General features: G+C 47.1%; 70 protein-coding genes and 1 other annotated feature (1 of these 71 running past the window's edge). Of the genes, 2 read left to right on the forward strand and 68 right to left on the reverse strand.

What is annotated here, in order from left to right:
• Positions 1 to 195 (forward strand): hypothetical protein (locus NOM90_RS18315; protein WP_255944092.1); only part of this gene is annotated, 195 nt, incomplete at its 5' end.
• A gap of 108 nt (positions 196 to 303) precedes the next feature.
• Here NOM90_RS18315 and NOM90_RS18320 read toward each other — a convergent pair.
• The 5 genes from NOM90_RS18320 to NOM90_RS18340 all read right to left on the reverse strand — a co-directional run bounded on the left by NOM90_RS18320 (position 304) and on the right by NOM90_RS18340 (position 4,439).
• Positions 304 to 531 (reverse strand): hypothetical protein, encoded by a 228-nt coding sequence (locus NOM90_RS18320; protein ID WP_255944094.1) that lies wholly within the window; start codon positions 529 to 531, stop codon positions 304 to 306.
• Positions 532 to 636: 105 nt separating this feature from the next.
• Entirely contained in the window at positions 637 to 1,257 is a 621-nt protein-coding gene (locus tag NOM90_RS18325; protein ID WP_255944096.1) for a stage II sporulation protein M, read from the reverse strand.
• Between the two features lie 13 nt (positions 1,258 to 1,270).
• The gene (locus NOM90_RS18330; protein ID WP_255944098.1) at positions 1,271 to 2,407 is read right to left on the reverse strand and encodes an Mrp/NBP35 family ATP-binding protein; all 1,137 of its coding nucleotides are present in this window, start codon (positions 2,405 to 2,407) and stop codon (positions 1,271 to 1,273) included.
• 148 nt (positions 2,408 to 2,555) lie between these two features.
• Complete coding sequence (gene sat / locus NOM90_RS18335; protein WP_255944100.1) at positions 2,556 to 3,725, reverse strand: sulfate adenylyltransferase; 1,170 nt, start codon at positions 3,723 to 3,725, stop codon at positions 2,556 to 2,558.
• 21 nt (positions 3,726 to 3,746) lie between these two features.
• Positions 3,747 to 4,439: a phosphoadenylyl-sulfate reductase gene (locus tag NOM90_RS18340; RefSeq protein WP_255944101.1), complete on the reverse strand. Its 693-nt coding sequence runs from the start codon at positions 4,437 to 4,439 to the stop codon at positions 3,747 to 3,749.
• 230 nt (positions 4,440 to 4,669) lie between these two features.
• On the opposite strand from NOM90_RS18340, the gene NOM90_RS18345 reads away from it, so the two are divergent.
• Positions 4,670 to 6,424: a methyl-accepting chemotaxis protein gene (locus NOM90_RS18345; protein ID WP_255944103.1), complete on the forward strand. Its 1,755-nt coding sequence runs from the start codon at positions 4,670 to 4,672 to the stop codon at positions 6,422 to 6,424.
• 145 nt (positions 6,425 to 6,569) lie between these two features.
• On the opposite strand, the gene rpsI is transcribed toward NOM90_RS18345, so the two are convergent.
• The 63 genes from rpsI to mcsA all read right to left on the reverse strand — a co-directional run.
• The gene (rpsI, locus tag NOM90_RS18350) at positions 6,570 to 6,962 is read right to left on the reverse strand and encodes a 30S ribosomal protein S9 (protein WP_255944104.1); all 393 of its coding nucleotides are present in this window, start codon (positions 6,960 to 6,962) and stop codon (positions 6,570 to 6,572) included.
• Between the two features lie 19 nt (positions 6,963 to 6,981).
• Complete coding sequence (gene rplM / locus NOM90_RS18355; RefSeq protein ID WP_172247775.1) at positions 6,982 to 7,419, reverse strand: 50S ribosomal protein L13; 438 nt, start codon at positions 7,417 to 7,419, stop codon at positions 6,982 to 6,984.
• Between the two features lie 257 nt (positions 7,420 to 7,676).
• On the reverse strand, positions 7,677 to 8,462 hold the full coding sequence (gene truA, locus NOM90_RS18360; RefSeq protein WP_255944108.1) for a tRNA pseudouridine(38-40) synthase TruA: 786 nt from the start codon (positions 8,460 to 8,462) through the stop codon (positions 7,677 to 7,679).
• A gap of 114 nt (positions 8,463 to 8,576) precedes the next feature.
• Positions 8,577 to 8,942, reverse strand: a complete 366-nt coding sequence (gene rplQ, locus NOM90_RS18365; RefSeq protein ID WP_037291525.1) for a 50S ribosomal protein L17 — start codon at positions 8,940 to 8,942, stop codon at positions 8,577 to 8,579.
• Between the two features lie 33 nt (positions 8,943 to 8,975).
• Positions 8,976 to 9,920, reverse strand: coding sequence for a DNA-directed RNA polymerase subunit alpha (locus tag NOM90_RS18370; protein ID WP_037291528.1), 945 nt, complete (start codon positions 9,918 to 9,920; stop codon positions 8,976 to 8,978).
• Between the two features lie 69 nt (positions 9,921 to 9,989).
• Positions 9,990 to 10,385 (reverse strand): 30S ribosomal protein S11, encoded by a 396-nt coding sequence (gene rpsK / locus NOM90_RS18375; protein WP_037291530.1) that lies wholly within the window; start codon positions 10,383 to 10,385, stop codon positions 9,990 to 9,992.
• Between the two features lie 19 nt (positions 10,386 to 10,404).
• The gene (rpsM, locus tag NOM90_RS18380; protein ID WP_255944110.1) at positions 10,405 to 10,773 is read right to left on the reverse strand and encodes a 30S ribosomal protein S13; all 369 of its coding nucleotides are present in this window, start codon (positions 10,771 to 10,773) and stop codon (positions 10,405 to 10,407) included.
• A gap of 21 nt (positions 10,774 to 10,794) precedes the next feature.
• A complete protein-coding gene (rpmJ, locus tag NOM90_RS18385) occupies positions 10,795 to 10,908 on the reverse strand; it encodes a 50S ribosomal protein L36 (RefSeq protein WP_037291536.1) in 114 nt (37 codons plus the stop codon).
• Between the two features lie 108 nt (positions 10,909 to 11,016).
• A complete protein-coding gene (infA, locus tag NOM90_RS18390) occupies positions 11,017 to 11,232 on the reverse strand; it encodes a translation initiation factor IF-1 (protein ID WP_018978345.1) in 216 nt (71 codons plus the stop codon).
• A 2-nt stretch (positions 11,233 to 11,234) separates the two neighbouring features.
• Positions 11,235 to 11,543 carry a KOW domain-containing RNA-binding protein gene (locus NOM90_RS18395; RefSeq protein ID WP_255944118.1) on the reverse strand — a complete coding sequence of 103 codons (309 nt, stop codon included), beginning with the start codon at positions 11,541 to 11,543 and terminating at the stop codon, positions 11,235 to 11,237.
• A 9-nt stretch (positions 11,544 to 11,552) separates the two neighbouring features.
• Positions 11,553 to 12,305, reverse strand: a complete 753-nt coding sequence (gene map / locus NOM90_RS18400; protein WP_255944120.1) for a type I methionyl aminopeptidase — start codon at positions 12,303 to 12,305, stop codon at positions 11,553 to 11,555.
• Between the two features lie 5 nt (positions 12,306 to 12,310).
• Positions 12,311 to 12,955: an adenylate kinase gene (locus NOM90_RS18405; protein ID WP_255944122.1), complete on the reverse strand. Its 645-nt coding sequence runs from the start codon at positions 12,953 to 12,955 to the stop codon at positions 12,311 to 12,313.
• An 89-nt stretch (positions 12,956 to 13,044) separates the two neighbouring features.
• Positions 13,045 to 14,343 carry a preprotein translocase subunit SecY gene (gene secY, locus NOM90_RS18410; RefSeq protein WP_255944123.1) on the reverse strand — a complete coding sequence of 433 codons (1,299 nt, stop codon included), beginning with the start codon at positions 14,341 to 14,343 and terminating at the stop codon, positions 13,045 to 13,047.
• Positions 14,343 to 14,783: a 50S ribosomal protein L15 gene (gene rplO, locus NOM90_RS18415; RefSeq protein WP_255944125.1), complete on the reverse strand. Its 441-nt coding sequence runs from the start codon at positions 14,781 to 14,783 to the stop codon at positions 14,343 to 14,345. Before rplO ends, secY begins: the two co-directional genes overlap by 1 nt.
• Before the next feature lie 59 nt (positions 14,784 to 14,842).
• On the reverse strand, positions 14,843 to 15,028 hold the full coding sequence (gene rpmD / locus NOM90_RS18420; RefSeq protein WP_018978351.1) for a 50S ribosomal protein L30: 186 nt from the start codon (positions 15,026 to 15,028) through the stop codon (positions 14,843 to 14,845).
• Between the two features lie 13 nt (positions 15,029 to 15,041).
• Positions 15,042 to 15,542, reverse strand: coding sequence for a 30S ribosomal protein S5 (gene rpsE / locus NOM90_RS18425; RefSeq protein ID WP_255944127.1), 501 nt, complete (start codon positions 15,540 to 15,542; stop codon positions 15,042 to 15,044).
• 24 nt (positions 15,543 to 15,566) lie between these two features.
• Positions 15,567 to 15,935, reverse strand: coding sequence for a 50S ribosomal protein L18 (gene rplR / locus NOM90_RS18430; protein WP_255944130.1), 369 nt, complete (start codon positions 15,933 to 15,935; stop codon positions 15,567 to 15,569).
• A 78-nt stretch (positions 15,936 to 16,013) separates the two neighbouring features.
• Entirely contained in the window at positions 16,014 to 16,556 is a 543-nt protein-coding gene (gene rplF / locus NOM90_RS18435) for a 50S ribosomal protein L6 (RefSeq protein ID WP_255944132.1), read from the reverse strand.
• A gap of 31 nt (positions 16,557 to 16,587) precedes the next feature.
• Complete coding sequence (gene rpsH, locus NOM90_RS18440) at positions 16,588 to 16,986, reverse strand: 30S ribosomal protein S8 (RefSeq protein WP_255944134.1); 399 nt, start codon at positions 16,984 to 16,986, stop codon at positions 16,588 to 16,590.
• 32 nt (positions 16,987 to 17,018) lie between these two features.
• Entirely contained in the window at positions 17,019 to 17,204 is a 186-nt protein-coding gene (locus tag NOM90_RS18445) for a type Z 30S ribosomal protein S14 (protein WP_013312154.1), read from the reverse strand.
• A 72-nt stretch (positions 17,205 to 17,276) separates the two neighbouring features.
• Positions 17,277 to 17,819, reverse strand: coding sequence for a 50S ribosomal protein L5 (rplE, locus tag NOM90_RS18450; protein ID WP_255944137.1), 543 nt, complete (start codon positions 17,817 to 17,819; stop codon positions 17,277 to 17,279).
• A 32-nt stretch (positions 17,820 to 17,851) separates the two neighbouring features.
• The gene (rplX, locus tag NOM90_RS18455) at positions 17,852 to 18,208 is read right to left on the reverse strand and encodes a 50S ribosomal protein L24 (RefSeq protein ID WP_255944139.1); all 357 of its coding nucleotides are present in this window, start codon (positions 18,206 to 18,208) and stop codon (positions 17,852 to 17,854) included.
• Between the two features lie 57 nt (positions 18,209 to 18,265).
• The gene (gene rplN, locus NOM90_RS18460) at positions 18,266 to 18,634 is read right to left on the reverse strand and encodes a 50S ribosomal protein L14 (RefSeq protein WP_018978358.1); all 369 of its coding nucleotides are present in this window, start codon (positions 18,632 to 18,634) and stop codon (positions 18,266 to 18,268) included.
• A gap of 38 nt (positions 18,635 to 18,672) precedes the next feature.
• The gene (rpsQ, locus tag NOM90_RS18465) at positions 18,673 to 18,939 is read right to left on the reverse strand and encodes a 30S ribosomal protein S17 (protein ID WP_255944142.1); all 267 of its coding nucleotides are present in this window, start codon (positions 18,937 to 18,939) and stop codon (positions 18,673 to 18,675) included.
• A 58-nt stretch (positions 18,940 to 18,997) separates the two neighbouring features.
• Positions 18,998 to 19,198 carry a 50S ribosomal protein L29 gene (gene rpmC, locus NOM90_RS18470; protein ID WP_018978360.1) on the reverse strand — a complete coding sequence of 67 codons (201 nt, stop codon included), beginning with the start codon at positions 19,196 to 19,198 and terminating at the stop codon, positions 18,998 to 19,000.
• Positions 19,188 to 19,622 (reverse strand): 50S ribosomal protein L16, encoded by a 435-nt coding sequence (gene rplP / locus NOM90_RS18475; protein ID WP_037291571.1) that lies wholly within the window; start codon positions 19,620 to 19,622, stop codon positions 19,188 to 19,190. Before rplP ends, rpmC begins: the two co-directional genes overlap by 11 nt.
• A 2-nt stretch (positions 19,623 to 19,624) precedes the next feature.
• Positions 19,625 to 20,290 carry a 30S ribosomal protein S3 gene (gene rpsC / locus NOM90_RS18480; protein ID WP_255944144.1) on the reverse strand — a complete coding sequence of 222 codons (666 nt, stop codon included), beginning with the start codon at positions 20,288 to 20,290 and terminating at the stop codon, positions 19,625 to 19,627.
• 12 nt (positions 20,291 to 20,302) lie between these two features.
• The gene (rplV, locus tag NOM90_RS18485) at positions 20,303 to 20,635 is read right to left on the reverse strand and encodes a 50S ribosomal protein L22 (protein ID WP_037291577.1); all 333 of its coding nucleotides are present in this window, start codon (positions 20,633 to 20,635) and stop codon (positions 20,303 to 20,305) included.
• A gap of 38 nt (positions 20,636 to 20,673) precedes the next feature.
• On the reverse strand, positions 20,674 to 20,952 hold the full coding sequence (rpsS, locus tag NOM90_RS18490) for a 30S ribosomal protein S19 (RefSeq protein WP_255944147.1): 279 nt from the start codon (positions 20,950 to 20,952) through the stop codon (positions 20,674 to 20,676).
• 70 nt (positions 20,953 to 21,022) lie between these two features.
• Positions 21,023 to 21,853: a 50S ribosomal protein L2 gene (gene rplB / locus NOM90_RS18495; protein WP_255944149.1), complete on the reverse strand. Its 831-nt coding sequence runs from the start codon at positions 21,851 to 21,853 to the stop codon at positions 21,023 to 21,025.
• 14 nt (positions 21,854 to 21,867) lie between these two features.
• On the reverse strand, positions 21,868 to 22,161 hold the full coding sequence (gene rplW, locus NOM90_RS18500) for a 50S ribosomal protein L23 (protein ID WP_255944151.1): 294 nt from the start codon (positions 22,159 to 22,161) through the stop codon (positions 21,868 to 21,870).
• Positions 22,161 to 22,784 (reverse strand): 50S ribosomal protein L4, encoded by a 624-nt coding sequence (rplD, locus tag NOM90_RS18505; RefSeq protein WP_255944153.1) that lies wholly within the window; start codon positions 22,782 to 22,784, stop codon positions 22,161 to 22,163. The genes rplW and rplD overlap by 1 nt, the downstream gene beginning before the upstream one ends.
• Positions 22,785 to 22,814: 30 nt before the next feature.
• Positions 22,815 to 23,438: a 50S ribosomal protein L3 gene (gene rplC, locus NOM90_RS18510; protein WP_255944155.1), complete on the reverse strand. Its 624-nt coding sequence runs from the start codon at positions 23,436 to 23,438 to the stop codon at positions 22,815 to 22,817.
• Positions 23,439 to 23,477: 39 nt separating this feature from the next.
• Positions 23,478 to 23,786 (reverse strand): 30S ribosomal protein S10, encoded by a 309-nt coding sequence (rpsJ, locus tag NOM90_RS18515; RefSeq protein WP_037291586.1) that lies wholly within the window; start codon positions 23,784 to 23,786, stop codon positions 23,478 to 23,480.
• A 308-nt stretch (positions 23,787 to 24,094) separates the two neighbouring features.
• Entirely contained in the window at positions 24,095 to 25,285 is a 1,191-nt protein-coding gene (tuf, locus tag NOM90_RS18520; RefSeq protein WP_255944157.1) for an elongation factor Tu, read from the reverse strand.
• A 100-nt stretch (positions 25,286 to 25,385) separates the two neighbouring features.
• The gene (fusA, locus tag NOM90_RS18525; protein ID WP_255944159.1) at positions 25,386 to 27,464 is read right to left on the reverse strand and encodes an elongation factor G; all 2,079 of its coding nucleotides are present in this window, start codon (positions 27,462 to 27,464) and stop codon (positions 25,386 to 25,388) included.
• A 48-nt stretch (positions 27,465 to 27,512) separates the two neighbouring features.
• Positions 27,513 to 27,983, reverse strand: coding sequence for a 30S ribosomal protein S7 (gene rpsG / locus NOM90_RS18530; RefSeq protein ID WP_018978372.1), 471 nt, complete (start codon positions 27,981 to 27,983; stop codon positions 27,513 to 27,515).
• 46 nt (positions 27,984 to 28,029) lie between these two features.
• Positions 28,030 to 28,452 (reverse strand): 30S ribosomal protein S12, encoded by a 423-nt coding sequence (gene rpsL, locus NOM90_RS18535; RefSeq protein WP_026293957.1) that lies wholly within the window; start codon positions 28,450 to 28,452, stop codon positions 28,030 to 28,032.
• Positions 28,453 to 28,612: 160 nt separating this feature from the next.
• Entirely contained in the window at positions 28,613 to 28,861 is a 249-nt protein-coding gene (locus NOM90_RS18540) for a ribosomal L7Ae/L30e/S12e/Gadd45 family protein (protein ID WP_255944160.1), read from the reverse strand.
• A gap of 156 nt (positions 28,862 to 29,017) precedes the next feature.
• Positions 29,018 to 32,632 (reverse strand): DNA-directed RNA polymerase subunit beta', encoded by a 3,615-nt coding sequence (rpoC, locus tag NOM90_RS18545; RefSeq protein WP_255944161.1) that lies wholly within the window; start codon positions 32,630 to 32,632, stop codon positions 29,018 to 29,020.
• Between the two features lie 40 nt (positions 32,633 to 32,672).
• Positions 32,673 to 36,224, reverse strand: coding sequence for a DNA-directed RNA polymerase subunit beta (gene rpoB, locus NOM90_RS18550; RefSeq protein ID WP_255944162.1), 3,552 nt, complete (start codon positions 36,222 to 36,224; stop codon positions 32,673 to 32,675).
• A 450-nt stretch (positions 36,225 to 36,674) separates the two neighbouring features.
• Positions 36,675 to 37,274 (reverse strand): class I SAM-dependent methyltransferase, encoded by a 600-nt coding sequence (locus tag NOM90_RS18555; protein WP_255944164.1) that lies wholly within the window; start codon positions 37,272 to 37,274, stop codon positions 36,675 to 36,677.
• 139 nt (positions 37,275 to 37,413) lie between these two features.
• Positions 37,414 to 37,773, reverse strand: coding sequence for a 50S ribosomal protein L7/L12 (gene rplL, locus NOM90_RS18560; protein WP_255944166.1), 360 nt, complete (start codon positions 37,771 to 37,773; stop codon positions 37,414 to 37,416).
• A gap of 147 nt (positions 37,774 to 37,920) precedes the next feature.
• Positions 37,921 to 38,427: a 50S ribosomal protein L10 gene (gene rplJ, locus NOM90_RS18565; protein WP_255944168.1), complete on the reverse strand. Its 507-nt coding sequence runs from the start codon at positions 38,425 to 38,427 to the stop codon at positions 37,921 to 37,923.
• Positions 38,428 to 38,532: 105 nt separating this feature from the next.
• Positions 38,533 to 38,663: a sequence feature (ribosomal protein L10 leader region), on the reverse strand.
• A gap of 73 nt (positions 38,664 to 38,736) precedes the next feature.
• Complete coding sequence (rplA, locus tag NOM90_RS18570; protein ID WP_255944171.1) at positions 38,737 to 39,429, reverse strand: 50S ribosomal protein L1; 693 nt, start codon at positions 39,427 to 39,429, stop codon at positions 38,737 to 38,739.
• Between the two features lie 89 nt (positions 39,430 to 39,518).
• Positions 39,519 to 39,944, reverse strand: a complete 426-nt coding sequence (gene rplK, locus NOM90_RS18575; protein ID WP_037291610.1) for a 50S ribosomal protein L11 — start codon at positions 39,942 to 39,944, stop codon at positions 39,519 to 39,521.
• Positions 39,945 to 39,967: 23 nt separating this feature from the next.
• Positions 39,968 to 40,501, reverse strand: coding sequence for a transcription termination/antitermination protein NusG (gene nusG, locus NOM90_RS18580; protein ID WP_255944172.1), 534 nt, complete (start codon positions 40,499 to 40,501; stop codon positions 39,968 to 39,970).
• 24 nt (positions 40,502 to 40,525) lie between these two features.
• Complete coding sequence (secE, locus tag NOM90_RS18585) at positions 40,526 to 40,717, reverse strand: preprotein translocase subunit SecE (protein ID WP_026293958.1); 192 nt, start codon at positions 40,715 to 40,717, stop codon at positions 40,526 to 40,528.
• A 21-nt stretch (positions 40,718 to 40,738) separates the two neighbouring features.
• Positions 40,739 to 40,888 (reverse strand): 50S ribosomal protein L33, encoded by a 150-nt coding sequence (rpmG, locus tag NOM90_RS18590; RefSeq protein WP_087801972.1) that lies wholly within the window; start codon positions 40,886 to 40,888, stop codon positions 40,739 to 40,741.
• A 252-nt stretch (positions 40,889 to 41,140) separates the two neighbouring features.
• Positions 41,141 to 41,788 carry an RNA polymerase sporulation sigma factor SigH gene (sigH, locus tag NOM90_RS18595; protein ID WP_255944176.1) on the reverse strand — a complete coding sequence of 216 codons (648 nt, stop codon included), beginning with the start codon at positions 41,786 to 41,788 and terminating at the stop codon, positions 41,141 to 41,143.
• Positions 41,789 to 41,970: 182 nt separating this feature from the next.
• Positions 41,971 to 42,492 carry an NYN domain-containing protein gene (locus tag NOM90_RS18600; RefSeq protein ID WP_255944177.1) on the reverse strand — a complete coding sequence of 174 codons (522 nt, stop codon included), beginning with the start codon at positions 42,490 to 42,492 and terminating at the stop codon, positions 41,971 to 41,973.
• Between the two features lie 9 nt (positions 42,493 to 42,501).
• Positions 42,502 to 43,248 carry a 23S rRNA (guanosine(2251)-2'-O)-methyltransferase RlmB gene (rlmB, locus tag NOM90_RS18605; protein ID WP_255944179.1) on the reverse strand — a complete coding sequence of 249 codons (747 nt, stop codon included), beginning with the start codon at positions 43,246 to 43,248 and terminating at the stop codon, positions 42,502 to 42,504.
• A gap of 45 nt (positions 43,249 to 43,293) precedes the next feature.
• Positions 43,294 to 43,761, reverse strand: a complete 468-nt coding sequence (locus NOM90_RS18610; RefSeq protein ID WP_255944181.1) for a Mini-ribonuclease 3 — start codon at positions 43,759 to 43,761, stop codon at positions 43,294 to 43,296.
• Between the two features lies 1 nt (position 43,762).
• Entirely contained in the window at positions 43,763 to 45,166 is a 1,404-nt protein-coding gene (cysS, locus tag NOM90_RS18615) for a cysteine--tRNA ligase (RefSeq protein WP_255944182.1), read from the reverse strand.
• 30 nt (positions 45,167 to 45,196) lie between these two features.
• Positions 45,197 to 45,874: a serine O-acetyltransferase gene (gene cysE / locus NOM90_RS18620; protein ID WP_255944184.1), complete on the reverse strand. Its 678-nt coding sequence runs from the start codon at positions 45,872 to 45,874 to the stop codon at positions 45,197 to 45,199.
• Between the two features lie 420 nt (positions 45,875 to 46,294).
• Positions 46,295 to 47,752 (reverse strand): glutamate--tRNA ligase, encoded by a 1,458-nt coding sequence (gene gltX, locus NOM90_RS18625; RefSeq protein ID WP_255944186.1) that lies wholly within the window; start codon positions 47,750 to 47,752, stop codon positions 46,295 to 46,297.
• Positions 47,753 to 47,787: 35 nt separating this feature from the next.
• Complete coding sequence (gene ispF / locus NOM90_RS18630) at positions 47,788 to 48,276, reverse strand: 2-C-methyl-D-erythritol 2,4-cyclodiphosphate synthase (protein WP_255944188.1); 489 nt, start codon at positions 48,274 to 48,276, stop codon at positions 47,788 to 47,790.
• Complete coding sequence (gene ispD / locus NOM90_RS18635; protein ID WP_255944190.1) at positions 48,273 to 48,971, reverse strand: 2-C-methyl-D-erythritol 4-phosphate cytidylyltransferase; 699 nt, start codon at positions 48,969 to 48,971, stop codon at positions 48,273 to 48,275. The genes ispF and ispD overlap by 4 nt, the downstream gene beginning before the upstream one ends.
• Positions 48,972 to 49,354: 383 nt before the next feature.
• Complete coding sequence (gene disA, locus NOM90_RS18640; protein WP_255944192.1) at positions 49,355 to 50,428, reverse strand: DNA integrity scanning diadenylate cyclase DisA; 1,074 nt, start codon at positions 50,426 to 50,428, stop codon at positions 49,355 to 49,357.
• Between the two features lie 39 nt (positions 50,429 to 50,467).
• Positions 50,468 to 51,844 (reverse strand): DNA repair protein RadA, encoded by a 1,377-nt coding sequence (gene radA / locus NOM90_RS18645; RefSeq protein WP_255944194.1) that lies wholly within the window; start codon positions 51,842 to 51,844, stop codon positions 50,468 to 50,470.
• A 258-nt stretch (positions 51,845 to 52,102) separates the two neighbouring features.
• Entirely contained in the window at positions 52,103 to 54,562 is a 2,460-nt protein-coding gene (gene clpC, locus NOM90_RS18650; protein ID WP_255944197.1) for an ATP-dependent protease ATP-binding subunit ClpC, read from the reverse strand.
• 87 nt (positions 54,563 to 54,649) lie between these two features.
• Positions 54,650 to 55,714 carry a protein arginine kinase gene (gene mcsB, locus NOM90_RS18655; RefSeq protein ID WP_255944199.1) on the reverse strand — a complete coding sequence of 355 codons (1,065 nt, stop codon included), beginning with the start codon at positions 55,712 to 55,714 and terminating at the stop codon, positions 54,650 to 54,652.
• 14 nt (positions 55,715 to 55,728) lie between these two features.
• Positions 55,729 to 56,009 carry the 3' portion of a protein-arginine kinase activator protein McsA gene (mcsA, locus tag NOM90_RS18660; protein ID WP_255944201.1) on the reverse strand. Its footprint extends 244 nt past the window's final position, so the window shows 281 of its 525 coding nt (coding positions 245-525); its start codon lies beyond the right edge, outside the window; it ends in the stop codon at positions 55,729 to 55,731.

The raw sequence follows: 56,009 nt of genomic DNA on the forward strand, positions 1-56,009 counted from the left end.
TTCGTTGACCGCCGTATCTCTCAGCGGCGACTTTTATATCCTATCACAGTTTCAAGCAGTTCGTCAAGCACTTTTTTAAAATTCTTTTTCAGTGCGTTTCGTTCGGCTGAAGTTGCGAGGTCTTCTCTCGAAGAGCCGATTAATAATTTATCACAAAGCAACATAGCAAGTCAACTGTTTTTTAAAGAAAAATGATAAACCTTTTAAGTGGCCTCTATTCTCTGTAAACACGCTTAAAAGCGGCTCGGTATTACCGGACCGCTTTTTGTACAATCAGATACTTTAGATCGTTCTGCTTTTCATTTATCGTTCGCCGCTATGCCGCTTGTCTCGTACGTATTTGGATAATTCCTTAGGAGGTGCAACTCTCGCGTACATTTGAAAAATAGTTTGATAGCGTTTAGAGATAGAAGTTCGCATGTTTTGATCTAAGCGCTTATCGCTTAGGTCGAATAACATCTCATCCAACTCTTTACGTAGTACATAACTAAATTCTTTACATTCCATATCGTTAAACATCATTCCGATCATTACAGTCCCTCCTTCCGGTCGAATCAACGCTGATTTTCCATTTCAACTTTGATTAACCCAAAATGAAGGAAGGTTAACTCTATAACGCGTAAAACTTAATAAAACCTACTGTAGCAGATGATACGTAATTGTACTTTCAATAATTGCTGCTACAAATAGAAGAATCACAATCCATATCGCAGCGTTTAGCATTTGTTTCATTGCCTGTTCCCAGCGTTGAGCAAGCAGCTCTCTTTTTCCACTACCGAGACTGAACAGACTTCCAATCACCAAGCCGCCAAAACGAAGCCCATATGCACAAGCAATTACGATTGCAGGAATTTCGATAATACCATGTGGAAGCAACCCTTGAAAAATCAATTCCCCTAAATCTTGTCCTTGTCTACGCGCAAGCTCTACGACAAATCCCAGTACCATTCCATTAAGCAATAAAAAGGCGATAGGTGCCAATCCGAAAAATGCACCAAATAAGATCACAAGAACCGATTTGATTGCATTGTTAAAAAAGATAAATGTAAAGAAGCTCAATTCGACGTTATTTGATTCTTGCAACGATTGCGATACGCTTCGCAGCCCTTCAAGTTGAGAAAGCAGTAACTGCTGAAGTTGATCCGCCCATACGAAACCCATCACAATCCCAATGATAAATAGGGCTGTTGCCGTCAGCATGTAGATTTTGTTTTGCGCTAATCCTTGGATAAAACTTTTAAACGATAATATCTTCATGCTTGACCTCCTTTTACTTCGAGTTCCCGCTTGAGATCGTTTTATCAACAATTGCTTGTGCCATTTCTCCGTACATCATGCCAGTCTGCGTTTCTGCTTTGTAGACCGATGGCGAAAAGTCTCGTTCCGAAATATGGTTGTCCGGCACACCCAGCGGGATTTGACCCAACAAGCCGGTATGCAGCGTTTCCGCTAACCGACCGCCGCCGCCGCGTCCAAAGATATAGTCACGCTCGCCATTTTTTTCGTAATACGCCATATTTTCAACGACGCCCAAAATTTCATGCCCGGTTTGCAGTGCCATCGCTCCCGCTCGTGCGGCTACAAAAGCTGCGGTTCCGTGCGGAGTAGTGACGATGATTTGCTTGCTTTGAGGAAGAAGCTGATGCACGTCGAGTGCAACGTCACCGGTTCCGGGAGGTAAATCAAGCAGCATATAATCGATTTCTCCCCATTCCGTTTCTTCAAAGAACTGTCGCAGCATGCGTCCAAGTAGCGGTCCACGCCATACGACTGGATTGTTTTCACGAATAAAGAAGCCCATCGACATGACTTTCACGCCAAAACGTTCTACGGGTCGCAGTAATCCGTCGATTACTTCGGGTCCTTCTTCAATGCCCATCATATCCGGTACGCTAAATCCATAAATATCCGCATCGATCAGACCGACTTTTTTACCGAGACGAGCTAGAGCGACAGCCAGATTGACAGCCACTGTAGATTTGCCTACTCCGCCTTTACCACTCGCTATAGAAATAAACGTAGTCGGAGAATCCGGGCTCAAAATCGGAAGATCTTCGAGTCCAGCGGCATGGCCTTTTACTAATACCGGATCATCATCGCTATCAATTGTGGCTTGACCGCCTTTTATATCTTCAATGATTGCTAGACTGCGTTCTTTTTCGAGTTCGGTCGCTTCTTTAAAACGAATCCGCACGTCGGAAACTTCTAACGATTGTAAAACGGAACGAATTTGCGTCTCTAAGCCTTGTCTGGATTCTTCGCCTGGTTCTAGGCAAACGACACTTAAAGATACTTTTTCTTCACGAAGTACGACGTCACGGATCAATCGCAGGTCGGATAAACGTACACGATGTACAGGATCTATTACGGCTTCAAGCGCTTCCACAACTTCTTCTCTTGTTACCAAAGCTGGTCACCCTCTCTTCTTTCCTCAGGAAAAGTCTCTTTTTTATTATATCTTCTTTATTATACATGAAACAAAAACACCGAACCGCTTCCTTTGAGGAAAACGATTCGGTGAGTATTCTAATCGGCCATACCAGGTTGTTCACAAATCAAGCATGTTCCGTGACACGCTCTTGCATTCCTTCAATCAGAACTTTCGCAACTTCAGGGCGTGTAAATTCCGGAGGTGGGCATTCTCCTGCCCGAAGAAGTGCACGGACTTTGGTTCCGGATAACGTAAGATGTTTTTCTTTGTCATGTGGGCATGTTTTGCTTGTTGCCATATTGCCGCAATGCGTGCAGAAGAAACTATGTTCAAAAAAGAGCGGCGTGATATCCAATTCTTCCGGTTTAAAGTTTGCAAAGATTTCCTGTGCTTCATACGTACCGTAATAATCGCCTACACCGGCATGATCGCGTCCAACGATAAAATGGGTACATCCGTAGTTTTTTCGAACAATCGCATGGAAAATGGCTTCGCGAGGACCTCCATAACGCATCGCAGCCGGGAATACACCAAGGAAAGTCCGCGCAGATGGATAATAATTTTCGAGTAAGACGAGATAACTGCGCATCCGAATATCTGCCGGTACATCATCAGACTTCGTTTCGCCTACAAGAGGGTTTAAGAACAGAGCATCTACAGTTTCTAAAGCGGACTTTTGAATATACTCGTGTGCGCGGTGAACCGGATTACGGGTCTGAAAGCCAACGATTGTTTTCCATCCTTTTTCTTCAAATTGCTGCCTGGTCTGAATCGGATCGAAATAAAATTCGTTAAACCGTTCCGGCTGAGGACGATTAAGCACCTGCACTGAACCGCCAATCCGCTGAAGAGGCAACTCAAACAACTTTTTAACACCCGGATGTTCGGGATCGTCTGTTTTGAATACATGGATAGCTTCAAAGCTTGGATCAATCTCATATACGCTTTCTACATTCAGTACAGCGTAGACTACATCATCCTGTTCGCCTACAAGTGCTACTTGCTCCCCTACAAGCGATGTTTGGGCGTCGGCAACAGGTAAGGTGACCGGGATACTCCATACCGTACCGTCAGACAATCGCATTTCGCGAACCACGCGCTGATAATCCTCCTCGTTCATAAAACCGTTCAATGGAGAAAACGCGCCTACTGCGATCAAATCCAAATCGGACAATGTCCATGTATTGATACGAATCTGTTGTAACGTCTGAGCTTCAGCAAGTAAAGTTTCCCGTTGCTGCCCTTCAATCAATCGATTAATTAAGGTGCCACCGTGTGGTTGAATAGAAGTCATAAAGATGAATTCCTCCTTTCTTTATTTGTGTAATCCGCACTCCGTCTTATCGTTACCTGACCAGCGACCTGCACGCGGATCTTCTCCTGGCATCACTTGGCGTGTGCATTGTTCGCAACCGATACTTGGGAAATTACGATCGTGCAGCGGATTATAAATAATACGGTTATCGCGGATATATGCCCATACGTCTTCGCTTGTCCAGTCTGCAAGCGGATTGAACTTCATCAAACCGAATTTATAATCGTATTCAACCTTTTTGGAGTTGGCACGGGTCGGAGCTTGATCGCGTCGGATTCCGGTAATCCAAGCATCATAGCGGGAAAGGTTCCGAGTAAGCGGTTCTACTTTACGGATATTGCAGCATAGATTAGGGTCTGCTTTCCAAAGTTCAGAAGTATGTTGAATCGCTTGTTCTTCAGGTGTAATTAAAGGCGATACACGAACGAAATCAAGATTGTACCGCTTCATCATCTGATCGCGAGTGTCATAAGTTTCTTGAAAGTGAAAATCGGTATCCAAGTAAAAAATTTCGGTAGACGGGCTAATCTGTTGCAACATATCGACGATTACCACATCTTCGGCTCCAAAGCTGCAAGCAAACGTCAGGCTTGAATATTGCTCCGTCGCAAAACGAATAACTTCTTGGGCGCTGAGTGACTCTAATTCTTCTGCTTTCGTTGTGGCAAATTGTTCTTTTTCTAATAAATTCATTGAAATACCCTCCATCTCTAAATGGGGAATGATTAAAACCGACTATTCTAATCTGAATTATTTCCAAGTATAAATCTTTACCCGTCAACAATCAATCTTTATTTCAAAATGACATAAACTTTTTTTGTTTTGTATTTCTCTAAAAAATTTCATTTGCCCGCTAACTCTCTTCTCTCAAAAGACTCAAATCATAGTACAATGAATGCAGAAAATCGAGGAAGGTGGCATTCATGTCCATAATCACGAAGAAGCTGTCAGTCAAATTATCGATCATGATCTTTTTAGTTTTGGTGGTTTTGTTTACGACATTCGTTTATATGCAAAATCAAAATGTCAAAAAAGCAAGTGAGTATACGATAAGCAGTATGAATATGAAAATGGCTGAAGCTTTTACGACTCAATTCGATGCGGTGCAATATAAATCTTATATCGCAAATCCGACAGAAAATGATCAGTATTGGCAAATCCGAAAAAGACTCGATCAATACCGTAGTGAAATTGGAGCTTTATATGTATACACCGTTAACATCAACGAAAAAAAAGAACCGATTATTTTGATCGACGGACAACCTGCCGATTCAGGTAGTGCTTCACCTATTGGAGAAGTAACAGATATGCCGGCAGACGCTATCGATCAGTTGTTACAAGGGCAACCTGCAAAAACAGGTATCATTAATAATGCAGAGTACGGATCTTATGTTTCTTCTTATGTCCCTATCAAAGACAGTTCTGGTGCCGTAATCGGAGTGCTTGGGATTGATACCAACGTTAGGGTGGTCAACGAAATTTTCGATCAATTTATGGATAGCAGCTTTTTATTTTACATAGGGATGGCTGTGATCACTTTACTTATCTTTACTGTCATTGCGGTATTCTTGTATCGCGCTCTTAAACCTCTGGGCACCATCGTAGAAAGCGCTCAAGCGATCGCAAGCGGCGAAATTGGTAAAGCGAATCAAGTATTAAACAAGGTACGTAAGACTTCTAAAGACGAAATCGGACAAACTTACGAAGCCATGACTCAAATGGGTGAACGGCTTGGCATTACCTTGGGTGATGTGATGAACAATATGCAAAATACAACGCAAACGCTCGTCCAGTCTTCACACCGTTTTACTTCCGAAGCTAATCTTCTACTTACTATAAATAATGAATTGAATCATTCGGCAAGTACGCTTACGATTGAAGCAAATAATCAATACGCCGGTGCAGAAGATTGCGCAAGATCGATGCAAGAAATCACTTTGGCTATTGAAAAAGTCACTCATTCCTCATCTAATGTCTCCATTGCTTCCACAGAAGTCCTCCAAGCTGCAACTCAAGGTAAATCTTCCATGAACGGATTACAAAAACAAATCTCGGAAATGTCTCATCTGGTTGGATACACATCGAACTCTGTACAAAATCTTCACGGCTATATGAACGAAGTAGGCCCTGTGCTTCAAGCCATAACGAATATCGCCGATCAAACGAATCTATTGGCTCTGAATGCTTCGATTGAAGCTGCACGAGCCGGCGAACATGGTTCAGGATTTGCGGTTGTTGCCGGAGAAATTCGAAAACTTGCTGGATTATCTTCGAATTCTGCTTCACATGTCGTCGAGTTATTGTCTAAAATCAGTCAAGAAACGTATACAATCGGCGAACGAATGAATCAAGAAAGTAGCGAAATCCAAAAAAGTAATGAGCTGTCTAATCAAGTGAATGATCTGTTCGAACATACCGTTACACGTTTCCACGATATCAATGCTCATATGGAAGAAATCTCGTCTTCTGCGCAGCAAATTCTTGCAGGTTCGGAAGAAGTATCGGCTTCGGTCGAACAGATTGCCAAAACGTCTAAAATGACTGCCGATTACACTCGATCTTTACAAAACTTATCGGTTCAGCAACTAGAAGCTTCCAAAGCAATTGCCGAAACAACGACATTGCTTGAAAAAAGCACTTCAAATCTAGAAGAGACTATTACAAAGTTTGCTTTGTAACTCTGATTTGTAGCACACAAAAAGCCCTGCTTTTCGATCCGTGGGTAGCTAACGGAAATGAAAAGCAGGGCTTTTTTATGTGTATATAAAAAAACAGGTTGCTTTCGATAAGATCGAAAACAACCTGTTTTGAAGTTCGTAACGATTAGCGTTTCGAGAACTGTGGAGCGCGACGTGCGGCTTTGAGGCCGTACTTTTTACGTTCCTTCATACGTGGGTCACGTGTCAGGAAGCCCGCTTTTTTCAGCGAACCGCGAAGTTCTGGATCTGCTTTAAGCAAAGCACGAGCGATACCGTGACGGATCGCGCCTGCTTGACCCGAAGTACCGCCACCGTGTGCCAATACGATTACATCGTATTTGCCTACAGTTTCAGTCAAGTTCAACGGTTGGTTAACGATCAATTTGAGCGTCTCCAGACCGAAATATTCGTCGATTTCACGTTTGTTGATGACGATGCGTCCTTCACCCGGTACAAGGCGAACACGAGCTACCGAATGTTTACGACGACCAGTCCCATAGTATTGTACATTTGCCATGAAAGGGTCCTCCTTTTATTTAGCCGCGAAGTTCGTAAACTTCCGGTTTTTGTGCTGCATGTGGATGCTCTGCTCCGGCATACGCTTTGAGTCTAAGTTTCATTCTGTCGCCCATACGAGTTTTAGGAAGCATGCCAGCTACAGCAAGTTCCAAAAGACGTTCTGGTTTGTTTTTAATCATTTCGCCTGCGCTAGTGACTTTCAAACCACCTGGGTGCATCGAGTGACGGTAGTATTTTTTGTCCTGAAGTTTGTTACCTGTCAGGTGAATTTTCTCAACATTGATTACGACAACGAAATCGCCACCGTCAACGTGAGGAGTGAATTGAGTTTTGTGCTTGCCTCGGATGAGGGCAGCAGCTTCGCTGGCAAGACGGCCCAGCGTTTTGCCTTCGGCGTCGATGATGTGCCAGTTGCGCTCAACTTCGCTCGGCTTAGCCATGTAGGTAGTACGCATGAATAAGTTCCTCCTTTTAATCTTTGCAATATTCATTTTAGATGTTAGACGTTCCATGCCGCCGGGCTAAGATCCGGGGCTTCCGGAACGATTTATGTTTGCGATCATGGATAGATAAAAGTTAAATCAAGATGATTCAATGTGTAGTTCTTGATTGGGGGCCGTGGGAAGCCTTCAAGAAAACACAACTTTTATTCTACAGGATAGCAGGTGAAACTGCAACACATTTCAAACAATTCCTCAAAGAAGTTTTCTTCTCACTCTGGCAATAGGTCTCCGTAGTCCACGTTCCAAAGCGCCAAGCCTTTTCCTACCGCTGTCGGACCTGCTGCAGCGCGATCACAGGCAAGCAAAATAGTTCTCATTTCTTCCGGTTTGCGCTTCCCTTCACCCACTTGAAGAAGCGTACCTGTAATAATTCGAACCATATGTTGCAAAAAGCCTGTACCTGTTAGAAAGATATGAATAAACCCTTGATCCGGTGTTCCTTGGCGACAAGTTGTTGTATCCACTTCGATCCAAGCTTCAACTAAAGTCCGAATATGATTTGTTTTTTGAGAATGTCTGGACGCAAACGATGTAAAATCGTAGGTTCCGACCAAATGCTGAAGCCCTTCACGCATAGCTTCAATATCCAGCTTTGGAGCAGGATGATGAAACTGCATATGCCGTTGAAAGACATCTGGATAACGGTTAGCGTTAATCGTATAGCGATACGTTTTGCGCTTCGCCGCATGTCTGGAATTGAATTCAGCAGTTACTTCCCAAGAACGAGTCACGACAATGTCTTGCGGTAAACGTGCATTAAGCGCGAGAGGCCAACGATCAGAAGGAATCAACGAAGAGGTATGGAAGTTGAATACCTGAGCATAAGCATGGACGCCAGCGTCTGTACGACCGGAAGCGATAATCTTTGGTTTTTCTCCCGTTAATGCCAATATTGAAGCTTCAAGTTCATCTTGAACCGTCTTACCAGCAGGTTGCGTTTGAAAACCATAATAATTCGTACCGTCATACGCTACTGTCATACATAAATTACGCAAAAGCTCACCTCCATTACTGCTTTGAGTTCAAAAAAAAAGAAACGGCTCTGCCGCCTTAAACAGGCGGCATACGTTTCTCTGGAATCCTAAGGCTTAAAACTGTTAAACCGTCTATTAAGCGCGGTCAACCAGTTCCAGGTAAACCATAGGTGCTGCGTCGCCGCGGCGTGCTCCCAGCTTGAGGATGCGCGTGTAGCCACCCGGACGATCCGCGTAACGCGGTGCCAGATCAGCGAACAGCTTTTGGATAGCGTCTTTTTCACCGTCAACCGTTTCGCGACGAACGTATGCAGCCACTTGGCGGCGTGCATGCAGATCTCCACGTTTGGAAAGAGTGATCAATTTTTCAGCGATAGAGCGAGCTTCTTTAGCTTTCGCTTCTGTCGTTTCGATACGCTCGTACAGGAACAGGTCGGTTACCAGGTCGCGAAGCAATGCTTTACGAGCGCTGGAGTTACGTCCCAACTTTTGGTATGCCATGTTTTTCCCTCCTTCTACATCATACTGTCGTTCTTAGTCTTCCTGACGAAGACCGAGTCCAAGCTCTTCGAGCTTTTCTTGAACTTCTTCCAAAGACTTGCGGCCCAAGTTGCGGACTTTCATCATGTCTTCTTCCGATTTCGTAGTCAGCTCTTGAACTGTGTTGATACCGGCGCGTTTCAGACAGTTGTAAGAACGTACGGAAAGATCGAGTTCTTCGATCGTCATTTCCAATACTTTCTCTTTCTTGTCTTCTTCTTTTTCGACCATGATCTCCGCGTCGCGAGCTTCGTCGGTCAGACCTACGAAGAGCAGTACGTGCTCGGTCAAAATTTTGGCGCCTAAGCTTACCGCTTCTTCCGGACGAATGCTTCCATCGGTCCAGACTTCAAGCGTCAACTTGTCGTAGTTTGTGACTTGTCCAACCCGAGTGTTTTCCACAGCGTAGTTCACGCGGGAAATCGGAGTGTAGATCGAATCGATCGGAATAACACCAATCGGCTGATCGTCACGTTTGTTTTTGACAGACTGAACATATCCACGGCCGCGGCCAGCGAAAATGCGCACATGCAATCTTGATCCCGGTGCCAGAGTGGCGATATGAAGATCCGGGTTAAGGATCTCCACATCACTATCAGCGCGAATGTCTCCAGCCGTTACTAGGCCTTCACCTTCAGCGTCGATTTCCAGTACCTTTTCTTCATCGGAATGAATCTTCAGCGATAAAGCTTTCAGATTCAGAATGATTTCCGTTACGTCTTCCGTAACGCCGGGGATCGTCGAGAATTCGTGCAGAACGCCGTCAATTTGGACCGAAGTAACCGCCGCGCCGGGAAGCGACGACAGCAGGATGCGACGAAGCGAGTTCCCAAGCGTCGTACCGTATCCACGTTCCAGAGGCTCAACGACAAACTTACCGTACGTGCCTCCGTCATTGATCTCGACGGTCTCGATTTTCGGCTTTTCGATTTCTATCACTACAATACCCCTCCTTCAAAACGTCGCTTCCGTGAAACAAAGCATACTGAATTCAAAATGCTTAGATTACTATACGCGGCGACGCTTAGGAGGACGGCATCCGTTGTGAGGAACCGGTGTTACGTCCTTGATCAGGTTGATTTCAAGACCTGTAGCTTGCAGCGAGCGGATCGCCGCTTCACGACCTGCGCCAGGACCTTTAACCATAACTTCAACAGTTTTCAGACCGTGTTCCATAGCCGCTTTAGCAGCTGTTTCAGCAGCAAGTTGAGCTGCGAATGGAGTCGATTTACGGGAACCTCTGAAACCGAGACCGCCTGAGCTTGCCCAAGAGATCGCGTTTCCGTGCGGATCCGTAATCGTTACAATCGTATTGTTAAACGTGGAACGAATGTGTGCCACGCCGGATTCGATATTTTTACGGTCGCGACGTTTTGTACGTACGACTTTTTTCGGTTTAGCCATTGTCAGTTATCCCCCTTTCTTACTTCTTCTTGTTCGCTACAGTACGACGAGGACCTTTACGAGTACGAGCATTCGTTTTCGTACGTTGTCCGCGTACCGGCAATCCGCGACGATGACGTACACCGCGATAAGATCCGATTTCAATCAGACGTTTGATGTTCAGCGAGATTTCGCGACGCAGGTCGCCCTCAACTTTTTCATTAGCGTCAATCGTTTCACGCAGCTTGCTTACTTCATCCTCAGTCAGATCGCGAACACGAGTGTTCGGGCTGATTCCTGTTTGGCTCAGGAGTTTTTGGGACGTTGTTTTACCAATCCCGAAGATATAAGTCAAGGCGATCTCAACGCGTTTGTCACGTGGTAAGTCTACACCAGCAATACGAGCCATTACGCTACACCCCCTTCTAATTTATCCTTGTTTTTGTTTGTGTTTCGGATTTTCGCAGATTACCATGACATTGCCTTTGCGACGAATGACTTTGCATTTTTCGCACATTGGTTTGACCGATGGTCTAACCTTCATGATTATTACCTCCTCAAAAGCATTCGGTTTGATTGTGCATAGAACGTACCGGCAAGGCGGCGATCGCTCTTGCACCAGAACGTTGTATATCCAAAAAGCGACGTATCCTTACTTACGATAAGTGATACGGCCGCGAGTCAGATCGTAAGGCGATAACTGTACGACCACTTTGTCTCCCGTCAGAATACGGATAAAGTGCATACGCAGCTTTCCCGAAACGTGAGCGAGAATTTGATGACCGTTCTCGAGTTCCACCTTGAACATCGCATTCGGGAGTGGTTCGATAACCACGCCTTCGATTTCAATGACATCTTCCTTGGCCATAATCATTCTCCTTTCTGCTTAGCATTCTGTGCGTTGGATTCTACAAATGTATTCACTGCATGACGCAGCTTCGCATTTGTAACCCTACCGCTCTCCTGCAAACTGTTTACGATTTCGCTGCTAATTGTCATTTGAGACTCAAGGTGAAGCGGATTTTTCTTCTTTGGACGATCAAACTTGCGTTTGTGCCCATCTGCAATCCAAATCCCATACTCCTCATCAAGTCTGACGACCACTGCCACCTGCCCGGCATCGCGGCCTTTCCGGATCTTCACGAGTTGACCGATCTGCAGGGGATGTTCCTTTTTCAAGTGTATCACCTACGCGCTCAATTTTGTGAGAATTTCTAATCCGTTTTGCGTAACGGCTATTGTATGTTCGAAATGAGCACACCATGAACCGTCTACTGTTACGACCGTCCATTGATCTTCAAGCGTCCGAACTTGTCTTCCGCCTAGAATCACCATGGGTTCGATTGCAAGCACCATACCAGGTTTTAGCAGCGGACCGCGACCTTCGATGCCGTAATTGGGGATGTTCGGTTCTTCGTGCAGATCCTGACCGATGCCGTGACCGACGAATTCCCGAACAACCGACATTCCAGACTCTTCGATATGTCGCTGAATCGCATGCGAGATGGTAAACAAACGCACATCCGACTTTACAAGAGCAAGTCCTGCGTGCAGGGAGCCTTCCGTAACGTCCAGCAACCGCTGAGCTTCATCGGAAATTCGCCCTACCGGGTAAGTCCAGGCGGAATCGCCATGGTAACCTCGGTATTGTGCACCGACATCGATCGAAACGATGTCACCTTCCCGAAGCTTTCGCTCGCTGGGAAATCCGTGTACCAATTGTTCATTGATAGACACACATATGCTTGCCGGAAAACCATTATACCCTTTAAAAGACGGCACCGCACCTTGACTGCGAATAGTTTCATCAGCAATTCTATCAAGCTCAGCCGTCGTAACGCCCGGCTTGATGACTTTTGCCAATATACGGTGAGTCTCAGCCACAATCCGTCCTGCTTCCCTCATTAACACGAGTTCGGCTTCGGATTTGCAAATGATCATTACAGTTAACCTCGCAGTACGGACAGGATACTTTCCGATACCGTACCGATCTCCTGGTCTCCGTCGATCTGCCGCAGCAAGCCTTTGTTTGCATAGTAATCGATCAGAGGCGCAGTTTTACTAGTGTACTCATCAAGACGAGTGCGTACGCTCTCTTCGTTATCGTCTGGACGTTGATACAGTTCGCCGCCGTCTTTATCGCACACGCCTTCTTGCTTTGGCGGATTGAAAACTACATGATAAGTCGTTCCGCAAGTTTTGCAGATACGACGACCTGTAATACGGACAAGCAACTTTTCTGGATCTACATTCAGATTAACAACATGATCAAGCTTACGGCCAGATTCGAGCAAAAGAGAATCCAATGCTTCGGCCTGCAGCAGAGTTCTCGGAAATCCGTCGAGCAAGAAACCTTTTTCGCAATCCGGCTGACTCAGCCGTTCGCGTACGATACCGTTCGTAACGTCATCCGGTACGAGCAGGCCCTGGTCGATGTATTCTTTCGCTTTAACTCCGATAGGAGTTCCCTCTTTGATCGCCAAACGAAAAGCATCGCCTGTCGAAATATGAGGAAGATTGAACGCATCGACGATGGCCTGCGCCTGTGTTCCTTTACCTGCCCCGGGAGGCCCCATGAATAGAATGTTCACGTCATGTCCACTCCTTACGTCTTACCCATGCCGAACCGCACAAAAGGCGCCGGGCGAGCGCATGGAGTCGGACCCGTCCGGAACCTGAGCTATTTATTGATAAAACCTTTATAATGCCGTTTGATCAGCTGACTTTCAATCGTCTTCATCGTATCCAGCGCAACCCCAACGACGATCAGCAGCGAAGTGCCGCCGATTTGAACCGACTGAGGAAGACCGGAAAGCGAACCAAACGCGATCGGCAGCAAAGAAATTACAGTCAGGAACAACGCACCAGTCACGGTGAGACGGGACATTACGCGAGTAATGTACTTCTCAGTCGCTTTACCTGGACGAACTCCTGGAATGTAACCGCCGTTTTTCTTCATGTTCTCTGCCATCTGCTGAGGATTAATCTGCACGAAGGTATAGAAGAACGTGAAACCGATGATCATGACTGCGTAAAGCACCATGCCTAACGGCTGACTGTAGTTCAAGTTGTTTTGTACCCATTTTGCCCACTCGTAAGTAGACCAGAAGTTTGCCAAAATAACTGGGAACTGCAACAGAGAAACAGCGAAGATTACCGGGATAACACCCGCAGCGTTCACTTTGAGCGGGATGTGAGTGTTTTGACCGCCGTACATTTTATTACCGACTACTCGCTTCGCATATTGAACCGGAACTTTCCGGATCCCTTGCTGAATAAAGATAACACCGATAATAATCAGGATCAAGACAAGCAGGATAATCAATGTTTTCATCGAGTTCAAGAACGTTTGACCGCTCACGATGAAATCGGATTGAGCTGTTGTCGAGATGTAACCTGGAATGTTTGCGACGATACCGGCAAAGATCAGAATCGAAATACCATTACCGATGCCTTTTTCTGTGATCTGCTCACCCAACCACATTAGGAGGGAAGTACCCGCAGTCAAGACAATGGCAATAAGAATATAGTCGACGATCGTAGCGTTCGGAATCATTTCCGCATTATAAATGCGGTTGAATCCGATCGCTGTAGCGAACGCCTGAACTAAACCCAGAACTATGGTGCCGTATCGGGTAATCTGCGCTAGCTTTTTCTTACCGTGCTCACCTTGTTTAGACCACTCGGTGAACTTAGGAATGACATCCATCGACAACAGTTGTACGATGATCGATGCCGTAACATACGGATAGATACTCAATGCGAAGATCGAAAATTGCAGAAGCGCCCCTCCGGAGAAGGTGTTCAGCAACCCCATCAACTGGCTGCCAGCTTCGTTAGCCGACTGAAGTACGTCTGTATTAACGCCCGGAACCGGGATGAACGTACCGATACGGTAGATAACGAGAACCATCAGCGTAAACAGAATCCGTTTACGGAGGTCATCGACCTTCCATATATTCTTCAGGGTGTTGAACATTAGATCACCTCGGTTTTACCGCCGGCAGCCTCGATTTTCTCCACCGCAGATTGAGAGAACTTGTTTGCTTTGACAGTCAACTTAACCGTCACGTCGCCATTGCCAAGAATCTTGATACCGCTCTTTGTATCTTTAACGATACCTTGCTCTTGCAGCAGTTCAGGAGTGACTTCAGTGTTTTCTGCAAAGTTGTTCAGTTCTTCGATGTTGACGATGGCAAATTCTTTGCGAGTCGGGTTAACGAAACCGCGTTTTGGCAAACGACGATACAATGGGTTTTGACCGCCTTCGAAACCTGGACGAACACCGCCGCCGGAGCGGGAGTTTTGGCCTTTATGACCGCGTCCGGCTGTTTTACCCGTACCGCTACTCGTACCGCGACCGATGCGCTTCCGCTCTTTAGTCGAACCTGGAGCAGGAGAAAGCTCATGTAACTTCATCGTTCGTTGCACCTCCTTGATTCATTCTATTAATTCGCTCCTTGCGGAGCGATGATTTTTTAAGCTTCGATTTCTTTTACAGAAACCAAGTGTTGCACTTGATTAACCATACCGCGGATCGCAGCGTTATCGTTTTGAACGACAACTTGGTTTGTTTTACGCAGACCTAAAGTGTTAACAGTCGTACGTTGGTTTTTAGGACGTCCGATCAGGCTGCGAACGAGGGTAATTTCCAATTTAGCCATTGTTGTTCCCTCCTTAGCCTCTTAGTTCTTCGACGGATTTGCCGCGAAGCTTAGCCACATCTTCGGCACGCTTCAAACGGGACAATCCTTCCAAAGTCGCATTGACCATGTTCATGGAGTTCGAAGATCCCAGGGATTTTGTCAAGATGTCACCTACGCCTGCCAATTCCAGTACAGCACGTACCGGACCGCCAGCGATAACTCCAGTACCTTCGGATGCTGGTTTCAGCAATACGCTACCTGCTCCGAATTTACCAGTGATTTGGTGAGTAATTGTTGTTCCAACGAGAGGAACGTGGATCAGGTTTTTCTTAGCATCTTCAATGCCTTTACGGATCGCATCCGGAACTTCTCCGGCTTTACCGATGCCTGCTCCAACGTTGCCTTGTCCGTCGCCTACAACAACCAATGCGCTAAAGCTGAAACGGCGACCGCCCTTTACAACTTTTGCTACGCGGTTGATGTGTACAACGCGCTCCGTCAGTTCTCCTACAGTGCTCATATCTACACGCAAGTCGTTAACCTCCTTTTTTCGTTCTTAGAATTCCAGACCAGCTTCGCGAGCTGCGTCAGCCAGTGCTTGAATCCGTCCATGGTAGAGGTATCCTCCGCGGTCGAAAACGACAACGGTATGACCTTTTTCCTTAGCGCGGTTTGCAACCAGTGTGCCAACTTTAGCAGCAGCTTCAACGTTGCCGCCGTTTGTGATCTCGCTTTTCAAATCTTTCTCCATAGTCGATGCCGAAACGATAGTAACACCGTTTACGTCGTCGATCAACTGAGCATAGATGTGTTTACCCGAACGATAAACGTTCAGACGAGGGCGCTCAACCGTACCTTGAATTTTCTTACGTACACGTAAGTGTCTTTTCAAGCGAGCTTTATTTTTATCACTTTTGGTAATCATGAGTACTTTCACTCCTTCCCAACTGCTTATTAAGCAGCTTCACATGAGCAAGCTAAGAATAATGCGAAGGAAAGCGGCTTATTTTTTCTTGCCAGCTTTACCTTCTTTACGGATGATGCGTTCGCCTTCGTACTTGATACCTTTGCCTTTATACGGCTCTGGCTCACGTACCGAACGGATTTGAGCAGCATAAGCGCCTACGCGCTCTTTGTCGATTCCGCGAACGATGATTTTCGTGTTCGAAGGAACTTCGAACTCGATTCCCGATTCCGGTGTGATCTCAACAGGGTGGGAATAACCTACGTTCAGGACGATCTTCTCTCCAGACTTGCTGGCACGGTATCCGACCCCGACCAATTCAAGCGACTTGGAGAAACCTTCCGTTACACCACTTACCATGTTGCTGACAACGCTGCGAGTCGTACCGTGAAGGGAACGATGCTCTTTGTTGTCGGAAGGACGTTCTACTGTGATTGTGTTACCTTCCACTGTTACTTTCATATCTCTATGAAGTTCACGAGTGAGAGTACCTTTAGGACCTTTGACTGTAATCGCTGTGTTGTTCAGCGTTACTTCAACGCCACCTGGTACTTCGATTGGTTTGCGACCAATACGAGACATAGTTATTGCACCTCCTTATGTTCTGACGTAATTACCAAACGTAGCAGATTACTTCGCCGCCAGCTTTCGCTTGACGAGCTTCTTTATCGGTCATAACTCCTTTAGATGTGGAGACAATCGCGATACCCAGGCCGCCTAATACGCGAGGAACTTCGTTGCTCTTCGTGTACACGCGCAGACCAGGTTTACTGATTCTTTTCAGACCAGTGATAACGCGTTCGTTGTTTTGACCGTATTTCAGGAAAATACGAATGATGCCTTGCTTGTTATCCTGTACGAACTCCGCGTCGCGGATAAAACCTTCGCGTTTAAGGATCTCAGCAATTTGCTTTTTCATCGCGGAAGCCGGCATTTCGACTTTCTCGTGACGTACCACGTTCGCATTACGAATACGTGTAAGCATATCAGCAATCGGATCGGACATAGTCATGTGTGTGAACCTCCTTCCTTGTTATGCGGTAATTACCAGCTTGCTTTTTTAACGCCAGGAATCTGACCTTTGTAAGCCAATTCGCGGAAGCAAATACGGCAGATTTTAAACTTTTGCAGTACCGAGTGTGGACGACCACAACGTTCGCAGCGCGTGTATGCACGCACTTTGAATTTCGGTGTACGTTGTTGCTTGACTTTCATCGAAGTTTTTGCCACTTTAGCCTGACACCTCCTGGATATTTTCGGGAGAACAGGGTCATAGATCATGGCCCTAGATACTGGCCGATATTATTTTGCGAAAGGCATGCCGAGACCTGCAAGCAGTTCGCGACCCTCTTCGTCTGTTTTTGCTGTCGTAACGATAACGATATCCATACCGCGGACTTTGTCCACTTGATCGTATTGGATCTCTGGGAAGATGAGTTGTTCTTTCAAACCAAGTGTGTAGTTACCGCGGCCGTCGAAGGCTTTGTTGGAAACACCTTGGAAGTCACGTACGCGTGGAAGCGATACGTTGAACAATTTGTCGAGGAACTGGTACATGCGCTCGCCGCGCAGTGTAACTTTTGTTCCGATCGGCATATTTTCACGCAGTTTGAAACCTGCGATCGATTTCTTTGCACGAGTGATAACAGGTTTTTGACCTGCGATCTGCTCAAGCTCAGCTACCGCTGTATCAAGAACTTTGGAGTTGGATACGGCTTCGCCGACACCCATGTTGATTACAACTTTCTCCAACTTAGGAACTTGCATTACCGAAGAGTATCCAAACTTCTGCATCAGAGCAGGAGTACTTTCGTTCAAATAACGTTCTTTCAATCTTGTTACCATGAAGGATGAACCTCCTTTCTGTAAAAATGAGATTATTCGATAACTTCTCCGGAACGTTTCGCAACGCGCACTTTTTTGCCGTTGTCCAGCGTTTTGTAACCTACGCGGGTTACTTTGCTGCCGTCTTTCGGATCAGCGTGCATCACGTTCGACACGTGGATCGAAGCTTCTTTTTCGATGATTCCGCCTTGTGGGTTGGATTGGCTTGGTTTTTGATGTTTTTTCATCATATTCACGCCTTCAACCACTACGCGGTTTTCACGAGGGAATGCTTGGAGTACACGTGCTTTTTTGCCTTTGTCTTTACCGCTAATTACGATAACGACATCGTCTTTTTTCACGTGAAGTTTGTTGTTATGGGATTCCAGAACTTTTTTCACTCTTGCCATCAGGTACACCTCCTATGACTTAAAGGTCGAAAGACCGTTAAGAAAATCGTGCATATATTAGATAACTTCCGGTGCCAAGGAAACAATTTTCATGAAGTCCTTGTCGCGAAGTTCACGAGCAACTGGTCCGAAGATACGTGTACCACGTGGGCCACGATCATCTTTTACAACTACCGCTGCGTTTTCGTCGAATGCGATGTACGATCCGTCTTTACGACGTACCGAACGCTTCGTACGAACAACTACTGCTTTAACTACGTCGCCTTTTTTGACAACGCCCCCTGGTGTTGCTTGTTTTACCGAGCAAACGATCAGGTCACCGATGTTAGCTGTACGACGTCCCGTACCACCGAGTACGCGGATACACATCAGTTCCTTCGCACCGGAGTTATCAGCTACAGCCAAACGTGTAAATGGTTGAATCATTATGAATGTCCTCCTTTCGGATGAGCTTATCTTAAAATTTAGACGATGATTGCTTTGTTAGTGATTGCAGCAAGTCTCCAGCGCTTGTCTTTGGACAGCGGGCGCGTTTCAACGATTCTTACTGTATCGCCGATTTTCGCTTCGTTGTTTTCGTCATGCGCTTTGAATTTCTTCGTCGACTTGATGCGTTTGTGATAAAGTTCGTGTTTTTTGTAAGTTTCTACAACAACTACGATTGTTTTATCCATTTTGTCGCTTACGACTTTACCCACCAATACTTTGCGCGAGTTACGTTCTTCAGTCATGGTTAGCCTCCTTCCTGAATAAAGGGCTTATATGTTGTACCCGAAGGTTCAAAAGGAATTAAGAAGTAATTCCGAGTTCTCTTTGACGCAGAACTGTTTTAGCACGAGCGATTTCCTTGCGGACTACGCTGATGCGAGTTGGGTTATCGAGCTGACCGGTAGCGAGCTGAAAGCGCAGATTAAAGAGTTCTTCTTTAAATCCGGAGACCTTCTGTTCGATTTCGGCAGTTGTCAGGTCACGCAGTTCCTTAGCCTTCATTTGCTTCACCACCTAATTCTTCACGTTTCACAAACTTAGTTTTAACAGGCAGTTTGTGAGAAGCGAGGCGCATTGCTTCACGAGCGATTTCTTCCGAAACGCCAGCAAGTTCAAACATGATCTTGCCCGGTTTTACAACCGCTACCCATTTCTCAACGTTACCTTTACCGCTACCCATACGAACCTCGAGAGGCTTTTGAGTGATCGGCTTATCAGGGAAAATTTTGATCCAAACTTTACCGCCACGTTTGATGTAACGTGTCATAGCGATACGTGCCGCTTCGATCTGACGGTTCGTGATCCACGAAGGTTCAGTCGCTTGCAAGCCGAATTCGCCGAAGTTCAATTCAGTACCGCCTTTAGCACGACCGGCCATGCTGCCGCGTTGCTGTTTACGGTGTTTTACACGTTTAGGTACCAACATGATTAGTTGCCTCCTTCCTGAGCAGCTTGTTTCTTAGCTGGAGGAAGAACCTCTCCACGATAGATCCATACTTTAACGCCGATACGACCGTAAGTCGTGTGCGCTTCAGCTGTACCGTAATCGATGTCAGCACGCAGAGTATGAAGTGGAACAGTTCCTTCGCTGTAGCCTTCCGAACGAGCGATTTCAGCGCCGCCAAGACGACCGCTAACCGCAGTTTTGATTCCTTTAGCTCCCGAACGCATAGTACGTTGGATCGATTGTTTCAAAGCACGACGGAACGATACGCGACGCTCCAATTGTTGTGCGATGCTTTCTGCGACCAAAATAGCGTCCAGTTCTTGGTTCTTGATTTCTGCGATGTTGATGTGTACTTTTTTGCCGTTAGCGATTTTAGTGATCTCGCCACGAAGTACTTCAACTTCCGCACCGCCACGTCCGATTACCATACCCGGCTTAGCCGTGTGGATCGTTACGTTTACGCGGTTAGCTGCTCTTTCGATCTCAATCTTAGAGACAGCGGATTCTTTCAGTTTAGTTTTCAGGTATTCGCGAATTTTCACGTCTTCCATCAACAGTGTACCGAAGTCTTTACCAGCATACCATTTGGATTCCCAGTCACGGATAACGCCTACGCGAAGTCCGACCGGATTTACTTTTTGTCCCACAGTTGTCCCTCCTTACTTTTCGGATACAGCCAGAGTAATGTGGCTGGTGCGTTTATTGATCCGGCTTGCGCGTCCCATTGCCCGAGGGCGGAAACGTTTCAAAGTCGGTCCTTGGTTTACGTAAACTTGCGAGATAACCAACTTGCTCACGTCCAGCGAGTGGTTGTGTTCTGCGTTAGCGATTGCTGAGTTCAGCAATTTTTCCAAAATCGGGGATGCCGCTTTCGGAGTGTGGCGCAGAATCGCGATTGCTTCACCTACGTGTTTGCCGCGAATCAGGTCAGCGACCAGTTGGGCTTTACGTGGAGAAATACGGGAATATTTCAAGTGCGCTTGTGCTTCCATGCTATCATAACCTCCCTTCGGACTTTAATCAGGTCCGTTTAACGTCTTGTTTTCTTGTCGTCGGCTGCGTGGCCTTTGTAAGTACGCGTCGGCGCGAACTCACCCAGTTTGTGTCCAACCATGTCTTCTGTCACATAAACCGGTACGTGCTTACGTCCGTCATAAACGGCGAAAGTGTGTCCGATGAATTGTGGGAAGATCGTGGAACGTCTGGACCAAGTTTTGATAACGACTTTCTTCTCGGCTTCGTTCAGTACTTCTACCTTTTTAAGCAGGTATCCGTCAATGAAAGGGCCTTTTTTCAGACTGCGTGTCATCGATTGTAGTCCTCCCTTCAGCTGGCTTGTTCCATAATCCTAGCCGGCGAAGCAATGCGGGATAAGCGCATTACTTCGTGCGGCGACGGATGATGTATTGATCCGAAGATTTGTTTTTCTTGCGTGTTTTGTAACCAAGTGTCGGTTTGCCCCATGGTGACAGCGGGGACTTACGTCCGATTGGAGCACGACCTTCACCACCACCGTGTGGGTGATCGTTAGGGTTCATGACTACGCCGCGGACTTGAGGGCGATTGCCCAACCAACGGTTACGTCCTGCTTTACCGATTTTCACGAGCTCGTGGTCTTGGTTGCCTACCGAACCGATTGTAGCGCGGCAAACTTTAAGAACGCGACGAACTTCGCCCGAAGACAAACGGATCGATACATAACGCTCTTCTTTACCCAGCAATTGAGCTTCTGTGCCAGCTGCGCGAACCATTTGGCCGCCTTTACCTGGTTTCAACTCGATGTTGTGGATAACTGTACCTACCGGAATGTTTTCCAGTGGCAATGCGTTACCGATCTTGATGTCCGATTCAGGACCGGAGTAGATTGTATCGCCAACTTTCAGACCTTTAGGCGCGATGATGTAGCGTTTCTCGCCGTCTGCATAGTTGATCAATGCGATATTCGAAGTCCGGTTTGGATCGTATTCGATCGTAGCAACGTGGCCTGGAATTCCATCTTTGGTACGTTTGAAGTCGATAACGCGGTATTTACGTTTGTGTCCGCCGCCGTGGTGACGAACTGTAATTTTACCTTGGTTGTTACGACCTGCTTTTTTGAAAAGTGGTGCAAGCAACGATTTTTCCGGCTGATTCGTTGTGATTTCTTCGAATGTCGATACGCTCATTGCGCGTCGAGCCGGTGACGTTGGTTTATACTTTTTAATTGGCACGTTAGTTTCCCTCCTTACTCTGCAGATTCAAAGAATTCTAGCGATTTGCTATCTGGAGTCAGCGTCACGATCGCTTTTTTCCATTCGCTTGTATAACCGGAGTGACGACCGTAGCGTTTCGGCTTAGCCGGCATGCGCAGAACATTAACTTTCAGCACTTTCACGCCGAAAATCGATTCTACCGCTTTTTTCACTTCCGTTTTGTTAGCGCTCATTTGCACTTCAAACACGTACTTGGATTGACTCATCGCTTCAGCTGTACGTTCCGTAATAATCGGACGTTTGATAAGGTCGCGAGGATCTTTCATTATGCGAATACCTCCTCTACCTTCTGTACTGCGTCCTTCGTCATGATAAGTTTATCATGCACGAGCACGTCGAGAACATTGATGCCGTCGGCTTGAACGAATTTCACGCCTGGGATATTACGAGCAGAAAGAGCTACATTGTTGTCATATTCCGGAGCCACTACAAGTGCTTTACGGTCTACGTTCAACTTGCTCAAGATTCCTGCAAATTCTTTAGTCTTCGGAGCGTTCAGGCTCAGTGTATCCAGAACGATAATCTCGTTCGCAATAACTTTCGAAGACAATGCCGATTTGATCGCCAAACGACGAACTTTTTTAGGCAATTTGTAAGAGTAGCTGCGCGGAGTTGGTCCGAAGACGATGCCGCCGCCTCTCCATTGTGGAGAACGGATCGAACCTTGACGAGCGCGTCCTGTACCTTTTTGTTTCCAAGGTTTGCGACCGCCGCCACGAACTTCCGAACGTCCTTTAACTTTGTGCGTACCGGAGCGAAGCGATGCTTGTTGCATCACGACTGCTTGGTGGAGCACATGTCCGTTAGGATTAATACCGAACACCGAATCACTCAGTTCGATTTCTCCAACTTCGCTACCTTCGATATTGAATACTTTTACTGTAGGCATTTCATGTTCCTCCTTTCTTCTGAAAATCTATTATTTCTTGATCGATTCACGAACTTTAACGAAGCCGTTTTTAGGGCCCGGAATGGAACCTTTAACGAGCAGTACGTTGCGTTCTGCATCGACTCTTACGATTTCGAGGTTTTGAACAGTGATCGAGTCATGGCCCATGTGTCCTGGCAGACGTTTACCTTTCGGTACACGGTTAGCTTGGATGGAACCCATCGAACCCGGTCTACGGTGGTAACGCGAGCCGTGCGACATTGGTCCGCGGCTTTGTCCCCAACGTTTGATACTACCAGCGAAACCTTTACCTTTGGATACGCCGCTTACGTCAACGAATTGTCCTTCAGTAAATACGTCCGCTTTAAGCACTTGTCCAACCTCGTAAGTTCCGAGGTCAACACCGCGAAGTTCGCGAATGTAGCGCTTAGGTGCAGTGTCCGCTTTTTTAGCGTGGCCTGCCGCCGGTTTGTTGGAACGGCTAGCTTTCTTGTCCGCGAAACCGATTTGTACCGCTTCATAACCGTCATTTTCCAGGTCTTTCTTTTGCAGAACCACACATGGGCCTGCTTCGATAACCGTTACAGGAACGACGTTACCTTCAGCGGTGAATACTTGGGTCATACCCAGTTTTTTCCCTAAGATACCAGTCATGTTGACACCTCTTTTCATTTATGTCCTTATTCAGGAGTCTTACAGTTTAATTTCGATATCAACGCCGGACGGCAAGTCCAGACGCATCAAGGCATCCACAGTTTGTGGAGTTGGGTTTACAATGTCGATCAAACGCTTGTGTGTGCGTTGTTCGAATTGCTCACGCGAATCCTTGTATTTGTGCACCGCACGAAGAATGGTGATGATTTGTTTTTCAGTTGGCAGCGGGATCGGTCCAGAAACACCTGCACCAGAACGCTTTGCTGTTTCAACAATTTTCTCAGCAGATTGATCCAAAACTCTATGATCATATGCTTTCAAACGAATACGGATTTTTTGCTTTGCCATTTCAAATTCCCTCCTTCTATCGCCCAATTTGGTATCGGACATACTCCGTGAAAATTTTCCGCGCACACCAACTATGGCAAAGGAGCCGGGTGTGTCGGTAACCTCTCACATCATCGCAACGTCTCAGAACAACATTCATTATTATATAGAACATTACGAGACAATGCAACCCTTTTTTAAAATTACACAAAAAGAAAGCGAGGCATCATCCCGACTTCGGGATAAATGCCCCGCCTCGCGCTTTCGTTTACAGTACATTGTTACTCGTTCCAGTACACTGTTGCTCTATTTAACGGGGTTAGCCGTTATTATTTTTGGATAGAAGCTACTGCGCCTGCGCCTACTGTACGGCCGCCTTCACGAATAGAGAACTTAGTTCCTTCTTCGATAGCGATCGGAGCGATCAGGGAAACAGTTACTTCGATGTTGTCGCCTGGCATTACCATCTCAGCGCCTTCTGGCAAGTTGATGATACCCGTTACGTCAGTTGTACGGAAGTAGAACTGTGGACGGTAACCAGTGAAGAAAGGCTTGTGACGGCCACCTTCTTCTTTAGTCAGAACGTAGATTTGAGCTGTGAATTCAGTGTGCGGTTTAACCGAACCTGGTTTCGACAGAACTTGTCCACGCTCGATTTGCGTACGGTCAACACCACGCAGCAATGCGCCGATGTTGTCGCCAGCTTGAGCGGAATCCATCAATTTACGGAACATTTCTACGCCCGTAACAACGGATTTTTTGGACTCTTCAGCGATACCAACGATTTCAACTTCGTCACCGATTTTAACAGTACCACGCTCGATACGGCCAGTTGCTACTGTACCACGACCAGTGATCGAGAACACGTCCTCGATAGGCATCAAGAAAGGTTTGTCAGTATCGCGCTCTGGAGTTGGGATGTACTCATCGATGATGTTGAACATTTCAACGATTTTTTGAGCCCATTCGCCATCAGGGTTTTGCAGCGCTTCACGAGCAGAACCTTGGATGATTGGAGTGTCGTCGCCTGGGAAGTCATATTCGCTCAACAGGTCACGTACTTCCATTTCAACCAGTTCCAGAAGCTCAGCGTCTTCAACCATGTCGCATTTGTTCAAGAATACAACGATGTAAGGAACGCCTACTTGACGGGAAAGAAGGATGTGTTCGCGAGTTTGTGGCATTGGGCCGTCAGCTGCGGATACAACCAGGATCGCTCCGTCCATTTGTGCCGCGCCAGTGATCATGTTTTTAACATAGTCGGCGTGACCTGGGCAGTCTACGTGTGCGTAGTGACGAGCTGGAGTTTCGTATTCTACGTGAGCTGTAGAGATTGTGATACCACGTTCTCTTTCTTCTGGAGCTTTGTCGATTTGGTCAAACGCGATTGCAGCACCACCATAAGTCTTCGACAGAACAGTTGTGATTGCAGCAGTCAGAGTTGTTTTACCATGGTCGACGTGACCGATTGTACCAATGTTAACGTGCGGCTTATTACGTTCGAATTTAGCTTTTGCCATTTGAAACAGTTCCTCCTTCATATAGGAAAATTATTGGGTAAAACTCAATCCGAATGATGATGCCTCGTAAGACCTCATCATTCGGCGGTGAAAACGGAGATTATTCCCCTGCTTTCGTTTTCGATACGATTTCTTCAGCGATGCTCTTCGGAACTTCTTCGTAATGAGAAAGTTCCATCGAGAATACGCCGCGTCCTTGCGTACCCGAACGCAGAGTCGTCGAGTATCCGAACATTTCGGACAGAGGCACCTTAGCACGGATAATTTGAGCACCGCTGCGGGAATCCATACCTTCGATACGGCCGCGGCGAGAGTTCAGCATACCCATAACGTCGCCCATGTATTCCTCAGGCACGGTTACTTCGACTTTCATGATTGGCTCAAGCAGGACAGGCTTACATTTCTCTTTCGCTGCTTTAAGCGCCATCGAACCTGCGATTTTAAACGCCATTTCGTTGGAATCGACATCATGGTAAGAGCCGTCGACGATTGTCGCTTTAACGTCTACCAGCGGGAAGCCCGCGATAACGCCGCTCTTCATTTGTTCTTCGATACCAGCAAGCGCAGGTTGGATATATTCACGAGGAACAGAACCACCGACAACTTTACTTTCGAATTGGCTACCAGTACCCGGCTCCAGCGGTTCGAATTCAACCCATACGTGACCGTATTGACCACGACCACCGGATTGACGAACGAACTTGCCTTCTACACGAGCTGGTTGACGGAAAGTTTCGCGGTAAGCAACCTGTGGTTTACCCACGTTGGTTTCTACTTTGAATTCCCGACGCATACGGTCGATGATGATATCAAGGTGGAGTTCACCCATACCAGCCAGAATCGTCTGACCTGTTTCTTCGTCTGTATGAGCACGAAGAGTTGGGTCTTCCTCAGTGAGCTTACCTAATGCTACGCCCATCTTATCTTGGTCAGCCTTAGTTTTCGGCTCAACCGCGATCTCGATAACCGGATCAGGGAAGTTCATCGATTCCAGAATAACTGGGCTCTTCTCATCACACAGTGTATCACCTGTACCTGTATCTTTCAAACCAACAGCTGCCGCGATATCACCGGAGTAAACTACGCTGATTTCTTGACGGCTGTTCGCGTGCATTTGCAGGATACGGCCGATACGCTCACGTTTGCCTTTCGTTGCATTCAGTACATACGAACCGGATTGAAGAACACCGGAGTATACACGGAAGAACGTCAGTTTACCTACGTAAGGGTCTGTCATGATTTTAAATGCCAATGCCGAGAACGGCTCTTCATCCGAAGAATGACGAATCGCTTCCGTACCGTCTTCAAGTGTACCTTGAATCGCAGCTACGTCTACTGGTGCTGGCAGGTAATCGATAACAGCGTCCAACATAAGTTGAACCCCTTTGTTTTTGTAGGAAGATCCACAGATTACTGGGAAGATCTTAACGTCTACTACACCTTTACGAAGAGCTGCTTTGAGCTCGTCGATGGAGATTTCTTCTCCTTCAAGGTATTTCATCATCAATTCTTCGTCCAGTTCTGCAACTTTCTCTACCAGTTCTGCACGTAATTCTTCAACTTGAGCTTTGAACTCTTCAGGCACGTCAACGACTTCGATGTTTTGACCGAGATCGTCTTTGTACATGTGAGCTTTTTGCTCAACCAAGTCAATGATACCTACGAAGTCGTTTTCTGCGCCGATTGGAAGCTGAATCGCTACCGCATTGGCTTGAAGACGCTCGCCCATATCTTTAACTACGTTGAGGAAGTCCGCACCGATGATGTCCATTTTGTTGACGTAAGCGATCCGAGGAACGCCATAACGGTCAGCCTGTCTCCATACGGTTTCCGACTGAGGCTCTACGCCTTCTTTGGCACTGAATACGCCTACTGCCCCGTCCAATACACGAAGGGAACGTTCAACTTCAACTGTGAAGTCAACGTGTCCCGGAGTATCGATGATATTGACGCGGTAACCTTTCCATTGAGCGGTCGTAGCAGCGGAAGTGATTGTAATTCCGCGCTCTTGCTCCTGCTCCATCCAGTCCATTGTCGCAGCACCTTCGTGAACTTCACCGATTTTGTGCGTAATGCCTGTGTAGAACAGAATCCGTTCTGTGGTAGTCGTTTTACCCGCGTCGATATGCGCCATGATACCGATGTTACGTGTATTTTTCAAGGAGAACTCTCTTGCCATGAATGGGAACTCCCTTCAAAATTCAGTATTGGTTACTAAGCCGAAATCCTACCAGCGGTAGTGTGCAAACGCTTTGTTCGCTTCAGCCATTTTGTGTGTGTCTTCGCGTTTTTTCACAGATGCGCCAGTGTTGTTCGAAGCATCGATGATTTCTGCAGCCAGACGTTCTTCCATAGTCTTCTCGCCGCGATTGCGGGAGTAGTTTACGAGCCAACGGAGACCGAGAGCTGTACGTCTTTCTGGTTTAACTTCGATCGGCACTTGATAGTTAGCGCCGCCTACACGACGAGCTTTAACTTCAAGAACTGGCATAATGTTTTTGATTGCAGCTTCAAATACTTCCATCGGGTCGTTGCCCGTACGTTCTTGAATCAATTTGAACGAGTTGTAAAGGATGTTTTGAGCTACACCGCGTTTACCGTCGATCATGATGCGGTTGATCAGACGAGTAACCAGTTTGCTGTTGTACACCGGATCCGGCAGTACGTCTCTTTTGGTAACTGGACCTTTGCGTGGCATGGATATCCCCCTTTCTCCGATAGTTGAATGTATCTAGACATTCAAATTAGTTTTTCTTTTCTTTTGGACGCTTAGCGCCGTATTTCGAACGGGCTTGCATACGTCCGTTTACACCTGCAGTATCAAGAGCACCGCGAACGATGTGGTAACGTACACCCGCTAAGTCTTTTACACGACCGCCACGAACCAGCACGACGCTGTGTTCTTGCAAGTTGTGTCCGATACCCGGAATGTAAGCAGTAACCTCGATACGGTTCGTCAAACGAACACGGGCATACTTACGAAGCGCGGAGTTCGGTTTACGTGGAGTCATTGTACCTACACGAGTGCAAACACCGCGTTTTTGCGGAGCGCTCAAGTTAGTTTCTTCACGTTTCAGTGCGTTGAAACCCTTTTGCAGAGCTGGGGATTTCGACTTCACGACTTTTGCTTGACGTCCTTTACGGACGAGTTGGTTAATAGTTGGCATTTTCATTGCCACCCCCTTCCTAGTATTGGTAGACATCCTTGTTACGAACCACTTTTCAAGTCCACAGACCCAGGTGGTTCATAAAAGAACAAATGAAAGTTCTTGCCCCAAGCGCTACACGCTCTTGAAACAAAAACGTTCTCACACAGTTATGTCTTTCTCACTTCAGAACCGCAACCATCGCCGCGCCGACTTCGATTCCACAAGCCTTACCAAGCTCTCGCATCGTTTCGACTTGAGTGATCTTCAGATCGGACTTTGCACACAACGATGTGATCTTTGCGATCATCCGCTGGTCTGCGTCCATGGCTACATAAACTTCAGAAGCTTCTCCAAGTTCAACCGCTCTAACGGTCTGCTTGGTGCCGATTTTAACATGAGCATCCTGAAGTCCTTTGTCATTAGACATTCGGCATATCCTCCAAAAGACAGGATTAGTACAACCTGCTCACGCACCTTTGCTATATTAGCATCTGGCAGAGAGGTATGTCAAGCAAAGAATGACAGGGCTTGGAGAAAGAATTCTCTTTCTCGCCGCCCTGGTTCTTTAATTACCTTTATAACCTTATTCGGTCGTTACAGGCTCCATCGATTCTTCTCCGTTATCTGCGCCTTCCGGCTCTTCAAAGCGGACATTACGGTAACGACTCATACCTGTACCGGCAGGAATCAGTTTACCGATCAAGACGTTTTCTTTCAAGCCCAGCAATTGGTCGACTTTACCCTTGATTGCTGCGTCTGTAAGAACGCGCGTTGTTTCTTGGAACGATGCAGCTGACAAGAACGAATCAGTTTCCAAAGATGCTTTTGTGATACCGAGCAGGATTGGTTTAGCAACCGCTGGATCTTTACCACTCAAGATGACATCTTTGTTCGCTTTTTCGTATTCGTGAATTTCCACGAACGATCCTGGCAACAACGTTGTTTCTCCGGCATCAACGATACGGATTTTGCGAAGCATTTGACGAATCATAACTTCGACGTGTTTATCGTTGATTTCTACGCCTTGGTTCCGGTATACGCGCTGAACTTCCTGAAGGATATAGTTCTGCACGCCGCGGATACCTTTGATGCGCAGCATTTCTTTAGGGTCGATCGAACCATCTGTCAGTTCATCCCCAGCTTCAATCGTCATCCCTTCACGTACACGTAAACGGGAACCGTAAGTGACGGAGTACGTTTTGCTTTCGGCTTCGCCTTCCACTTCGATCTCGCGACGGTCTTTCGCTTCGCGGATCTCTTTTACCACGCCATCGATTTCACTGATCGTTGCTTGACCTTTAGGGTTACGAGCTTCGAACAATTCTTGGATACGCGGCAAACCTTGTGTGATGTCGTCGCCGGCAACGCCGCCGGTATGGAACGTACGCATTGTAAGCTGTGTTCCTGGCTCACCGATCGATTGTGCAGCGATGATGCCGACTGCTTCACCAATCTCAACGTGTTTGCCTGTTGCAAGGTTTCGTCCGTAACATTTCTTACATACGCCATGACGAGCACGGCAGCTAAGTACAGAACGAATTTGCAGTTTTTCAACGCCAGCGTTTACGATTTCTTCGGCTTTGTCAGACGTAATCAATTCATTGCGAGTCGCAATGATTTCTTTTGTCTCCGGATGACGTACTGTTTCGAAGCAGTAACGCCCTTCAATACGGTCATACAGGTCTTCGATAACCTCTTTACCGTCTTGAATCCGGCTAACCATAAAGCCTTTATCTGTTCCACAGTCGTCTTCGCGAACGATTACGTCTTGTGCTACGTCTACCAGACGACGAGTCAAGTAACCCGAATCGGCAGTACGAAGTGCTGTATCGGCAAGACCTTTACGCGCACCGTGCGTAGACAAGAAGTATTCGAGGACCGTCAGGCCTTCGCGGAAGTTCGACTTGATTGGGAGCTCGATGATGCGACCCGATGGGTTCGCCATCAGACCACGCATACCGCCCAGCTGGGTGATCTGCGATTTGTTACCGCGGGCTTTCGAATCGACCATCAACATGATGGAGTTATAACGATCCATCGATTTCATCAGAATATCACTGATTTGATCTTTGGCGTGCGACCAGATTTCGATAACACGGTCATAACGTTCTTCGTTCGTAATCAGACCACGACGGTATTGGTTAGTAATAACTGCGACTTTTTTATCGGATTCTTCCATCAGCGCTTTTTTCTCTGGTGGAACGACAACGTCAGACACAGCTACAGTTACACCCGAACGTGTCGAGTATGTGAAACCAAGCTGCTTGATTTCGTCAAGAATCATCGAAGTTTGAGTCGTTTGGTAAACCTCGAAGCAGCGTCCGATGATTTCACCCAGGTACTCTTTACCGATACCTTTTGTTTGTGGTGCATTCATGATGCGATCCGTAACATTTTCACCTTTTTCGTAGATGAAGAAGTCTTCCGCTACGCCGTTAAACAGGTTGGCACGGGTTGCGTCATTGATATACGGGAAGCTTGCCGGGAAGATCTCGTTGAAGATAATCCGACCCACTGTCGTAATCAACATCGCGTTTTGTTGTTTTTCCGAGAAACTTGTTTTGTTCAAAGCTTTAACCGGAATCGCCACGCGAGCGTGGAGTTCGGCTTCATCGCGTTGGTACGCAGATACGGCTTCGTTCACATTACGGAAAATCATCCCTGCGCCTTTACCTTTGTTGTTATCCATCGTCAGATAGTAAGTTCCGAGAACCATATCCTGCGAAGGAGTAACAACCGGTTTACCGTCTTTAGGGTTCAAGATGTTACCCGATGCCAACATCAGAATGCGAGCTTCTGCTTGCGCTTCTGCGGACAACGGAACGTGTACCGCCATTTGGTCACCGTCGAAATCGGCGTTGTAAGCCGTACATACGAGTGGGTGAAGACGAATCGCTTTACCTTCGACCAAAATAGGTTCAAACGCTTGGATACCGAGACGGTGAAGCGTCGGGGCACGGTTCAACAGAACTGGGTGCTCCTTAATCACTTCTTCAAGAACATCCCACACTTCGGCGCTTACGCGCTCGACTTTGCGTTTTGCACTCTTGATGTTGTGAGCAAGACCTTTATTAACCAGCTCTTTCATCACGAAAGGTTTGAACAATTCGAGCGCCATTTCCTTCGGAAGACCACATTGGTACATCTTTAGGTTAGGACCTACGACGATAACGGAACGACCGGAATAATCGACCCGTTTACCGAGCAAGTTCTGACGGAAACGTCCTTGTTTACCTTTCAACATATGGCTGAGCGATTTAAGCGGACGGTTACCCGGACCTGTAACAGGACGACCGCGACGACCGTTGTCGATCAAAGCGTCTACCGCTTCTTGCAACATCCGTTTTTCGTTTTGGACAATGATATCCGGCGCGCCCAGATCAAGCAGTCTTTTCAGACGGTTGTTCCGGTTGATTACGCGGCGATACAGATCGTTCAAGTCGGACGTCGCAAAACGACCGCCGTCGAGCTGTACCATCGGACGCAGTTCCGGTGGAATGACCGGAAGAACGTCAAGAATCATCCAGTCCGGGTTGTTACCCGAACTTTTGAATGCTTCGATGACTTCCAGGCGTTTGATCGCCCGGCTTCTGCGTTGTCCTTGCGTGGTACGAAGTTCCTCTTTGAGGAACTCCAATTCTTTGTCGATGTCCATATCTTGCAGAAGTTTTTTGACTGCTTCCGCACCCATGCCGGCGTGGAATCCGTAACCGTATTTTTCACGGTAGCTACGGTATTCTTTTTCCGACAACAGTTGTTTTCTTTCCAAAGGCGTTTCGCCTGGATCGGTTACAACATAAGATGCGAAGTAGATGACTTCTTCAAGGGAACGTGGCGACATGTCCAGTGCAAGACCCATACGGCTCGGAATACCTTTGAAGTACCAGATATGGGATACCGGAGCTGCAAGCTCGATATGGCCCATGCGTTCGCGGCGAACTTTCGCACGAGTAACTTCGACGCCGCAACGATCGCAGACAACGCCTTTATAACGTACTCGTTTGTATTTGCCGCAATGACATTCCCAGTCTTTCGTCGGTCCGAAGATCTTTTCGCAGAAAAGACCTTCTTTCTCCGGTTTGAGCGTACGATAGTTGATCGTTTCCGGCTTCTTAACTTCACCACGGGACCAAGAACGAATCTTGTCCGGGGAAGCGAGCCCGATCTTGATAAACTCGAAGTTGTTTACATCCAACAAGGAGCAACCCTCCCTATATGCGGTTCCTGATTTTTAAAACTTATTGTTCTGCGCTAACTTCTGAACCTTCAAGATTGAGACCCAGTTTGTCGCTGCCAGTTGGTTCTTCCTCGTCATCCAGTTCTTTCATTTCGATCTCGTTCTCGTCTTCGCCAAGAATCTTGACGTCCATGCCCAAGCTTTGCAGCTCTTTGATTAAGACTTTGAACGCTTCAGGAACGCCTGGTTCCGGAACGTTTTCACCTTTAACGATCGCTTCGTACGTTTTCACGCGGCCGACCACGTCATCGGATTTAACGGTCAAAATTTCTTGCAGGGTATAAGCGGCGCCGTAAGCTTCCAGTGCCCATACTTCCATCTCACCGAAACGTTGTCCGCCGAACTGAGCTTTACCACCCAGCGGCTGTTGCGTAACGAGCGAGTAAGGACCTGTAGAACGGGCGTGGATCTTATCGTCAACCATGTGCGCCAATTTGATCATGTGCATGACGCCGACTGTAACTTCACGCTCGAAGCGTTCGCCAGTACGACCGTCGTAGAGCACGGTTTTACCGTTACGCTGCATGCCGGCTTCTTCCATCGTATCGAATACATCGTACTCGTTCGCTCCGTCAAATACCGGAGTCGCGACGTGAATACCGAGTCGTTGTGCAGCCATGCCCAAGTGAACTTCCAAGATTTGTCCGATGTTCATCCGCGAAGGTACGCCCAGTGGGTTCAATACGATCTGAACTGGCGTGCCATCTGGCAAGAACGGCATATCTTCTTCTGGCATGATACGCGATACGACACCTTTGTTACCGTGACGTCCCGCCATCTTGTCGCCTTGGGAGATTTTACGTTTTTGTGCGATATAAACACGTACCAATTGATTCACACCTGGAGGAAGCTCATCACCGTTTTCACGAGTGAATACTTTAACGTCGACTACGATGCCGTCTGTACCGTGTGGTACACGCAAGGAAGTATCGCGCACTTCGCGAGCTTTCTCGCCGAAGATGGCATGAAGCAAACGTTCTTCCGCTGTCAGTTCGGTTACGCCCTTAGGTGTAACTTTACCCACCAGGATGTCGCCAGCAGCGATTTCCGCGCCGATACGGATAATACCGCGATCGTCGAGGTTTTTCAGTGCTTCTTCGCCGACATTCGGAATATCGCGAGTGATTTCTTCAGGTCCCAGCTTCGTGTCACGTGCATCGGATTCGTATTCTTCGATATGGATCGAAGTGTATACATCTTCTTTAACAAGTTTTTCACTCAGCAAGATGGCATCCTCGTAGTTGTAACCTTCCCAAGTCATGAAGGCTACGACAACGTTGCGCCCAAGTGCCAATTCGCCCATTTCGGTCGAAGGGCCGTCCGCTAGGATGTCGCCTTTTTTCACCCATTCGCCCGCACGTACGATTGGACGTTGGTTGATACACGTTCCTTGGTTAGAACGCATAAATTTGTGTAATTTATGAGTAACCAAGTCGCCTTTGACTTCTTGGCCGTCAACCATTTCAACGCGACGAAGCGTAATTTCGCTAGCCGTCGAACGCTCGATGTAACCATCGTGTTTGGCAACGATACATACACCGGAGTCTTTTGCCGACTTATGCTCCATTCCTGTACCGACAAGCGGTGCTTTAGGAATAAGCAAAGGTACAGCCTGACGCTGCATGTTCGATCCCATCAGTGCGCGGTTGGAGTCATCGTTCTCAAGGAACGGAATGAGCGCCGTCGCGACGGATACGACCTGTTTTGGCGAAACGTCCATATAGTCGACGCGATCACTCGGCATCGGCAGGATGTTGTCCGCCTGTTTGTTGTAACGAACGATTACCATGTCTTCCGCGAAAGAATCATCTTCGGTCAACTGGGCATTTGCCTGAGCGACTACGTAGTTGTCTTCTTCATCGGCTGTCAAGTAATCGATATGCTCGGTTACTTTGTTGGTCTTCGGATCGACGCGACGATAAGGCGCCTCGATGAAGCCATACTCGTTAATCCGCGCGAATGTAGACAAGGAGTTGATCAGACCGATGTTCGGTCCTTCCGGCGTCTCGATCGGGCACATTCTGCCATAGTGACTGGCGTGAACGTCTCGAACTTCGAAACCTGCGCGTTCGCGCGTCAAACCGCCGGGTCCGAGAGCGGACAGACGACGCTTGTGCGTGAGTTCGGCAAGTGGGTTTGTTTGGTCCATGAACTGGGAGAGCTGCGAGCTACCGAAGAACTCCTTAATCGATGCAATCACGGGACGAATGTTGATCAAAGCCTGAGGCGTGATCACGTTCGAATCCTGAATCGACATCCGTTCACGTACAACACGTTCCATACGGGACAAACCAATACGGAATTGGTTTTGCAACAATTCGCCTACAGAACGCAGACGACGGTTACCCAGATGGTCAATATCGTCAGTGTCGCCGATACCGTGCAACAGATCGATGAAGTAGCTGACCGAAGCAAGAATATCTGCTGGTGTGATATTTTTAACCGATTTGTCAATTTGTCCATTGGCGATGATTTTAACAACTTTTCCATCTTCAATAGGAGAAAAGACATCAATCGATTGCATAGGAATATCGTTAGCATCCAAAACGCCACCTGCAACATGATACGTTTTGACGCTGTTTTCGCTTTCCAAGTAAGGCAGAATTTCGTCAAGAAGACGACGGTCTACCATTTGACCTGCTTCTGCAATGATCTCACCTGTTACAGTGTCGACCAAAGTTTCAGCAAGCTTTTGGTTGAACAAGCGGTTTTTGATATGAAGCTTTTTGTTGATCTTATAACGACCTACGTTTGCGAGATCGTATCTCTTTGGATCGAAGAAACGAGCAATCAGCAGGCTTCTTGCATTATCCAACGTAGGTGGTTCACCCGGACGCAGACGCTCGTAGATTTCGATCAAAGCTTTCTCTGTCGAATCCGTGTTGTCTTTGTCTAATGTGTTGCGGATATACTCGTCGTTGCCGAGCAGATCCAGAATTTCGGCATCGCTGCCGAAACCAAGCGCACGAAGCAATACCGTTACCGGAATTTTCCGAGTACGGTCGATTCGAACGTAAATGATGTCTTTCGCATCTGTTTCAAGCTCTAGCCATGCGCCGCGGTTCGGGATGACAGTCGCGCTGTATGCTTTCTTTCCATTTTTGTCTACTTTAGTATTGAAGTAAACACTTGGAGAGCGAACCAACTGACTGACAATAACCCGTTCCGCACCGTTTATGATAAACGTTCCAGTTTCAGTCATCAGCGGGAAGTCACCCATAAATACTTCCTGCTCTTTGACTTCGCCCGTTTCTTTGTTAATCAGGCGGACTTTCACACGAAGTGGCGCCGCGTATGTTACGTCACGCTCTTTGGCATCGTCTGTCGTGTATTTCGGTTCCCCAAGGCTGTAATCGATAAATTCCAAAATCAGATTTCCTGTGAAATCCTGAATCGGCGAAATATCGTGGAACATTTCCCGAAGACCTTCCTCCAAGAACCATTCATAAGATTTTTGCTGAATCTCAATCAGATTCGGAACTTCGAGCACCTCATGAATCCGCGAATAACTCCGCCGAGTGCGTCGACCATATCGAACAAGATGTCCCGTCAACTATACTCACCCCTCAATGTCTACTCAACTTTAAGCACTTTTACGATGAAAAGTACCGAGTTTAAAAATTCCATTGCAGCCCTTCCTTTGAATCACGTATAATGGTTCCAAAGCGGACATACCCCTTACATGCAGAAAAGCCCTTATCGAGTTTATTCGAAAAAAGAGCGGCGCAAGAAGAGGTGCAATCAACAAACTTCACAATATGAAACGTCGCTGCATGTCTTTCAACATGTCGTGAAAAACCCCAGAATAAAAGCGTAACTGCACATCAAAATATGAAGCCCCAAACAAAACCGCCGTTCTTGTGCTGTTTTGTGGAGCTACTCAACATTTTAATATGCTAAAGCCACGTAGGGCATTCTATACTGACATTTTATAACTATAACATCTTCTAAAGGACAGGTCAACCTCTGTGTCGCCTTTGAATCAAAAAAGTTCAAAAGGTCTTTATAGAGCAGCTGTCGCTTTATAAATGCGATAACCTTTATCTTTTGTTACTTCTTCGACTTGTTCAAACAACATTTCAAGCTTCGCTTTCGCCGAAGGCGCTCCCTGCTTTTTCTGAATCACAATCCACAGTGAACCTCCCGGATTCAAGCACTCACTTGCCTGTTCGAACAATCGATGTACCGTTTCTTTTCCTGCACGGATAGGAGGATTAGTAATAATCACATCAAACTTTTGATGCAATACCGATTCCAGCAAATCGCTTTTAAGCGCTTTGGCTTGCGAGATCCCGTTCGACGCTACATTTTCATTAGCCAGTTCGATCGCTCTTTCGTTGACATCCAGCATCGTGATCGACTTCGCGCCCATCAACCCTGCTGCAATCCCAATCGGCCCGTATCCACATCCAACATCCAATACCGAAGACTGCTCTGGAATATCTAAAGCATCAATCAATACTCGACTTCCATAATCCAGACCTTCTTTGGAAAATACACCGGCATCCGTAACTAATCGAACCTTTTGCCCTCGCAGCTCAACTTCAATCGTTTTGCGGTCATGCTTAGCGGTAGGTCGATCCGTGTAGTAATGATCTGACATTTGCTTCAACCCCTTTTTCGTTGATCGAAGACTTACGCACTTTTCCCGACTGTTCGAGATCCGTACCAAATACAAGAAAAGACCCCCGAAGCAGGATAACTTCGAGGGTCTGCCCTGTAGTACTCTTATTGAAAAGAGATTACTTAACTTCTACGGAAGCGCCAGCTTCTTCAAGCTTAGCTTTTACTGCTTCTGCATCTTCTTTAGAAGTTTTTTCTTTGATTGGTTTTGGAGCGTTGTCTACAACTTCTTTCGCTTCTTTCAGGCCAAGACCTGTAATTTCGCGAACAGCTTTGATAACGTTGATTTTCGAAGCGCCAGCGCTTGTCAAAATAACGTCGAACTCGGATTGCTCAGCTTCTACAGCTGCGCCGCCACCTGCTGCTGCTACTGGAGCTGCTGCAGTTACGCCGAATTCTTCTTCGATTGCTTTAACCAGGTCGTTAAGTTCCAATACAGTCATGCCTTTGATGGCTTCAAGGATTTGCTCGTTGCTCATGATTGAACCTCCATTTGGGTATGTGAGATCAGCCGATTAAGGCTGTCAGTTTTGTGAAGCTGGGTGAAAAATTTCGAATATTCAAGCATGCTTGAATATTCGGTCCCTCAAATCGCTTCAGCTCGCATCCGCGATTTTTGGTACTTATTAAGCGCTTTGTTGCTCGTCTTTGTCTGCAACTGCTTTGACTGCCAATGCGAAGTTGCGCATTGGAGCTTGAAGCACGCTGAGAAGCATCGACAGCAAACCTTCGCGTGAAGGCAGGGAAGCCAGTGCTTTCAGTTCGTCAGCACTTACTACGCGTCCTTCAACAACGCCGCCTTTAAGTTCCAGAGCGTCATTCGCTTTTGCGAAATCGTTCAGGATTTTAGCAGGCGCGACAGCGTCTTCTGTACCGAATGCAATTGCAGTCGGGCCAGTCAGAACAGCGTCGAGGTCGCTCAGTTCAGCAGCAGCTGTTGCGCGGCGAACCAACGAGTTTTTCAGAACTTGGAACTCGATGCCAGCTTCGCGAAGCTGTTTACGCAGCTCGGTAACTTGAGCAACGTTCAGACCACGATAGTCGACAACCACGGTCGATACGCTTTCGCGCAGTTTCCCAGCGATTACGTCTACCGACTCTTGTTTGGATTGAATCACTTTTGCGTTAGCCAAATCGTACACCTCCTGTTGAATTGGAGTGAAACGCCGACTTCTCGCTACGGAGAATCCGGTCGCTCCCACTTTTTGCTACATTCAAGTCAAACTTAACGTGCAGCGTATGCAATAAGAAAAGCCTCCGTAGAAGACGGAGGCTTGACGAATCAGCAAAGCTGAAATTCTATCACACACCTCGGTAGGAAATTAAGCCCGAAAGCACCTACTGTCTACGGTAAGCATATTCAAATTTAGCAGACCGTTCAAAAGAACGGAATGAACAACTTCTACAGCTTATCGAAAAAATTAACGAAAGTCAATCTTTTTTTATTTGTACGAAGTTGTGTTAACGCGAACGCTCGGTCCCATCGTTGCGGACACAGCTACGCCTTTCAGGTAAACGCCTTTTGCAGCGGCTGGTTTAGCACGGTTAAGTGCCTCCATCAGTGCTTTCAGGTTTTCGTTTAACTGATCCTCACTGAACGACGCTTTGCCGATCGGTGCATGGATTTGGCCTGCTTTGTCCAGACGGTATTCGATTTTACCAGCCTTGATTTCTTGAACGGCTTTAGTAACGTCGAAAGTAACTGTACCTGCTTTAGGGTTAGGCATAAGGCCTTTACCACCGAGCAGACGACCCAGTTTACCGACTTCGCTCATCATATCAGGCGTTGCTACGCAGACATCAAACTCGAACCAACCTTGTTGGATCTTGTTGATCATATCTTGATCGCCTACGAAGTCAGCTCCAGCAGCTTCCGCTTCTTTCGCTTTTTCGCCTTTTGCAAATACCAATACGCGTTGTGTTTTACCTGTGCCGTGTGGCAAGACAACAACACCACGAACCGCTTGGTCTTGTTTACGTGGGTCTACGCCCAAACGTACTGCTGCTTCGACAGTTTCGTCAAATTTAGCTGTTGCAGTCTTTTTAACAAGACTTACAGCTTCAGCAGGCTCATAAGTTGCTTCGCCGTCAAACAGCTTAGCAGCTTCTACGTATTTTTTACCGTGTTTAGCCATTGTGTATTCCTCCTTTGTGGTGTTAGCGGGTAACCCTCCCACATATGCCGCACCGCCTATAAGGCTCGGCTTTGGACGATGGTCAAGAATTAGTCTTGAATCGTGATGCCCATACTACGAGCAGTACCTTCAACCATACGCATAGCAGACTCTACGTTTGCAGCGTTAAGGTCAGGCATTTTTTGTTCAGCGATTTGGCGAACCGTATCGCGGTTAACTGTTGCTACTTTCTTCTTGTTCGGTTCACCCGAACCTTTTTCGATCTTCGCAGCGACGCGCAGAAGAACTGCTGCCGGCGGAGTTTTCGTGATGAAAGTAAACGAACGGTCTTCAAATACAGAGATCTCAACTGGAATGATCAGACCTGCTTGATCAGCTGTGCGAGCATTGAATTCTTTACAGAATGCCATGATGTTCACACCTGCTTGACCCAGTGCTGGACCTACTGGAGGCGCCGGGTTAGCTTTACCTGCTGGAATTTGAAGTTTCACCATTTTAATGACTTTCTTTGCCATTGAGAAACACCTCCTTGCGTTAATTAAATCTTCTCGACTTGTGTGTAATCCAATTCAAGCGGTGTCTCACGCCCGAACATGTTGACGTGAACCTTAAGTTTACTTTTATCAAGCAGAATTTCTTCCACTGTTCCGACAAAGTTTGCAAAAGGACCCACTTTGATGCGTACGGATTCCTTCAGATCGAATTCGATCTTCGGTTTCGGTTCATTCATGCCCATATGCTTCAGAATTTGTTCTACCTCTTCCGGAAGCAAAGCTGTCGGCTTAGAACCAGCACCCGTTGAACCTACGAATCCCGTTACTCCTGGTGTGTTGCGAACAACGTACCAAGAATCATCGGTTTGAACCATTTCGACCAAGACATATCCCGGATAGACCTTACGCATGACGGTTTTTTTCTTACCGTCTTTGTCGACCACTTCTTCTTCCATAGGAACAAGAACCCGGAAAATCTTGTCTTCCATGCCCATAGATTCTACGCGTTTTTCCAAATTGGCTTTGACTTTGTTCTCATACCCTGAATAGGTATGAACGACGTACCATCTTTTTTCCATATCAAGCCACCTACAGGCCTTTCCTTAAATTATCGCTTCAATCGCATAGGAGAGTCCAATGTCGATTACCCAAAAGAATACAGCCATCACAACAATAGTGCCCAAGACCACAAGCGTGTAATTGGTCAGTTCTTTGCGATTGGGCCAGCGAACCTTTTTAAGTTCAGCCCAGCTTTCGGAGAAAAAGGAAAACATAGACTTGAAGCTTTTTTTCACGCCTACGACACCTCCAACTAACTATCTGGTTTCGCGATGAGGAGTTTGCGAGTTACAATACTTGCAATACTTCTTCATCTCCATGCGGTCAGGGTGATTACGTTTGTTTTTCATCGTTGTATAGTTGCGTTGTTTGCATTGCGTACACGCCAACGTGATAATAACCCGCATAGAATTACACCTCCCGAAGATATTCTTCAGTGAAGAAGAACTCGTATTGAGCCTAAAATCATGATTTTAGGCCTACCTAAAACACTCTAGCATAGCTGGTATAGACTGTCAACGAAAAACGTTGAGCTGACGCGCTTTTTTATTGCATTTGTAAAAGACAGAAAAAAGACCCCGTTTCCGGAGTCTTTGGCTTATATCTGTTATTTTCAAAAAGAACGATTACTCTTATGTAACGGAGTCACAGTCGTCTTTTCAAATCTGATCCCGAAGTTCCAAATACCGCTCCAACTTACGCTTGACCCGTTGCAGAGCGTTATCGATTGATTTGACATGACGCTGCAAATCGACTGCGATTTCTTGATACGAACGTCCGTCTAAATACAACATCAACACTTGCCGTTCCAGTTCACTCAAAATCTCCGACATCTTATCTTCCAAACCACTGAACTCTTCGCGATTAATGACCAGCTCTTCCGGATCGGAAGCTTGCGATACACAAATCACATCAAGTAACGTACGGTCTGAATCTTCTTCGTAGATAGGCTTATCAAGCGACACGTAAGAATTAAGCGGAATATGCTTCTGTCTGGTTGCGGTCTTGATCGCCGTAATAATCTGACGAGTGATGCATAGTTCGGCGAACGCCTTAAACGAAGACAACTTATCGCCTCGGAAATCTCGAATCGCTTTGTACAAACCGATCATGCCTTCTTGGATGATGTCTTCGCGATCCGCTCCAATAAGAAAATAAGAACGAGCTTTGGCACGGACAAAGTTCCGATACTTATTGATCAGATATTCCAATGCTTCGCTATCGCTGACACGAACTGCTTCCACAAGTTCTTCATCGCTCTGGAAATCGTAAGGTGAAACGACAATTTCTTTGAGATCTACACTCACCAGCAATCCCTCCGGCCGCGGCGCAAGTTACGAGCCTGTTGTAAAAGTTAGCCCAAGTATATATTATGTCACCTTACACCGTCAACCGAATTATATCCAAAAAAGGGATGCTGTTACGAATCGATCGCTTTTGTATAACCAGTTAAAAGAAAACGTTTACTTTTTTGCCACATGAATAAGCTTTATTGTCGGCGCCAACGTTCAAACGTTCGAAGTTGTTCTGGCGTTAATTTGCCGTCGATTGTATTGCGACCTCCGCGTTGTACTTGCTCGGCTATCCGTTTGCTGATCTCTCGTTCGCTTTGTTCCACTTCAACCAAAAGTTCAAGTGCAGGGACCCGAAGCGCCCCTTGGGCAAAAGCTACGCTTTGTTCAACGAAGTCGCTGGTTGCCACGTACACGCGCCGACGCTTGCCGCCCAATTGACCCGCAAAACGCTCAATCACTTCGTCTGCCGTTTCTTTTTCTTTCGTAAAATAAATCTCGACTCCGCTTTGCTCGAACGATTTCCCTTTACCGGGAACCCGGTACGCATCGAATACCGCGATTACCCGCCGTCCTGTGAACGCTTGGTAATCTGCCAAACGTTCCAGTAATCGATCGCGAGCTTCATTCATATCCAATTGCGAAAGCGACGCAAGTTCCGGCCAAGCTCCGATCATGTTGTATCCGTCTACCAGAAGCACATCCCGCAAATCGGCCATCGCGCAACTCTACTTTCTGCCGCTGCGCTGGCGCAGCACTTCATACATAACGACTCCTGCCGCTACGGAAGCATTAAGTGAATTGATTTTTCCTTGCATCGGAAGTTTGATCAATACATCGCATTTTTCACGAACCAGACGTCCCATACCTTCGCCTTCGTTTCCGATCACAAGCGCAAGCGGTCCTTTGAACACGTCGGTATCGTAGATTTCACCTTCGGCGCGCACGTCTGTACCTGCAATCCATACGCCAGCTTCTTTTAACTTTTCCATCGTTTGTGCCAAATTCGTAACGCGCGCTACCGGGACATACTCTGCCGCTCCAGCACTTGTTTTCGACACGGTTGCATTGACCTGCGCAGAACGGCGCTTCGGAATAATCACACCGTGTACGCCTGTGCAGTCTGCGGTACGCAAGATTGAACCCAAGTTATGCGGATCTTCAATCTCATCCAAAATAATCAAAAACGGATCTTCGTCTTTTGCTGCGGCTGCCGCAAGCAAATCTTCAACTTCCGCATAGACAAAAGGTGCAGCTTGAGCGACAACGCCTTGATGTTGAATTCCCGGCACCATTGTATCGAGTTTACGTTTGTCTGCTGTCTGTACGATGACGCCTCTGTTTTTGGCTTCATTCAGAATCGGCTGCATTTGTTTTTGCTGCGTGCCTTCCGCAATCCAAATTTTATTAATACTTCTTCCGGCTTTCAGCGCTTCGGTGACCGAATGCTTACCGGCAATCAATTCTTCTTCCATTGGATAACTCCCTTTCTCCTTGCAATCCTTGATTGAATCTTTTATTTATTCTGGTTTGGGTTGTTCGTTGTCTTCGGGTTGCAGTCCTTGATGAATCAATTCTTCCAACCGTGACATTTTGCCGCTGTAATATAAGTACCCAACTAAACACTCTAATGCTGTCGCATGTCGATAATCCATCACATCTGCATTTTTGGGTACAGAACCGGACTTCGCATTTCGTCCGCGGCGAACGATATCGGCTTCTTCTTCTGTGAGCAGCGATTCCCACCGAAACAGCATTTTAGCTTGCGCACCTGCCGAGACCAACTTCGTCGCTTCACGATGCAAATAATGAGGTCTTAAGTTAGCATGCCCGATTAAATATTGACGGATTGCCACTTCAAAAATCGCGTCTCCGATATAGGCAAGAACGAGTGGCGGCAACAGCCCCGGAGGCTTGGACGGTGGATAATCGAAAAATAATGGGCTTATTTTCGGTTCCAATTGACCTTCTTGTTCGTGTTCGGTCATCTTATTTTCTCCGCCATCTCATGCCTTGCTGCGTATCTTCAAGTACGATGCCGCGCTCTGCCAGCAGATCACGAATTTCATCGGAGCGACTCCAATTTTTTTGTTTACGGGCTTCGACGCGTTCGGCGATCAATGCTTCGACTTCTTCATCAAGCAATTCCGTACCCGGCTCGCTTGCAACGCGCAGCACTTTATTCATTTTACGGAATGTGTCTAACAAAGCTTGCAAGTCCGCTTTAATCACGACTTCTTCACGGAGTACAAGGTTCGCTTCGTTCACCCATTCAAAAATAGCGGTCACCGCATCCGGTGTATTGAAGTCATCGTCCATTTTTGCATAAAAGTCTTGAAGAACGGTATCCAGCTTCGTATTCAGCTCGGCATTGACTTGACCGTTACCTTCTGTTGCCGCCCCGAGGCGGTGGTGAATCGAAGCTAACGCATTTTCTACGCGCTCTACGCTATTAAGTGCTTGCTGCATATTGTCTGCGCTGAAATTAAGCGGGTTGCGATAGTGTGTTGACAATACGAAATAACGCAGCGCTTCTTTTTTGTATCGTTTACGCAAGTCTTGAACCGTAATCCCGTTTCCGAGCGACTTGGACATTTTTTCATTATCGATATTGACGTAACCGTTGTGCATCCAGTAGTTGGAGAGCGCATGACCGCTCAAAGATTCCGATTGCGCAATCTCGCATTCATGGTGCGGGAACTGCAAATCTTGTCCGCCGCCGTGAATATCCAGTGTATCGCCAAGGTAACGACGCGCCATCGCCGAGCATTCGATATGCCAGCCCGGGCGTCCGGGTCCCCAAGGGCTTTCCCAAAAAATCTCGCCCGGTTTTGCGCCTTTCCAGAGCACAAAGTCTTCCTGGCTTTCTTTACGCGCATCGACTTCGATCCGGATTCCGAATTGAAGTTGTTCCAAGTTTTGACGCGACAATTTTCCGTAAGGCTCAAAACTCGAAGTCCGGAAATAAACATCGCCGCTGCTTGGATAAGCATGACCACGATCCACCAGCTCACCGATAAACGATACAATATCGTCCATGTTTTCCGTTACGCGAGGATTTAAAGTTGCCTTTTCAACACCGAGACCTTCCAAGTCTTCATAATACGCTTCGATAAACTTTTCTGCGACTTCAGGCACGGTCGTATTCATCGCTTCCGCTTTACGGATCAATTTGTCGTCGACATCGGTAAAGTTCACGACGTAGTTGACCTCATATCCGCGATCTTCCAAATAAGCTCTTACCACGTCAAAAAAGATCACGGGACGCGCGTTACCGATATGGATGTAGTCGTATACGGTTGGACCGCACACATACATATTCACTTTGTCCGGGGTTACCGGTACAAACTTTTCTTTTTCTCTTGTCATCGTATTATAAATTTGTAACGTCATTTTCCACATTCCTCTCTCATACTTACCGTTTTAATTCTGTTCTCGATTTTTTACCGCACGCGGCGTATAAGGCTCAGCCTCTTGACGCACTTTATCCAATTCTTGCTGAAGCTCGCCAATTTGGCGCCGCAATTCGCAAATCGCATCGTGGGACGGATCCGGCATCTGATGACTTAAACGATCCACTTTGCGACCATGTTGTCTAACAATCTGCCCCGGAATTCCGACAACTGTACTATTGGGTGGTACTTCTTTGAGAACAACCGAGTTAGAACCGATATTGCTCTGATCTCCTACGGTGATTGAACCGAGCACTTTGGCTCCCGAACCGATCACTACATTGTTACCGATCGTCGGATGTCTTTTCCCTTTTTCTTTACCCGTACCGCCGAGTGTCACACCCTGATACACGACGACATCATCGCCGATTTCGCAAGTCTCGCCAATTACGATGCCCATACCATGATCGATAAACAAGCGGTTGCCGATTTTCGCACCTGGATGAATTTCGATACCGGTAAAAAAGCGACCGACTTGCGATACAATTCTCGCGAGTGTAAAACGCCGCCATGTATATAGCTTATGTGCAACCCGATGCGCCCAAATCGCGTGTAAGCCCGAATAGGTAAATACGACTTCAAACAAACTTCTTGCTGCCGGATCGTTGTCGAATACCGCCCGGATATCGGACTTCATCGATTTGAACATCGCTCTTCCTCGCTTCCATTGCCCAAAATAAAAAACGCCTCTGCAGCATGATTATGCTACAGAGGCGTTCGACCGCGGTTCCACTCTGCTTGAATCCTCTATGATCGAGAACTCATCTTATTCCAGCCCGTAACGTGGACGAATCGGTATACACTAGCTTCAACTCACAAATTGAAGTTCGAATATACAGCTCCCAGGTGCATTTCCATCTGCCGATCCGGACGACTTCCAGCTCCCGATCTCCGCTTAGATACGCGTGTGATCTTCGGCCGTCCTCTCTGAAGGTTCGGTGTACGATGTACTTCTCCCGTTCTTCGCTATAGAAATATTCAATTGATGAATGGTTAAGATAGATCTTGTTTAGCCATTATAAACGAATCTATAGGGTCTGACAATGATTTGTAACCTCGTTACTACTTCTTAAGCAGTCTGAGCTTGAAGACGTTCGATGACCGTTTCTTTGCCCAGCAAATAAATCGTTTGGTTCAGATCGCGCCCGTGCATTTGACCTGTCAACGCTACGCGGATCGGCATAAACAATTGTTTGCCTTTGATCCCGTTTTCTTTTTGCACTTCTTTGATCAGCGCTGCCATACGTTCCGGCGAGAACTCGTCGGATGCTTCGATTTTCGCAAGTAACGCGGACAAAGCGACTGGTGCTTTTTCGTCGGCAAGTACCGCACGTTCTTCTTCGCCGAATTCGATATCTTTGCGGAAGAACATTTCGGATAGGTTCACGATATCGGAAGCGGCATTCATTTGCTCTTGATAAAGTGCCACTAAACGCTGCGCCCAATCTTGCTGAGCAGCATCCAACGTTTGCGGAAGCAGACCTGCTTTTTGCAAATGAGGAATCGCAAGTTCCGAAATCCGAAGCGGGTCCGCTTGCTTAATATAGTAGTTGTCGATATGCGCCAACTTGTTCGGATCGAATACCGCCGGGCTTTTCGACAACCGATTCGCGTTGAAGATCGAAATCAATTCTTCGCGGGTGAACATTTCTTCTTCACCTTCCGGCGACCAACCGAGCAAAGCAATAAAGTTAAACAAAGCTTCCGGCAAATAACCCAGTTCTTCATACTGCGAAATAAATTGAATGATCGATTCGTTACGCTTACTCAGCTTTTTGTGATCATCGCCTACGATTAAAGTCATATGCCCAAAACGCGGTGGCTCAAAACCAAGCGCTTCATAGATCATCAATTGACGCGGCGTGTTGGAAATATGGTCTTCTCCGCGCAGTACATGGCTGATCTTCATCAGATGATCGTCCAGCACAACCGCAAAATTGTAAGTCGGAATTCCGTCGCGTTTCACGATTACGAAATCGCCTGTGTCTTCCGTTGTGAACGAAATTTCACCTTTGACCATATCGTCGAACGTATACGTTTTGTTTTCCGGCACACGGAAACGCACGCTCGGTACACGACCTTCTTCCGCAAAAGCTTGGCGTTGTTCGTCCGTCAAGTTGCGGTGTTTACCCGAATAACGAGGCGTCTGACCGGCTGCCATCTGCTCTTCGCGTTCTTTTTCGAGTTCTTCTTCGGTGCAGTAGCACAAATAAGCCAACCCTTTGTCGAGCAGTTCTTGCCAATAGGTTTTGTAAATATCAAGACGCTCCGTTTGACGGTAAGGTCCGTATTCGCCGCCTACGTCAATACTTTCGTCCCATTCGATGCCGAGCCATTTCATATAGTTCAATTGGCTTTCTTCGCCGCCTGCGACATTGCGTTTCACGTCCGTATCTTCGATACGCACGATGAATTTACCACCTTGGCTGCGTGCGAATAAATAGTTGAATAAAGCGGTTCTCGCATTACCGATATGCAAATGCCCGGTTGGGCTTGGTGCGTAACGTACCCGTACTTCTTGCGTCATGATTGTATTCCTCCCGTATCGTTTCTAAAACTCTTTCAAGATGATAGCATACCCTTTGTCAAACAAACAACGGCTTGCGCTGCAATGCCTTCGCCCCGTCCCGTGAATCCAAGCCACTCGGTTGTCGTTGCTTTTACGTTGATTTGCGATTCGTCCGCTCCTAATGTATTCGCGATAACCGTCACCATCTGCGGGATATAAGGCGCCATTTTCGGCTTTTGCGCAATGATCGTCGCATCCAGATTACCCAACGCATAACCGCGTTCTTGCACCATTTTCCATACTTGCTCCAGCAGCTTCACACTGTCTGCGTCTTTGAAAGCTTCATCTGTATCTGGAAAATGACGACCGATATCCCCAAGCGCTAACGCCCCTAATATCGCATCGCTAATCGTATGCAGCAATACGTCGGCATCCGAATGACCGAGAAGCCCTTTTTCGTAAGGGATGGTCACGCCGCCTATGATGCACGGTCTGCCTTCTACCAATTGATGCACATCAAATCCTTGTCCGATTCTAATCATGACTCCGCCTCCTTCCGATGAGTCTGAATCCAAAATTCCGCATAATTCAGATCTTCCGGTGTTGTGATTTTGATATTGGTATAACTTCCTTGAGCGACACTTACTGACGCGCCCAACCGTTCGATCAGCATCGAATCATCGGTCCCTAGAAAATCGGCAGCAACTGCTTCTTTATGTGCGCGCAGTAGTTCTTCTGTTCGAAATCCTTGAGGTGTCTGAATCGCCCATAACGCGCTGCGATCCGGCGTATCGATAATCGTACGGTTCTCCACGACTTTGATCGTATCTTTGACAGGTACAGCCAGAACCGCCGCTCCGCTTCGCTGCATTTCTTCGTAACAAGCCAATATTTGCTCCTGTTGAATAAAAGGACGCACGCCGTCATGAACCATTACCCACGGTGAAGTCACATGCTTCAACCCTTCGTAGACCGAATGCTGACGTTCCGATCCTCCGGCTACGACAAGCTTCACAAGCGGGCACTCCGCATCTCGAATATATCGTTCACACCGCTCCACATCCGCTTCTCCCGTAACGACGATGATCTCCGCAGTCGCGCCAAATTGCCCGAACGCTTCGATCGACCGTAAAAATAACGGGCGCCCATCGAGTTCGAGAAACTGTTTGCTTTCTTTCGTCCCCATGCGCGAGCCTCTACCGGCTGCAACCACGATGACGCTTAAATTTCGTTCCATGACGTTAAGCCCCGCCTTTGTTGTCCGTTTCGCTATTTCCGCGTCGTTTCATTATACTACAGCCCGCTACAAAAAGCGTCCTTTTGCTACGTACGTGGGCGCTGTGTAGTCGCTGCGTAGAGAATTCGTTCCGGTCGCGTGTTGAAATTGAGAAGCTCCACACAAACCAAAAGCTCCTCGCGAAATGCGGGAGCTTGATCAATCATTTGATCTCGATCTTGACGCTATTAATCTTTAAAAGGGTTGTTCCCCCAAACCCCCAGCGGAGTGATGTCGATTTGAGCGACTTTTGGCTTTGATTTCCTTCCCCGAATATTCCCCACCGAATCCAGAAATCAAAACAAGTGAAGCGAAAAGCGACATCACGGAGCGTCACGGAGCGCCTATACCTGACGTTCAATAAACACCTGATCTTGCAAACGGCGAAGCCCTTCTTTGATCGTACGTGCGCGAGCGCCGCCAATCCCATCGACTTCATCCAGTTCTTCCAACTCGGCGCGTACGACTTCGCCCAATTTTCCGAAATGCTCGGTCAAATTGTTCACGATCACATTCGGCAACCGTGGAATCTTGCTCAGTACCCGGTATCCACGAGGAACTAGCATTTCATCCATAACCGATACCGAAGAAGGATACCCCAGCAAACGTACGATATGAGCGGTATCTAGCAAGTCATCGTCCGTCGAACGGCGCAGCGCCGTCAATACGTCTTTCGATTTTTCTTCATCCGGTTGCGCGATATAATCTTTGATCAATAGCATCACTTCGCGTTCCGTGTTACCGACCAACTCTTCCATTTGCATCGCAATCAGTCTGCCTTCATTTCCAAGCTCACTGACATAACGCTGAATTTCGGTCTTGATCCGAAGTACCATTTCCACGCGGCGAATAACGCCTACGACTTCACCCAACGTAACCAATTCTTCAAACTCGGAAGCCGTTAAATTGGTAAGCGCCTGCGTTAAAACCACTTTGTATCGTTCCAACGTTTGGATCGCTTGATTCGCTTTGGTCAAAATAACGCCCATTTCTTTGAGCGTATAACGCAAGCTTCCCAGGTACAAAGTGATGATATTACGCCGCTGCGAAATCGATACAACCAACTTGCCGGTCTGCTTTGCAACTCGCTCGGCAGTTCGGTGACGAATCCCCGTTTCGGACGAAGAAATCGCCGAATCCGGAATCAGCTGTGTATTCGCATACAAAATGCGTTTTAAATCTTCGCTGAGAATAATCGCGCCGTCCATTTTGGCAAGTTCATACAGATAGTTCGGCGAAAAGTCACAGTTGATCGAAAAACCGCCATCGACCACTTCCATCACTTCCGGGCTATAGCCGACAACAAGCAACGCACCCGTTTTCGCTCGAAGCACATTTTCAAGACCGTCACGGAAAGGAGCTCCCGGAGCGACGAGCTTAAGCAATTCATTCATTTTTGCGGATTCCGATTCTTTCATTGGCTGCCTCCCATTGCGTTGATCCCTGTTGCCAACGCCTTACTCTAGCGCCGCTTTGAGCGCTTGCGATACGGTCTCAACTCCGATTAATTGTATACCTTCAGGATGCTTCCATCCTTTCAGACTTTTTCCCGGTAAAATAACCCGTTTAAATCCTAGCTTTAATGCTTCTTTCACCCTTTGCTCGGCTCTTGCTACAGCGCGTACTTCGCCGGTCAGACCGATTTCCCCGAATACGGCATCGTAAGGACGCGTAGGTTTGTCTTGCATGCTCGACGCAATGCTAACCGCTACCGCCAAATCGACAGCAGGCTCGTCTAATCGAACACCGCCTGCGACATTGACATAAGCATCTTGCGTTTGCATGTATAAGCCCATACGTTTTTCCAACACGGCAATAATAAGATTCAGACGGTTATAGTCAATGCCTGTTCCCATACGCCGCGGCGAAGGAAAGTGCGTCGTTGCGACCAATGCTTGAAGTTCGACCAGTACCGGTCTTGTTCCTTCCATACTTGCCACGACCGTCGTACCCGATACGCCCATAGCACGCTCCGATAAAAACAACTCCGAAGGATTGGTCACTTCATCGAGTCCATGCTCGCGCATTTCAAAAATCCCCATCTCATTCGTCGAACCGAAGCGGTTTTTGACTGCACGTAAAATACGGTACGTATGATGACGTTCGCCTTCGAAGTACAAGACGCAGTCGACCATATGCTCAAGCATACGAGGCCCGGCAATCGCGCCTTCTTTGGTCACGTGACCCACAAGTACAATCGCGATACCGCCATTTTTCGCCAAACGCATAAAACGGGCTGTACATTCGCGCACCTGCGATACGCTACCTGGCGCACTCGTCACGTCCGGTTGATACACAGTCTGAATCGAGTCAATGACCAGAAAGTCCGGAGCGATTTGTTCGATCGATTGTTCGATCTGCTCCATATTGCTTTCGCAAAGCACATAAAGCTGCGGTGACAATGCACCAAGCCGCTCTGCGCGAAGCTTCGTTTGCTTGACCGATTCTTCTCCCGAAATATAAAGGACTTTAAGCCCCGATGCCGCCAGCGAATGAGAAGCTTGCAGAAGCAGCGTAGACTTACCGATACCCGGATCTCCTCCGACCAGAATCAAAGAACCCGGCACGACGCCTCCGCCTAATACGCGATTTAATTCTCCGATCTTCGTATCGACGCGCGGTTCTTGTCCACTCTCTATATCGACAATTGACATCGGTTTTTGTGTACCTTGAAATAAAGAAGCATTCATCCCGGTCATACCTTGTGTTTTTACATTGCTGACCGTTTCTTCTACCATTGAATTCCAAGCTTGGCAGCCTGGACATTTGCCATACCATTTAGGCGACTCATAGCCGCAATCGGTGCAATAAAACTTCGTTTTTGTTTTAGCCATGGATCTCCTCTCTCACCAGTTTCCTGATGATCGCAAACCATCCGTTCACTTGTAACATACGGAAAGCTCTTCCTAGAAAAGTTTATCATTTATTAGCTATAAAAGTAAGAGTCCAACTCCCTGTTCGGCCTTCTGTCACACAAAAAAACCAAGCCGCAGAATAGATTCTGCGACTTGGATATTCAACAAAAGATCAACAGGAGTTTCCTCCTATACATCTCTTCTTATAAAAAGCTCAAACGCTAGTTAAGCAAAAGCTTACTTCTCTGCTTTTTCGATCTCTACCGTAGGCTCTTCGGACTTTTCAACAGACAATGCGTCGTCTTTTTCGTCGATGAGAAGGAAATCACCTTTAGCAACGCGACCTGTCAGCAATTCTTCGGACAAACGATCCTCGATATGCTTTTGAATTGCTCGACGCAATGGACGTGCTCCGTAAGCTGGATCGTAGCCTTCTTTTGCCAAGAATGTTTTTGCTGCGTCCGTAAGCTTGAAGTTCACGCCGTAATCGTTCAGACGTTTACGCAGTTCTTCGGACATCAATGTCACGATCTCGGCGATATGCTTCTCTTCGAGCGAATGGAAAACGATCGTTTCGTCGATCCGGTTCAGGAACTCCGGACGGAAGCTTTTCTTGAGCTCATCCATGACTTTACTCTTCATACTCTTATATTCTGCTCCGCTATCAGCTGCCGCCGTGAAGCCGAGCGTGGAGTTGCGGCGAATCGCATCTGCGCCGACGTTCGACGTCAGAATAATCAGCGTATTTCGGAAATCGACTACGCGGCCTTTGGAATCGGTCAGACGACCATCTTCCAGCACTTGAAGCAGGATATTGAAGACTTCCGGGTGTGCTTTCTCGATCTCATCCAGCAGTACAACGGAATAAGGTTTGCGGCGTACCTTTTCGGTCAGTTGACCGCCTTCTTCGTAACCGACGTATCCCGGAGGCGCTCCGACCAGACGAGAAGTCGAATGTTTTTCCATATACTCGGACATATCGATACGAATGACTGCATTTTCATCGCCAAACATCGATTCTGCCAATGCGCGCGCCAGCTCGGTTTTACCGACGCCTGTAGGACCAAGGAAGATAAACGAGCCCATCGGACGCTTCGGATCTTTCAGACCGGCACGAGCACGGCGGATCGCGCGGCTGACCGCAACGACGGCTTCGTCTTGACCGATGACCCGGTCATGCAGCAGGCTCTCCATATTGAGCAGGCGATCCGTTTCTTCTTCTTTGAGCTTGTTGACCGGAATTCCGGTCCAGCTTCCGACAACGTCCGCAATATCCTCAGGAGTTACTTCGGAATCGGTACGTCCTTGTTTTTCTTTCCATTGGTTCCGAGTCGTTTCTAACTCTTCGCGGATCTTCTGCTCCGTATCGCGCAGCGCCGCCGCTTTCTCGAACTCCTGGCTTTGAACGGCAGAATCTTTTTCTTTGCGAATATCATCCAAACGGTTCTCAAGCTGTTTCAGGTTTGGTGGTACCGTATACGAGTTCAATCTCACTTTGGAACCCGCTTCGTCGATCAGATCGATCGCTTTATCCGGCAAGAAACGATCTGTGATATAACGATCCGACAATCTAACCGCTTGTTCAATCGCTTCATCTGTAATTTTCACACGGTGATGCGCTTCATAGCGGTCACGTAATCCGTGCAAAATTTGGATCGCTTCGTCAACAGAAGGCGGATCTACCGTAATCGGTTGGAATCGACGCTCAAGTGCAGCATCTTTTTCGATATATTTGCGATATTCATCCAGCGTTGTTGCCCCGATGCACTGCAACTCACCACGTGCCAGCGAAGGTTTCAAGATGTTAGAAGCATCAATTGCACCTTCCGCTCCGCCTGCACCAATCAAAGTATGCAATTCGTCGATGAACAAAATAACATTGCCGGCTTGACGAATTTCGTCCATGATCTTTTTCAAACGATCTTCAAACTCACCCCGATATTTCGTACCCGCTACGACTGAACCCATATCGAGTGTCATTACGCGTTTTTCGCGGAGAGTTTCTGGAATTTCGTTATTGACGATCTTTTGTGCCAGACCTTCGGCGATTGCTGTTTTACCGACACCTGGTTCACCGATCAGAACTGGATTGTTTTTCGTCCGGCGACTCAACACTTGAATCACGCGTTCGATTTCTTTGCTACGTCCGATAACCGGATCGATATTGCCGTCTTTAGCGTATGCGGTCAAATCACGCGCCAAGCTATCCAGCGTAGGTGTGCTGACATTAGCTGGTGTTCCATGATGACTCGACACCGCTTCGCTGCTACCGAGCAATTGAAGAACTTGTTGACGTGCTTTGTTCAAGCTGATGCCCAAGTTGTTCAGAACTCGTGCGGCTACGCCTTCGCCTTCACGAATCAGACCAAGCAAAATGTGCTCAGTACCTACATACGTGTGACCCAGCTTGCGCGCTTCGTCCATCGACAATTCGATTACTTTTTTCGCACGAGGCGTGTACGCAATATTGGTCGGTTGCTCTTGCCCGCGTCCGATCAGCGTTTCCACTTCGCTTTGAATTTGTTCTAAGCCTAGACCTAGACCGATCAATGCTTTTGCTGCAATTCCTTCACCTTCACGGATCAGACCGAGCAGGATATGTTCTGTACCGATATTATTGTGTCCAAGTCTCACTGCTTCTTCTTGAGCGAGTGCCAAAACTTTCTGCGCACGTTCCGTAAATCTGCCAAACATCATATGCCAAGCACCTCCACAAAGTAGTGAGCGATAGTCGACCGAAAATAAACGACCATACTCTATTTTCAACCGACTTAACTTTACCTATTACCCTTTACTCTTCACTAACTTGTCCCGGATCAACTGCGCCCGGTACATATCTTTCTCCGATGTATTCATTGTAGCACCGAACGTTTTCTGAAGGAAATACGGTTGGGTCAAAATGGTCAATTCATTGAGCAACATTGTCGAAAGCCCATCAATCCAACCCAGATCCACGCCTAACCGAACATCTGATAAGCGTTGCGCTGCTTCTTTGCCATCGATGATTGCCGCATAATTCAAAATTCCGTAAGAACGCATCACACGATCGTACAAACGAATCTTTGATTCTTCGACAAGCCGATTGCGCGCCTGACGTTCATATTCGATAATCTGCATCACAATTCCTTCCAGATTATCGACGATCTCGGTTTCACTTTGCCCAAGCGTGATCTGATTCGAGATTTGAAAAAGATTGCCTTGCGCTTCGCTGCCTTCTCCGTAAATCCCGCGAACGGTAAGCCCGACTTGAGATACAGCACTTAGCACGCGGCCAATCTGATGCGTCATCACAAGCGCCGGCATATGAATCATGACCGAAGCGCGCAATCCTGTGCCTACATTCGTTGGGCAGCTGGTGAGATAGCCTCGGCGATCATCAAACGCGTAGTCGATATACGCTTCTAATTCATCGTCGACCATCGTCGCCCGCTCCCAAGCTTGCTTCACCTGAAAGCCCGGATACAGACACTGAATCCGAATATGATCTTCTTCATTAATCATAATGCTTAACGACTCGTCTTCACTAAGAACCACCGCAGCCTCTTGAGATTCATTGGCAAGCATCGGGCTAACCAACCGTTTCTCAACCAGTACTTGCCGATCGATTTCATTTAACTCATCAAGCTGTACTGATTGCATATTACCCAATTTCTCGGCAGCTTGCTCAGCAGCTTGAATCACTTGGTTTCTCGCTTCTTCGGCTTGTTCCTCACTGGCTACAAGCGGAAAAGGCTGCGACCGAAGATTACGCGCGATCCGAATACGGCTGCTGATCACAATATCGGAGTCTTGTCCTTCGGCTTGCATCCAAGTGCTCAACGCTTTTTCTGTAAATGCAAATTCAGACATCTAACGATCCTCCTTTACCGCTGCGAACGCTGCATTTCAAGATCGCGAATCCGATCTCTAAGCTGCGCCGCCGTTTCGAATTCTTGCTTCTCGATACTTTCTTGCATTTCTTGCTTAAGACCATCGATTTCGCGTTGTAGATGAAGATCCGCTCCTCCGCGCTTAGGCACTTTCCCTACATGCGCGACACCGCCATGTACACGTTTCAACAATGGATCGATCTTGTCGTCAAAATATTTGTAGCAAGAACTACACCCAAAACGCCCAATCTTGCGAAACTGTGCATACGTCATTC

This window comes from Saccharibacillus sp. JS10, from assembly GCF_024436065.1.
GTDB lineage: Bacteria > Bacillota > Bacilli > Paenibacillales > Paenibacillaceae > Saccharibacillus.

Excerpts from the sequence above, each read along its gene's own strand:
- NOM90_RS18320 (WP_255944094.1), bottom strand. The coding sequence starts at position 531 with ATGATCGGAATGATGTTTAACGATATGGAATGTAAAGAATTTAGTTAT.
- NOM90_RS18325 (WP_255944096.1), bottom strand. The coding sequence starts at position 1,257 with ATGAAGATATTATCGTTTAAAAGTTTTATCCAAGGATTAGCGCAAAAC.
- sat (WP_255944100.1), bottom strand. The coding sequence starts at position 3,725 with ATGACTTCTATTCAACCACACGGTGGCACCTTAATTAATCGATTGATT.
- NOM90_RS18340 (WP_255944101.1), bottom strand. The coding sequence starts at position 4,439 with ATGAATTTATTAGAAAAAGAACAATTTGCCACAACGAAAGCAGAAGAA.
- NOM90_RS18345 (WP_255944103.1), top strand. The coding sequence starts at position 4,670 with ATGTCCATAATCACGAAGAAGCTGTCAGTCAAATTATCGATCATGATC.
- rpsI (WP_255944104.1), bottom strand. The coding sequence starts at position 6,962 with ATGGCAAATGTACAATACTATGGGACTGGTCGTCGTAAACATTCGGTA.
- rplM (WP_172247775.1), bottom strand. The coding sequence starts at position 7,419 with ATGCGTACTACCTACATGGCTAAGCCGAGCGAAGTTGAGCGCAACTGG.
- rplQ (WP_037291525.1), bottom strand. The coding sequence starts at position 8,942 with ATGGCATACCAAAAGTTGGGACGTAACTCCAGCGCTCGTAAAGCATTG.
- rpsK (WP_037291530.1), bottom strand. The coding sequence starts at position 10,385 with ATGGCTAAACCGAAAAAAGTCGTACGTACAAAACGTCGCGACCGTAAA.
- rpsM (WP_255944110.1), bottom strand. The coding sequence starts at position 10,773 with ATGGCTCGTATTGCTGGTGTAGACTTACCACGTGACAAACGCGTTGAG.
- rpmJ (WP_037291536.1), bottom strand. The coding sequence starts at position 10,908 with ATGAAGGTTAGACCATCGGTCAAACCAATGTGCGAAAAATGCAAAGTC.
- infA (WP_018978345.1), bottom strand. The coding sequence starts at position 11,232 with ATGGCCAAGGAAGATGTCATTGAAATCGAAGGCGTGGTTATCGAACCA.
- map (WP_255944120.1), bottom strand. The coding sequence starts at position 12,305 with ATGATCATTTGCAAATCCGAAGCCGAACTCGTGTTAATGAGGGAAGCA.
- secY (WP_255944123.1), bottom strand. The coding sequence starts at position 14,343 with ATGTTCAACACCCTGAAGAATATATGGAAGGTCGATGACCTCCGTAAA.
- rplO (WP_255944125.1), bottom strand. The coding sequence starts at position 14,783 with ATGAAGTTACATGAGCTTTCTCCTGCTCCAGGTTCGACTAAAGAGCGG.
- rpmD (WP_018978351.1), bottom strand. The coding sequence starts at position 15,028 with ATGGCTAAATTGGAAATTACCCTCGTTCGCAGCCTGATCGGACGTCCT.
- rplR (WP_255944130.1), bottom strand. The coding sequence starts at position 15,935 with ATGATTACCAAAAGTGATAAAAATAAAGCTCGCTTGAAAAGACACTTA.
- rplF (WP_255944132.1), bottom strand. The coding sequence starts at position 16,556 with ATGTCTCGTATTGGTCGCAAACCAATCGAAGTACCAGGTGGCGTTGAA.
- rpsH (WP_255944134.1), bottom strand. The coding sequence starts at position 16,986 with ATGACTATGTCCGATCCGATTGCTGATATGCTTACACGTATTCGTAAT.
- rplE (WP_255944137.1), bottom strand. The coding sequence starts at position 17,819 with ATGGTAACAAGATTGAAAGAACGTTATTTGAACGAAAGTACTCCTGCT.
- rplX (WP_255944139.1), bottom strand. The coding sequence starts at position 18,208 with ATGGCAAGAGTGAAAAAAGTTCTGGAATCCCATAACAACAAACTTCAC.
- rplN (WP_018978358.1), bottom strand. The coding sequence starts at position 18,634 with ATGATTCAACCATTTACACGTTTGGCTGTAGCTGATAACTCCGGTGCG.
- rpsQ (WP_255944142.1), bottom strand. The coding sequence starts at position 18,939 with ATGACTGAAGAACGTAACTCGCGCAAAGTATTGGTGGGTAAAGTCGTA.
- rpmC (WP_018978360.1), bottom strand. The coding sequence starts at position 19,198 with ATGAAGGCTAAGGAACTGCGTGACCTGACAACTGCCGAAATCGAACAG.
- rplP (WP_037291571.1), bottom strand. The coding sequence starts at position 19,622 with ATGTTGGTACCTAAACGTGTAAAACACCGTAAACAGCAACGCGGCAGC.
- rplV (WP_037291577.1), bottom strand. The coding sequence starts at position 20,635 with ATGGAAGCACAAGCGCACTTGAAATATTCCCGTATTTCTCCACGTAAA.
- rpsS (WP_255944147.1), bottom strand. The coding sequence starts at position 20,952 with ATGACACGCAGTCTGAAAAAAGGCCCTTTCATTGACGGATACCTGCTT.
- rplW (WP_255944151.1), bottom strand. The coding sequence starts at position 22,161 with ATGAAAGATCCTCGCGACCTTATCAAACGTCCGATTATTACGGAACGT.
- rplD (WP_255944153.1), bottom strand. The coding sequence starts at position 22,784 with ATGCCTACAGTAAAAGTATTCAATATCGAAGGTAGCGAAGTTGGAGAA.
- rplC (WP_255944155.1), bottom strand. The coding sequence starts at position 23,438 with ATGACTGGTATCTTAGGGAAAAAACTGGGTATGACCCAAGTATTCACC.
- rpsJ (WP_037291586.1), bottom strand. The coding sequence starts at position 23,786 with ATGGCAAAGCAAAAAATCCGTATTCGTTTGAAAGCATATGATCATAGA.
- tuf (WP_255944157.1), bottom strand. The coding sequence starts at position 25,285 with ATGGCAAAAGCTAAATTCGAACGTAATAAGCCGCACGTTAACATTGGT.
- fusA (WP_255944159.1), bottom strand. The coding sequence starts at position 27,464 with ATGGCAAGAGAGTTCTCCTTGAAAAATACACGTAACATCGGTATCATG.
- rpsG (WP_018978372.1), bottom strand. The coding sequence starts at position 27,983 with ATGCCACGCAAAGGTCCAGTTACCAAAAGAGACGTACTGCCGGATCCG.
- rpsL (WP_026293957.1), bottom strand. The coding sequence starts at position 28,452 with ATGCCAACTATTAACCAACTCGTCCGTAAAGGACGTCAAGCAAAAGTC.
- NOM90_RS18540 (WP_255944160.1), bottom strand. The coding sequence starts at position 28,861 with ATGTCTAATGACAAAGGACTTCAGGATGCTCATGTTAAAATCGGCACC.
- NOM90_RS18555 (WP_255944164.1), bottom strand. The coding sequence starts at position 37,274 with ATGTCAGATCATTACTACACGGATCGACCTACCGCTAAGCATGACCGC.
- rplL (WP_255944166.1), bottom strand. The coding sequence starts at position 37,773 with ATGAGCAACGAGCAAATCCTTGAAGCCATCAAAGGCATGACTGTATTG.
- rplA (WP_255944171.1), bottom strand. The coding sequence starts at position 39,429 with ATGGCTAAACACGGTAAAAAATACGTAGAAGCTGCTAAGCTGTTTGAC.
- rplK (WP_037291610.1), bottom strand. The coding sequence starts at position 39,944 with ATGGCAAAGAAAGTCATTAAAATGGTGAAACTTCAAATTCCAGCAGGT.
- nusG (WP_255944172.1), bottom strand. The coding sequence starts at position 40,501 with ATGGAAAAAAGATGGTACGTCGTTCATACCTATTCAGGGTATGAGAAC.
- rpmG (WP_087801972.1), bottom strand. The coding sequence starts at position 40,888 with ATGCGGGTTATTATCACGTTGGCGTGTACGCAATGCAAACAACGCAAC.
- NOM90_RS18600 (WP_255944177.1), bottom strand. The coding sequence starts at position 42,492 with ATGGCCGATTTGCGGGATGTGCTTCTGGTAGACGGATACAACATGATC.
- rlmB (WP_255944179.1), bottom strand. The coding sequence starts at position 43,248 with ATGGAAGAAGAATTGATTGCCGGTAAGCATTCGGTCACCGAAGCGCTG.
- NOM90_RS18610 (WP_255944181.1), bottom strand. The coding sequence starts at position 43,761 with ATGACCGAACACGAACAAGAAGGTCAATTGGAACCGAAAATAAGCCCA.
- cysS (WP_255944182.1), bottom strand. The coding sequence starts at position 45,166 with ATGACGTTACAAATTTATAATACGATGACAAGAGAAAAAGAAAAGTTT.
- cysE (WP_255944184.1), bottom strand. The coding sequence starts at position 45,874 with ATGTTCAAATCGATGAAGTCCGATATCCGGGCGGTATTCGACAACGAT.
- gltX (WP_255944186.1), bottom strand. The coding sequence starts at position 47,752 with ATGACGCAAGAAGTACGGGTACGTTACGCACCAAGCCCAACCGGGCAT.
- ispF (WP_255944188.1), bottom strand. The coding sequence starts at position 48,276 with ATGATTAGAATCGGACAAGGATTTGATGTGCATCAATTGGTAGAAGGC.
- ispD (WP_255944190.1), bottom strand. The coding sequence starts at position 48,971 with ATGGAACGAAATTTAAGCGTCATCGTGGTTGCAGCCGGTAGAGGCTCG.
- disA (WP_255944192.1), bottom strand. The coding sequence starts at position 50,428 with ATGAAAGAATCGGAATCCGCAAAAATGAATGAATTGCTTAAGCTCGTC.
- radA (WP_255944194.1), bottom strand. The coding sequence starts at position 51,844 with ATGGCTAAAACAAAAACGAAGTTTTATTGCACCGATTGCGGCTATGAG.
- clpC (WP_255944197.1), bottom strand. The coding sequence starts at position 54,562 with ATGATGTTTGGCAGATTTACGGAACGTGCGCAGAAAGTTTTGGCACTC.
- mcsB (WP_255944199.1), bottom strand. The coding sequence starts at position 55,714 with ATGTCTGAATTTGCATTTACAGAAAAAGCGTTGAGCACTTGGATGCAA.